Source organism: Mesorhizobium sp. M0563, from assembly GCF_040321065.1.
Lineage (GTDB): Bacteria > Pseudomonadota > Alphaproteobacteria > Rhizobiales > Rhizobiaceae > Mesorhizobium.
In genome coordinates this window covers 169,232-224,819 of sequence record NZ_JAMYQV010000006.1, presented here as the reverse complement: position 1 = coordinate 224,819, position 55,588 = coordinate 169,232, and the positions used below count along the sequence as shown (strand labels likewise).

The following is a 55,588-nucleotide window of genomic DNA, read 5'->3' as shown; positions in this document are numbered from 1 at the left end:
TCCTGGCTGGTGGCCATTGCGCGCAATCATGCGATCGATCGGATCAGGGCGCGGCGAGAGCCTGCCGCCTATATCGATGCCGCGCTCGACGTGGCCGATCCGGCGCCGGGGCCGGAGGCCATGGCCGTGGCGGGCGGTGAGTCCGGACGCATCTACCATTGTCTCGAGGAATTGGAGAAGGACCGGGCGGCGGCCGTCCGGGGCGCCTATCTGGATGGCAAAAGCTATGCGGAGCTGGCGGAGCGCTATGGCGTACCGCTGAACACGATGCGGACCTGGCTGCGGCGCAGCCTGTTGAAACTGAGAGAATGCCTGGAAAGATGACGCTGGCTGACGACAATGGACCGGAACGTGGGGGCGACGACCTGTTCGCCGCCGAATACGTTCTTGGCGTTCTGGCCGCCGATGAACGCGAGATCGCGTCGCGCCGCATCGATGCGGACGCCGCCTTCGCGCGCCTTGTGGATGCCTGGGAGGCGCATCTTTCGCCGATGGCCGCCGCCTATCCGGAGACAGAGCCTCCGATCAGGGTCAAGGAAGCATTGGACCGCCGGCTGTTCGCTGCAGAGCCGCGCGCCGGCCTCTGGTCGAGCCTTGGCTTCTGGCGCGGTCTTGCCGCCGCCGCCATTGCGGCGCTGGCAATCTATATTGCCTTGCCTTACGTCAATCCACCGGTCGTCGAGCCGCAAACCCGGCTTGTCGCCTCGTTGGCAGCCGAAGGCAGCGATGTCAAATATCTCGTCGTCTACGACGCCGTCCGTCACGATGTCGGCCTTTCCCACGTCTCCGGCGAGCGGACCGCCGGCAAGGACTTCGAGCTGTGGATGATCGAAGGCAAGAACGCGCCGGTGTCGATGGGCGTCATCCCGGCCGGTGCGACCGCGCATCTGGCCATCCCGCCCGCCGTCCGGGAGAAATTGGCGCAAGGCGCCGTGCTTGCGGTCAGCGTCGAGCCTGCCGGCGGTTCGCCGACCGGCCAGCCGACTGGACCGGTGGTCGCAGCGGGCGATCTGAAGAGCATCTGACCGATTCTTGCTTCGGAAGAAGACCTGAAATCTATCTCTCACGAACCAAAATCATGCAAAGCTTGTCGGCGGTGACCGATTAGCACATGGAAAATTGAAGCGACACAATATTTCTTACGTGAGGACGAAACTCCGGCATTTCTGTTGCGTATCTTCTTGCGTTCCCGAACGAGGGGAACGATAACCCAAGGAGATTGAAATCATGCCTAAATTCGCCACCCTTTTGCTTGCCGGCAAGGTTGCGATTTCTGCGATCGCCACCATTGCCTATGCCCAAAATCCGATGGTCGGCGGCGCCGCCATGTATGCCCAGAAAAACATCGTCGAAAATGCTGTCAACTCGAAGGACCACACGACGCTGGTCGCTGCCGTCAAGGCAGGCGGCCTGGTCGATACGCTGCAAAGCGCTGGCCCCTTCACCGTGTTCGCGCCGACCAACGAGGCCTTTGCGGCACTTCCAGCCGGCACGGTGGAGACGCTGCTCAAGCCTGAAAACAAGGACAAGCTCGTCAAGATCCTGACTTGCCATGTCATCGGCGCCAAGGCGATGGCCGCCGACGTCGCCAAGATGGTCAAGGATGACGGTGGCACCCACAAGGTCAAGACGGTCGGTGGTTGCGAACTGTCGCTCAAGACCGACGGCGGCAAGGTCACCGTGACCGACGAGAACGGCAATGTCGCTAATGTGACGATCGCCGATGTCGAGCAGTCCAACGGCGTCATCCACGTCGTCGACAAGGTTCTCCTGCCGAAGATGTAACAAACGCACGCTGCCGGCGAAGATATCGCTAAGGGCCTCCCTGCGCACACTCCGCGCCGTTCACGCAAGTGGATAGGCGCGGAGTCCCGCTTTGAGGACAGCGATCGTCACCGGCTTTTGATTTCCGTCTGGCGGTCGAATTTGGCACAAGCAGTAACAGGAGGAATGGGCATGAACCGTCGCGAGCTTCTTTTGAGTGGTGCGGCAGCCATTGGCGTTGTCGCAGGCGCCACCGCGCTGCGCATGGGCGGAGCCCAGGATGCACGCGCGGCCGAGACTTTCGAGGTTACCAAGACCGAGGCCGAGTGGCGCGCCATCCTGTCCGACGCGGCCTTCAATGTGCTGCGCAAGGAGGGCACGGAATACCCGGGCACCAGTCCGCTGCTCAACGAGCACCGCAAAGGCATCTTCGCTTGCGCCGGCTGCGACCTGCCGGTCTATTCGTCAGAGACCAAGTTCGATTCCGGCACCGGCTGGCCGAGCTTCTGGCAGGAAATCCCCAACGCGATCGGCAAGACCGTGGACAGGTCGTTGGGCATGACCCGCACCGAGGTCCATTGTCGCCGCTGCGGTGGCCATCTCGGCCACGTCTTCGACGACGGTCCGCCGCCGACCGGGTTGCGGCATTGCATCAACGGTGTCGCCTTGACCTTCAAGCCGGCGACGGCCTGAGGATGGCTGCGCCCCTGACTTTGTCGGAGAGCGCTAGAGCATCGGACCCAAAAGTGCGAAGCGGTTTTGGGAAAATCCGATGCTCAAACAAAAAGTTGGAGCGGTGGAGTGTCCGCCGCTCCAAGACTTCGTAATGGTTGATTTTGCGCATGACCCCGAAATCGCTTTTCGGGGTCATGCGCGAGGGCGCCAGGCGGGGGATCCAGCGCGCCTCAATGGCCTCCGCCACCGCCGCCCTGAGCGGCTGGCTTGCGGATCACCAGGGTGAAGAGCCCAAGCGTCGCGAACAAAACCGTCAGCATGAAGAATACGTCCATGAACGACAGCAGCGACGCCTGCTGCTGGACCATGCCTGACAGTTTGGAGATGGCCGCCTTGGAGGCGTCGAGCCCGGCGGTCTGCTCGAAGTTGAGCGTCATGTTCTGCAGCTTCTGCTGCGCAGCGGCACTTCCCCATTGCACGTGCTCGGAGAGCCTGGCGTAATGGAAGGCATTGCGGTCGATCAGCACGGTGTTGATGACTGCCAGGCCGACGGCGCCGCCGAGATTGCGGGTCAGGTTGAACAGGCCAGACGCATTCTTCAGCCGCTCCGGCGGCAAGGTTCCGAGCGCAATGTTGTTGATCGGCACCATGCAAAGCATCATCGAGCAGCCGCGCAGGATCTGCGGGATCAGCAGTTCATAGAAATCCCAGTCGGCGGTGAGATGCGTCATCCACCAGGTCCCCGTGGCGAAGCCGAAGAAGCCGATCATCATCATGATGCGCGGGTCCATCTTGTTCGACAGGATGCCGGAGATCGGCGCGGTGAAGAACATGGCCAGGCCGCTGACGAACAGCGCCTCGCCGATCATCATCGAATCGTAGCCGCGGATGCGCCCCAGGAACACCGGATAAAGATAGGTCAGACCGTAGAGGCCGATGCCGACGACGAAGGAGAACAGCGAGCCGAAGGCGAAATTGATATTGCTGAAAGCCCTCAGATCGACAATCGGCTCCTCGGCGGTGAACGCGCGCCAGAAGAACAGCACCGCGCCGAAGGTCATGATGACGGCGCAGACGAACACCGCCTGATCCTGCAGCCAGTCGTTATTGGGACCTTCCTCCAGCACATATTCCATGCAGCCCAGGAAGGCGGCCATACCGGCAAGCCCCCACCAGTCGAACTTGCTGAACAGCTTGAGATTGGGTTTGTCGAAGTCGATCAGCGACCAGGCGGCCGTCGTCACCAGAATGCCGGGCACGACGTTGACCAGGAACAGCCAGTGCCAGGACATGGCATGGCTGATATAGCCGCCGACTGTCGGGCCGATGGTTGGCGCCAGCGTCGCCACCAGGCCGATCATCGGCGAGACGATAGCGCGACGCGACGGTGGGAAGATGGTGAAGGCGGCTGCAAAGACGCTCGGGATCATGCCGCCGCCGATGAAGCCCTGCACGGCGCGGTAGACGATCATCTGGTCGATATTGGTTGCGGTCGCCGCCAGCGCGCTGGCCGCGGTGAACCCTGCCGCCGAGATCGTGAACAGCACGCGCGTCGACAGCATCCGGCTGAGGAAGCCCGACAGCGGGATCATCACCACCTCGGCAATCAGATAGGCCGTCTGCACCCACGGAATCTCGTCCGAACTGGCGCTCAGGCCCGCCTGGATCTCAGCCAGCGAGGCCGAGACGATCTGGATGTCCAGGATCGCCATGAACATGCCGAACACCATTGCCAGGAAGGCGATGACGCGGCGTGTCGAGATGTGGTCGACCGGCACCGGCATGGCTGGCGCCGGCGCCGATCCTGCAGTTAGGGTTGCGGTCGCCATGACCTTTGCTCCCGGTTCCGCTTTACTTCGATGCCGAAGGCGCCGTGCGGCTGTCGACGGCGACGACGACGCTCAGGCCAGCTCGCAGCTTGCCCGTCTTCAGCACATCCGCTGGCACGTCGATGCGAACCGGAACGCGCTGCACCACCTTGGTGAAATTGCCTGTGGCGTTCTCCGGCGGCAGCAGCGAGAACACTGCTCCTGAAGCCGGCGCCAGCGACGACACGGTACCCTCGATGTCCTGGCCGTCGATCGCGTCGACCGACACTCTGACCTTTTCACCAGGCACCAGCCGGGCAAGCTGCGTCTCCTTGAAATTGGCGACGATGTAGAGCTTGTCCATTGGCACGATGACGGCGAGCTTCTGTCCAGGGCTGATCAGGTCACCCTGCTCGACCGAGCGGTTGCCGACCACGCCGTCATAGGGTGCGCGCAGCACGGTGAAGGACAGGTCCCGCACCGCCTTGTCGTGGGCAAGCTGCAGCGAGGCCAGCGTGCTGGCCGATTCCGTACGCTGCGCCTGGAGCACGCCGATATTGGCCTGAGCCGCCGCGATCTGCGCGTCGGCGCCGGCAAGTGCGGCATTGGCTTGCTCGACCGCCGTCTGGGCATCGTCCAACTGGGCCTGGGTGCCGACGCGGGTCTTGAGCAGCTGGGCGGCCCGCGCTTGGACGCGCTTGGCATTATCGGCCGCGGCCTGGTCGGCGGTCTTCTGCGCCTGCGCCTGCTTGAGCGAGGCGCGCGCCGCCTCAGTCTGGGCATCGATGCGGTCGAGCGTCTTGCTCAACGTGGCGATCTGCGCCTCGGCCTGGGCAACGGCTATCTTGTAGTCGCCGTCATCGACGATCAGCAGCGGGTCGCCGGCCTTCACTTGCTGGTTCTCGGTCACTTTGACCTGATCGACATAGCCCGAGATTTTTGGCGAGATGAACGCCGTGTCGGCCTGGACATAGGCGTCGTCGGTCGTGATCATAAAGCGCCCGTCGGTCCAGTAATCATAGCCATACCAGGCGCCGGCGCCCAGCAGGGCCAGGCCGATGATGGGCAACAACATCGAGCGCATCGAGCGCTTCTTTTTGGCGGGAGCCAGCGGGGTGACGTCGGCGGGTTTGACAGGGGCTTCCGGCGCTTCGATCGCAGGCTGGACCTTGGCACTGGGGAAAGGGCGGACTTCGGCACTGGTGGGCGCGTTCGAGGACATGATATCTCTCTAAATTAACTGGCGCTGAATTTTGTCAGACTGAACCGTTCGGTTCGATCTCGACATTGACTTAGCGCTTAAAGAGGACCATATCAAGAGCAATCGAACCGGATGGTTCGAATTATTTTACGAGGTGTGACATTATGGCCGAAGCCCCCAAGGCCGCTCCTTTGCCTGATTCAGACCCATTGCCCAGCACTGGCAAGGACCAGTGCGATCTGCTGGACAGTCTGCCCCGCGGCCGTCCGGCCGCGGGACAAGACCCGGTCAAGCGCAGCCAGATCATCGACGGTGCGCGCCGTGTCTTCATCGACAAGGGCTTCGAAGCCGCGTCGATGAACGACATCACCCGCGAGGCCGGCGTGTCCAAGGGCACCATCTATGTCTACTTCGCCAACAAGGAAGAGCTGTTCGAAGCGCTGATCGAGGAAGAGCGCGGCACGATCTTCAAGAACATGTACGAGGTGCTCGACCAGATTGGCGACCTTCGCCAGACGCTGGTGAAGTTCGGCATCGTGCTGTCCATGAAGATCACCTCGGCCAGGGTCATCCTGGCGCAGCGGACGGTGATCGGCGCGTCGGAACGGATCCCGGAGCTTGGCGCCCGGTTCTACGAACGCGGCCCGAAGCGCGGCCATGACCGGGTTGTCGTTTTCCTCAACATGGCTATCGAACGCGGCCTGCTGAAGATCGACGATGTCGAGCTTGCCGCCTATCAGTTCACCGAGCTGTGCCTGGCCGGTCTTTTCCGCCAGTGCATATTCGCCTATCGCACCAAAGCGCCAAGTGCGGCCGAGATCGAACATATCGTCAGGTCGGGCGTCGATGTGTTCCTGAAGGCCTACGGCACCGAACAGCTTGCAGAGCAGGAACGGACCTCCAGCCCCGCCTGACCAGCCGTCGGATTCCGTTGCCTATCCGCCGTTGGCGGCGAGCACGATCGCCGCACGCAATTCTTCGAGGCCTTCGCTCTTTTCCGACGACGTGGCGAGCACGAAGGGAAAGGCCGCCGGGCGTTTCTTGATCTTCTGCAGCGTTTCCTCGATCAGCCGTGGTACCCCCGCCGCCTTGATCTTGTCGGTCTTGGTCAGCACGATCTGATACGACACCGCCGCCTTGTCGAGCAGCGACAGCACCTCGTCGTCCTTGGCCTTGATGCCATGGCGGGCGTCGATCAGCACGTAGACGCGCTTCAGCGTCACCCGGCCCTTCAGGTAGTCGAACACGAGCTTCGTCCACTCGTCGACCTTTTCCTTCGGCGCCGTGGCGTAGCCATAGCCCGGCATATCGACCAGTGCCATCGGCGGCAGATCGGCGCCTTCTCCCGAAAATCCGCCCGGCACGAAATAGTTGAGCTCTTGCGTCCGGCCCGGCGTGTTGGAGGTGCGCGCCAGCCCCTTCTGGTTGACCAGCGCATTGATCAGCGACGATTTGCCGACATTGGAGCGACCGGCAAAGGCGATCTCGGGTGGACCCTCCGGCGGCAGGAATTTCATCGCCGGCACGCCGCGGATGAAAATCCAGGCTCGCGTGAACAATTCGATGCCGATCATGGTCTTGTTCAACGTGTTCAAACCGCTGCCTCCAGAAGAAAAATGTTGCTGCCACGAATGGCATCGAGATTGCGGCTGACCTTTTCCACCGGCCAGTGCCACCACGCCAGCGCCAGCAGCCGCCGGATGGTCCTGTCATCGAAGCGCATCTTCACCACCTTGGCCGGATTGCCGGCGACGATCGCATAGGCCGGCACATCGTGCGTCACCACCGACTTTGCCGCCACAATGGCGCCGTCGCCGATCTTGACGCCCGGCAGCATCACCGCTTCCATGCCGATCCAGACGTCGTTGCCGACGATTGTGTCGCCACGCACCTCCTTCGACCATGTCGCCGGGTCGAAGCCTTCCTCCCAGCCGTGGCCAAAGATGTTGAACGGATAGGTCGAAAAGCCGGACATGGCGTGATTGGCGCCGTTCATGATGAAGCGTGCGCCCTCGGCGATGGCGCAGAACTTGCCGATGACCAGCCTGTCGCCGATGAATGGATAATGATGCAGCACGCATTTTTCGGCGAATTTGTCGGGTCCGTCCGGATCGTCATAATAGGTGAAGTCGCCGATCTCGATATTCGGCGCCGTCACCAGCGGTTTCAGAAAGCCGACGCGCGTGTGCAACGGGATCGGATGCTTGATCGATGGATTGGGTCCGGTCATATCGAGCTCCGTCGAGCACCTGCCAGGCAGGTCAAAATAGCGCGATCTGTCCCGCAGTACCAATCGCTTAATCCAGGCCGGCAGCTTGTGCAAAAAGCCCCGGACGAACCGGGGCTTTCTGGTTTCGCATTATCGGAGCGCCGGCTATTCCGCCGGCGACGGTTTCTTGCGGAACAGCGCGACCAGATTGTCCCACAATTCGATCTTGGCGCCCTGCCGCTTCATGATCACGCCCTGCTGCAGGATCGACAACGTGTTGTTCCAGGCCCAGTAGATGACGAGGCCGGCCGGAAAACCCGCCATCATGAAGGTGAAGATCACAGGCATCCAGGTGAAGATTGCCGCCTGCGTCGGGTCCGGCGGCGTCGGGTTCATGCGCATCTGCAGGAACATCGTCACGCCCATGATCAGAGGCCAGACGCCGATCATCAGCATGTGCGGCAAGGTGATCGGGATCAGCCCGAACAGGTTGAAGATCGATGTCGGATCCGGCGCCGCCAGATCCTGGATCCAGCCGAAGAACGGCGCGTGCCGCATCTCGATGGTGATGTAGAGCACCTTGTAGAGCGAGAAGAACACCGGGATCTGCAACGCCACCGGCCAGCAACCGGCGAGCGGATTGATCTTCTCGGTCTTGTACAGCTCCATCATCGCCTGCTGCTGCTTCATCTTGTCGTCCGCGTATTTCTCGCGGATCTCGAGCATCTTGGGCTGCACCTTCTTCATGTTCGCCATCGACGCATAGGACTTGTTGGCGAGCGGGAAGAACAGCGCTTTGACGATGACGGTGGTGGCGAGGATCGCCAGGCCGAAATTGCCGAAGAATTTGTAAAGCGTGTCGATCAGCCAGAACATCGGCTTGGTGATGAAATAGAACCAGCCCCAGTCGATCAGCAGGTCGAACTGGCGAATATGACGGTCCTTTTCATAAGCGTTGATCGTCGAAACTTCCTTGGCGCCGGCGAATATCTCCGACTCCACGGTCGTCGATTGCCCGGGAGCGACCGTGACGGGATCGGACAGGAAATCGGACTGGTAGCTGTGCGGATGGGGCCCGCTTTTGAACTCGAAATAAGAGAATTTGGGCTGAAATTCGCGGCCGCTAGGCGGCACCAGGGTCACCGCCCAATACTTATCGGTGATGCCCAGCCAGCCGTCGGTCGACTTGCCTGGCTTGTATTCCTTTTCCGATTCGACGCTGGAGTATTTGTATTCCTGCAGGCCCTCGCTTCCGGTAACGCCGATCAGGCCCTCGTGCAGCACATAGGTGCTGGCGATGGCCGGCTTGTCGAAACGCGTAACGCGGCCATAGTTCGACAACGTCGCCGGCGCCGAGCCGCCGTTCTGAACCGTGTCGGATACGGTGAACATATATTGGGCGTCGACGGAGAAGGTGCGCTTGAAGGTCAGGCCCTTGTCGTTGGTAAAGGTCAGCGTGACCGGCGTCGCCGGTGTGAGCGTCGCCTTGCCGTCGGTCTGCCAGACCGTGTCGGGGCCGGGCAGCGTGCCCACATCCGGCGCGCCAGAAAAGCCGATCTCGGCGAAATAGCCGTTCGGCAGGGACGCCGGGTTGAGCAACGCGATCTCGGGCGAGGTCTTGTCCACCGTCTCCCTGTAATGCTTGAGCCGGAGGTCATCGAGGCGCGCACCGGTGAGGTTGATCGAACCTTCGAGGCTCGGCGTGTCGATCTTGACGCGGCTGGTCGAGGCAATCGCCTGGTCGCGGCCGGCCGGCGTCACCGCGTCGCCGCCAGGCGCGCTCGGAATGGCGCCCGGCTGCACCGGTGTTTCGCTGGCGCCCGGACTGGTGCCTTGGGCGGCCTTCTTCTGCTCCGCCACGCGCTGTTCTTCGATGCGGGCGGCCTCACGCTGCATCTCGCTGCGCGGCATCACATAGAAATATTGCCAAAGCGCCAGGATCAGCACCGACAGTGCGATGGTGATAAAGAAGTTGCGGTTGTTTTCCATCGAAGCCCTTGGCCTATCGTGTTCCACGCAATCTGCGGGAGAGTTCGGCCTTCAACTGGCCAAACGGAGTGGTAAGCACGTCTTCGCGCCCGACGATGACATAATCATTGCCGGGCGCCATGTCATCCGCGGCATGCCTGCGCACGGCCTCTCTCAGCCGCCGCCGGATGCGGTTGCGAACGACGGCATTGCCGACCTTCTTGGTGACCGTATAACCGACGCGCGGCGCCTCGCCGTCGCCGCGATCCAGAACCTCGACGAGGACAAGCCGCCCGCGGCGCTTTTCGCCACGGCGGACGGCCAGGAATTCCGCGCGCTTCAGAAGCCGCTTGGGATGGGCACCCGTTGGCTTGCCGGTTGCGGGCAACGATCTTGTCTCTCGCTTGGTGCTCAGGCGCTGAGACGCTTGCGGCCGCGGTTGCGGCGGGCTGCGACGACGCCGCGGCCACCTTTGGTTGCCATGCGGGCGCGGAAACCGTGCCTGCGTTTGCGGACGAGTTTGGACGGCTGGTAAGTACGCTTCATTTGTTTAAATACCGCGGGGTGCGGCCCTTCTTGATTCTGTCACTTTGTAACAGGAGCTTTGCCGGGCCGGTTTTGGCGCGATCGAAACCGCGCCGGGACGAATGGCCCGAGCGTGAGCGGGCTTATAGAAAGAAGGGTTTTGGAAGTCAATCCAGCCTGTCGGGCCGGCGTTGTCGGACTGGCAGGGAAGTCCTTGCGGCCCTTTGTCCGGCTTCGATCAAGGATGAATTTGGCAAAAAAGCCGCAATCGCCTAATCTTGCCCGATCAAGCGATCGTGAAGACGAGCAGTCCTTAAGACAAGCAGCCGTGATGACAGGCAGCCGTGACGACGAGCATGAGTGAAGTCCCACCAACCGACGAAAGCATCGCCCGGGCGAAGGCGGCCACCCGCAGGGTGCCGCTGGCGCGCGGCCTGTCGACGAAGCTGCTGCTGCTCACCATCGTCTTCGTGCTCTTGGCCGAAATCCTCATCTTCGTGCCCTGGATCGCCAGCTACAGGCTGAGCTGGCTGAAGGAGAGGCTGAGCACCGCCGCCGCGGTTTCCATCGTCCTGGTGCAGGGCGAACCTGCCTCGCTGTCGCGTGCCGCCCAGAACGACGTACTGATGGCGATCGGCGCCAAGGCGATCGCCGTGCGCGACGGCGGCGTCTCGCGGCTGCTGGTCGTGGCCGAAATGCCGCCGCAGGTGGACGAGCATATCGATATCGCCAATGTCGGCATGATCAAGGGCATGACCGGCGCGCTGGACACGCTGTTTTTCGGCGGCAAGAGGATGCTGCGCGTTTTCGGACCGGTCGGCGACAGCGACAAGGAGTTCGAGCTGATCATGCCCGACCACCGCCTGCGCAATGCCATGCTGATCTATTCGCGCAACGTCGCCTTCGTCTCGCTGCTGATTTCGCTGTTCACCGCCATGCTGGTCTACGCCGCGATAGACCTGATCATGATCGGCCCGATCAGGACGATGACGCGCTCGATGCTGTCCTTTTCCGAGGCGCCCGACGATCCCGGTCGCATCATTCACCCCGCCGCCCGGGCCGACGAGATCGGCGTCGCCGAACGCGAGCTGTCGCAGATGCAGGAGCGGCTGCAAAAGATGCTGACCGAGCAGAAGCACCTGGCCGATCTCGGCCTGGCCGTGTCGAAGATCAACCACGACATGCGCAACATCCTTGCCTCGGCGCAGCTGATGTCGGACCGCCTGCGCCAGGTAAAGGACCCGACTGTTCAGGCCTTCGCGCCAAAACTGCTGCGCGCGCTCGATCGCGCCGTGTCCTATTCGGAAGGCGTGCTGTCCTATGGCCGCACCCAGGAGCCGCCGCCGTCGCGTCGCAGGCTGCGGCTGCGCCAGTTGGTCGAGGACGTCCAGGGCCTGCTCGACATCGAATGCGGCATCGAATTCGTCAACGCCGTCGATCCGGTGCTCGAGGTCGACGCCGATTCCGATCAGCTGTTCCGCGTGCTCACCAATCTTAGCCGCAACGCCGTGCAGGCGATGGCGGCGGACACCGAGAGCGCCGTAGTGCGCCGCCTGACCATATCGGCCGAGCGCATCGGCAGCGTCAGCCGCATCGTCGTCACCGACACCGGCCCCGGCCTGCCGCCGAAGGCGCGCGAAAACCTGTTCGCGGCGTTTCGCGGCTCGGCCCGCAGCGGCGGCACCGGCCTTGGCCTGGCGATCGCCCATGAATTGATCCGCGCCCATGGCGGCACGGTGGAGCTGGTCGAAAGCATCGGCGGCCGCACCACATTCGCCGTCACCATTCCCGACCAGCCGGTCCGGCTCGACCAAGCCCGCAACGGCCTGCGCCGCCCGGCGTAACGAACCGTTTCGTTACGGACCGTTTCAATTCGCAAATGGTTGGTCCGGGACTAAGAGTCATCGGCTCGGCCGCCGTGCAACGGCTTGTTTCGTTACGGACCGTTCCGATTGGCAAATGACCGATCCAAGACGACGACCTATCGGCTCGGCCGCCGCGTGACGCGATCTTACCTTCGCCGGCCGGCGCATGACGGCAAAACGTGACGGCAAAACTTTTGGCCAGGATCGGCTTGCTTTTCGCAAATTCAGTCGCTAGGGAACAGCTCACATTCGCGGCCGGTCGCCAGGATCGGATCGCGGGGCTATGCAAAGCATGGCCTGTTGCGCGCCCGTAGCTCAGCTGGATAGAGCACCAGACTACGAATCTGGGGGTCAGGAGTTCGAATCTCTTCGGGCGCGCCATTTGTAATGTACATCCCAATCCACCGGCATCGATGGACCGCTTAGCCGCTCATCATTGCCATCGTGGTGGCGCTTTAGCAGTTACCGGCAAATCTGCGGGATTCCCGGCGCTGAGAAACGACTTCTCCTTGGGGGATGAGCCACGGCTGGTCGGCTGATGTTTAGGACCGCCTTGCATGCAGGCGACTGCATGCGCTGCCGCCGCCCGCCACGGCGGCGGCGAACTCGATCACACGTGCGTTGCCGCTATCGAGCATTCGTACTAACCTCGCCCTTCTTGAAATCGTGCCGGGTCCTCAGGCTTGCCTTGGGAGATGCTAATGCGCGGGTTCTTGCCTTTCATTCTGTTGGTGCTTCTACACATTCCGATTGTATCGCATGCCGCCTCCATCCACGACGCCGCCATGAAGGGCGATGTCGCCGGGATCACGGCAGCGCTCGACGCTGGTGCCGGCGTCGATGAGAGCGACGGGGGCGCGACACCACTCTATCTTGCGGTTAGGGGCGGGCATTTTGCGGCGGCAAAACTGCTCATGGAACGCGGTGCCGACGTTAACGCCGCCCCGACGCCGCTTTTGGGGCCTGCGCTCATGCCGGCTTTGGCAAAACGCAGGATCGACCTGATCAATCTGTTGCTGGATGGGGGCGCAAATCCAAATTCGAAGCGCAGCCGCGAAAACGCTATCCACATCGCGGTGAATCTCGGTTGTTTCGACTGCGTGAAGGCACTCGTCGAGGCCGGCGCGGACGTGAATGCGAAGACAAAGGACGGCAAGACGCCGCTCCATCTGGCAAAATTCAAGAGGCAACGCGAAGTCGCTGACTATCTCATGTCGCACGGCGTCGTCTTGCCAACACCAGCTCCGATCTCGATGAAGTTGGCTACTGCCGATGTCGAGAAAGGCCGAACCTACTTCACCCGCCTGTGTGCCGGTTGCCACAATGCCGAGCCACAGGGAGCGACCAAGACGGGACCCAACTTGTGGAGCGTCGTCGGTCGCGACAAGGCGTCTGTGGCAAAAATGCGTTACTCCGACGCTTTGCTCGACTGGGAGGGTGTATGGACGTACGAGGATCTGAACAGATATCTCTTCGGACCCATGCTCACCACGCCGGGCGTTTACATGGAGACGCCTGGTGTCCCGGACGAGACCGAACGGGTCGACCTGATCGCGTACTTGCGCACACTCAGCGACAAGCCGATCCCGCTGCCCTGAACGTTAGCCCCAGGAGGGCCGCGGCCGGATTGCGCCCAACGCCGATGAGCGCTCGAATTCTGCATGGAGGTCACTTCGCTTCCCCTTGACGAATGACCGGTTGGATCCGATTTTGGCTGTTCAGGGGTGGCAAGGGACAGTTTATGGCGCGCAAGGCGGACCTTCGGCTCCGAGCGGTGATCTGAGAAATCGATAGGCGCAGCAATAACATACGAGTTCCCAGTTTCATCCTCTTCGGGCGCGCCATCAATCCAATGCACGGCCCGCGTCATGGGGCCTCTCGGGCGCGGTGAGCTCATAGCCGCCCGACTATGACCGTGACCGGCGCCGGTGGTCGGAGGGTCGCGAGGGCTGAGCGCCATCCCTGCCAAAAGAGGGGATGGTCTGCTGATGCCGACTCAGTCGGCCTGCTTGATCTCCGGACCCGGTTCAGTCGGCGGCGCTGGCGTGCAATCCTGGCCGGTGCATTCCTGCACGGGATCTTTCGCCGGCGGGAGACAGTTTTGGCCTTCACAATGAACGGGCGGCTGCACTGTTGCGGCTTTGTTGTTCGGCGGCACAGGCCGATCCTCAGCGCGAACGGTAGGCATTCCAAGGTCGATCATGGCCGTGCACAAGAGCGCAATCCGAAGCAAATTCATTTCCGCCTCCGCAACTGACAGCCAGATGCAGACTACACGTTTGACCTGCGGCCAACATCCTGTCACCCGCGAACGGCGTTAACAGCGCGTTTCATTGCTGGCCAGCAGGGCGCGCGATTGAGATCGAGTGTCGTCCTCTTCCTAACAAACATCGCCAGGAACAGGCGTTCGGCGTGAGATGGCTGAAGCCAACCTTCCGATTTTCCGATACGCTCGTTTGAGGGTTTGAGGTGCCTTAGGGCTTTCGCGCATTCGAGGTTCTTCAGGTCTTTCACGGGGGAACATACATGATGGCATTCAACAGCGTCCGCTTCCAGGTCAAGCCGGGAAGTGAAGACGAATTCGTCGAACTGTTCAGCAGCGCTCCGCGCAATTTCGAGGGATTGCGAAAAATGGCTCTCATCAAATCCGGAGATGGCGCCTTCTTTTCGATTGGAGAGTGGGACACTTTCCAGCACATGGTCGATGCTCGGCCCAAAATGCTAGGCAATCTTGATCGGTTCCGGCATACGTTGCAGCAGCTTGAAGGCGGATATACGGATGCTGTTTCCGGCGAGGCCGTCTTCGAAACGGACGGCAGGAGCGGCGGCAGGTCGGTGTAGTGTTCGCATTTCGACAAAGCTTATGCCGTGCGCATCTCCCGCCACTCACCTAAACCGCACATTCCCCCTGGAAAGCTCGGCCACCGACCTGCATCCCATCAGCCGCATGCCGCGTTCGATTTCGGTTCGCATCAGGCCGAGCGCCCGTTCGACGCCGGCCTGTCCGGCGGCTGCCAGCGGGAACAGATAATACCGCCCGACGCCGACGGCCTTGGCACCCAACGACAGGGCTTTCAGCACATGCGTGCCGCGCTGGACGCCGCTGTCGATGATCACGTCTACCTTGTCGCCCACCGCGTCGACGATCTCCGACAGCTGGTCGAACGGGCTGCGCGAGCCGTCCAGCTGCCTGCCGCCATGATTTGACAGAACGATGCCGGTGCAGCCGATGTCGACCGCCTTGCTGGCATCGGCAACGCTCATGATCCCCTTCAGGCAGAACTGGCCGTTCCAGAAGCGGACCATGTCTTCGACGTCCTTCCAATCCAGCGATGGATCGAGGATCTCCGTGAAATAGCGGCTGATGGAAAGCGCTCCGCCGCCGAGATCGATATGGCCGTCCAATTGCGGCAGGCTGAACTTGTCGTGCGTCAAATAGTCGATGGCCCATCTCGGCTTGATCGCGAACTGCATCATGCCGCCGAGCGTAAGCCGAAAGGGGATGGAAAAGCCGGTCCGCAGGTCACGCTCGCGGTTTCCGCCGGTGACGCTGTCGACGGTCAGCATCATCACCTCGACGCCGGACGCCTTGGCGCGCTCCATCATGGCGCGGTTCAGGCCGCGATCCTTATGGAAATAGAACTGATAAACCTGCGGCGTCCGGTGCTTGCGGACTTCCTCCAGGCTGACCGTCCCAAGCGACGAGACGCCAAACATCGTCCCGAACTTCTCCGCCGCCGCGGCGACGGCGCGCTCGCCGCTATGGTGAAACAGCCGCTGGAGAGCCGTCGGCGAGCAATAGACCGGCATCGCCAGTTTCTGGCCCATGACGGTGACCGACATGTCGATCTGCCCGACACCGGCAAGCACGTTTGGGACGAGGTCGCAGTCCTCGAACGCAGCCGTGTTGCGCCGCAGCGTCGTCTCGTCGTCCGCGCCGCCATCGATATAGTCGAAGATCGGTCCTGGCAGGCGCTGTCTGGCCAGCCTGCGAAAGTCCTGAAAATTATAGCAGCTTTGCAACCTCATAGGGCTCAATCGGATCTATGCGGGGCGCGATGTCAAGCCTATGCAATTGTCGATCGCCCACTATTCCGCCGCCTCGCGTCAGCCCGCCACCGCGCCAACCGACTCCCGCTCCACCAGCGGGCATTCGAGCTTGGTGATGGGATGGCGGCCACGACCGGGAGGGGCGGGGACTTCCAGCTGCTCGATCGCCCATTGCCCCATCGCCATATGCGGCAGGATCGACGTCGTCAGCGGGGGGAACAGATGGCGCGCGATCTCCTCGTCGTCATAGCCGACCACCGAAATATCCTGGGGGATGTGCAGGCGGGCCTCCTTCAGCGCCTCGTAGCAGCCGATCGCGGTGCGGTCGTTCTGGCAGAAGATGGCGGTCGGCCGGTCTTTCAGCGCCAGTAGCTTGATGGTCGCGGCATAGCCGGCGCTCGCCGACCAATCGCCTTCGACGACCAAGGCCGGGTCGAACGGGATGTCGGCTGTCGCCAGCGCCCGGCGGTAGCCCTTCAGCCGGTCCTGCGCCGCCTGCATCCATGGCTCGCCGGTGATGGTGGCGATACGGCGATGGCCATGGCTGATCAGGTGCCGGGTCGAGCTCTGGCCGCCGGCGATCTCGCTCGGCACCACGGCGGGGAAGGCATAGTCGGCGGTGTAGCAGTTGAGCAGGATGACCGGAATGTCGAGGCCGTAGAGATACTCCGGCGCGACGATCTCGCGGGTGAAGATGGTCATGTAGATCAGCGCCGAAATGCCCTGCTTGGTCAGCGCCGCGATGGCCCGGGGCTCCATCACCTCGTCGCCCATGGTCTGCGCCACCAAAAGTACATTGCCAGCGTTCCACGAGGCTTGCCGCGCCCCTTCAATGGCGACGACCGCCTCCGGGCTGGTCGCCAATTGGTCGACGGCGAAGCCGATCACGCCATCCAGCCCGTCAAAAGCGGCAACCGGGGCTCGCAGGGCGGAAAACACCGGCGGCGCATAACTGAGGGCCCGCGCCGCCTCTATCACCCGCTCACGAGTTTGCTGCGATAGCCTGATGCCCGGCGTGTTGTTGAGGACGAACGAAACCGTCGCCTGCGAACAACCGGCGGCCCTGGCGATGTCGGTCATGGTAACGCGGCCTCTGGGGTTTTTCCCGGACGGCTTGCGCCGCCTGGTACCCTCAAGGACGGGATCGCGCAGTGGTTCGTTCATGTCATTCGTCCCTCAAATCTCGCATTTATAAGGTAAAGCGATGCTAATAGATATAAGTGCCCTCTTAAGTGATTTAGTCGCGAATCCGACGTGACATCGCATTGGGAGGCTTCTCCTTTCTTGTGAGAATCCCGATTAAACTAATACTCTTTACTAATATCCGGCGGCCCTATAACGTCAATCCATCATGCTCGGACGAACATCGGACCCGCGCATGTTCGGAACGTAAGCCAGCCTGGTGGCGGACAGTTCCCGTCAACCGAAGCTCGCCTGCCGTTTCGAGGAAATGTCAGACAAATCGGACTATTTACGAACGACGAATGAGTCTCTAAAGTCGACGATCGCGGCTGGAATGGCGTCGTTCTTCGCTGCCGGAACCCTGAGGAGGAGGGCGTCCAAGCCGCGCCGGCACGTTCATCATCAGCGAAAATTACTGAGTCAAATGGGAGGTTGAATATGAAATCTGCGATACGAAATGCGTCCGTCGCCGCTGCGGCCCTGCTGCTCGGCCTGTCCGTCAGCGCAATTGCGCGGGCCGACGACAAGCCGACACTGGCCTTCGTCGTCAACGGCGCTTCCGATTTCTGGAAGGCTGCCGAAGCCGGGGTCAAGAAGGCTCAAGGCGAATTGCCCAATTACAATCTAGAACTCAAATATCCGGAGCAGTCCTCGGTCGCCATCCAGCAGCGCCTGATGGACGATCTGGTGACGGCCGGTGTTAAGGCGATCATGGTCTCGGCCGTCGATCCCAAGACGTCGACCGACGGGCTGAACAAGATCGCCTCGGAAACGGCGTTGTTCACCACCGACAGCGATGCACCGCAGACCAAGCGCGTCGCCTATATCGGCTCGTCCAATGTCGATGCCGGCAAGCAGGCGGCAGAGATTGCCAAGAAGGCGATGCCAGATGGCGGCAAATGCCTCGGCTTCGTCGGCCTGCTCGGCGCCGACAATGCCAAGGAACGCATCCAGGGCATGAAGGACGGCCTCACCGGCACCAAGATCGAACTGGTCGACGTGCGTGGCGACGATATCGACCAGGCCCGCGCTAAGAAGAACGTCGAGGACGCGCTGGTCGCCAGCCCCGACGTCACCTGCATGGTCGGCTTCTATTCCTACAACACGCCGCGTATCTATGAGGCGCTGCGCGATGCCGGCAAGCTCGGCCAGATCACCGTCGTTGGCTTCGACGACGATCCGATCACGCTGGGCGGCGTCAAGGAAGGCACCGTCGCCGCCACCGTCGTGCAGCAGCCCTTCGAATGGGCCTATCAGGGCATGAAGCTGATGGCCGCCTATCTCGAAGGCAACAAGTCGGGCGTTCCCGCCGATGGACTGATCATCATCCCGACCAAGATCATCGGCAAGGACGATGTCGACGCCTACGCCGCCAGCCTCAAGGCGATGTCTGGAAACTGAGCAAACTAGGTTGCGCCGGCTCAAGGTTCGCCTTGAGCCGGCGTTCTATTGACGGGCCTCGCGAGGCCCGTCAGTCTGAGTCCAAAACGGCTCACCGGCTGCTGTCAGGCGTGATGAATTATTCCGACCCATCCATCGTTGCATCCACGGACGCTCCGTTCCTGAGCCTCAACGGTGTGCGCAAGACCTATCCCGGCGTTGTCGCGCTGGACGGGTTCTCGATCGAGGTCAGGCCCGGCGAGGTCATCGGCCTGGTCGGCGAAAACGGCGCCGGCAAATCGACGCTGATGAAGATCCTCGGCGGCGTCACCAGGCCGGACACCGGCACCATCATTGTCGATGGCGCCGCCCATGACGGGCTGACTGTCGAGGCCAGCATCGGTTCGGGCATCGCCTTCGTCCACCAGGAACTCAACCTGTTCGAAAACCTCGACGTTGCCGCCAATATCTTCTTCGGCCGCGAACCGCTGCGCGCCGGCCCGCTCAAGCTGGTCGACCGCGCCAGGCTGCGAGCGCTGGCGGCGCCGCTGCTCAAACGCGTGGGCGCCAATTTCTCGGCCGATACGCCGGTATCGGCGCTGTCGCTGGCCCAGCAGCAAATGGTCGAGATCGCCAAGGCGCTGTCGATCAAGGCAAGGCTGGTTATCCTCGACGAGCCGACCTCGAGCCTGCCGATCGCCGAAACCGACAAGCTGCTTGGTGTCATCAAGGCGCTGAAGGCAGACGGCATCAGCGTCATTTTCATCTCACACCGCCTGCACGAGGTCGAGCGCGTCGCCGACCGCGTCGTCGTGCTCAGGGACGGCATGCTCGCCGGAACTTTGCCGAAGAGCGCCATCAATCACGACCAGATGGTCAAGCTGATGATCGGCCGCATGCTCAAGGAGAGGGAGAAGGCCGCAGAATCGGCGCGCCCGCCGGGCTCTGTCGCGCTGTCGGTCAAGGCCATTCGCACCGCCGCCTATCCCGACCGGCCCGTCGACCTCGACGTCAGGCATGGCGAGATCCTCGGCCTTGCCGGTCTCGTCGGCTCCGGTCGGACGGAGCTGGCGCGCGTGCTGTTCGGCATCGACAAGAGCTTTGGCGGCTCGTTCCAACTTGACGGAAAAGATCTGGTTCTTGGTTCGGCCGCGGACGCAGTGGCCAACGGTATTTTCCTCGTCCCGGAAGACCGCAAGCTGACCGGCATCCTGCTCGATCTGTCGATTGCCCAGAACATCTCGCTGCCCAATCTGCCGGCGCATTCGCGGCGCTCGCTGGTCTCGGCCAGCGCCGAGGCCGCCACCGCCGAGAAACAGAAGACCGATCTGGGCATCAGGGCGCCCTCCGTGCAGACGCGTACCGGCACGCTGTCGGGCGGCAACCAGCAAAAGGTCGTGCTGGCCAAATGGCTGGCGATGAAGCCGAAGGTGATGATCCTCGACGAGCCGACACGCGGCATCGACATTGGCGCCAAGGCCGAGATCTACGGGCTGATGCGGGCGCTGGCCGATGCCGGCGTCGCCGTGCTGATGATCTCCAGCGACATGGAGGAGGTGATCGGTGTTTCCGACCGCATCGCCGTCATGCATGAAGGCCAGATCTCCGGCATTCTCGACAAGGAACGGTTCAGCCAGGAAAACGTGCTGCTGCTGGCGGTCGGCAAGCAGCCGAAATAGTTCGCCGGCATTGGGAGACGACGATGAGCAAGAAAGATCTCGGCCTGCTGATCCTGATCCTGGCGGTCGGCGCGGTGGTAGCGATCATCAACCCGCGCTTCCTGCTGCCGATCAATCTCGCCAACACCTCGAACCTGATCGGGTTGTTCGGCATCCTGTCGATCGGCCAGGCTTTCGTCATCATCACGGGCGGCATCGAATTGTCGGTCGGCTCGGTGGTTGCGCTGCTCGGCGTGCTGTTCATCGACTTCATCGCCACGCGCGGCATGGCCTGGCCGGTCGCCCTGCCGCTGATCCTGGTGCTCGGCGGCATCATCGGGCTGGCGCATGGCTGGCTGATCACCCGGCTCAAATTGCAGCCTTTCGTGGTGACCTTGTGCGGCCTGCTGATCTATCGCGGCGTGGCGCGCTTCTATACCGCCGACGGCACCGCCGGCTTTGCCTTCGGACAGAACTTCCCGGAACTCGAGTTCCTGACGGCGGGGCGGTCCTGGGGCGTGCCGAACAGTTTCATCGCGCTGATCGTCATCGCCGTCGTCATGTGGGTGGTGCTGCACCGTTCGGTGTTCGGGCGATATCTCTACGCCATCGGCAAGAACGAGGAAGCGGCGAAATATTCCGGCATCCGCACCGGCCGCATCGTCATGGCCGCCTATGTCATCTGCGGCGTGCTGACGGCGCTGTCGGCTATCTATTTCGCCATGTACACACGCTCGATCTCGCCGGCGAGCCACGGCCAGTTCTACGAGCTCTACGCCATCGCGGCAGCGGTGCTCGGCGGCTTCTCGCTGCGCGGCGGCGAAGGCTCGCTGATCGGCGTCCTGCTCGGCACGGTGCTGCTGCAGGAGTTGCAGAACCTCGTCAACCTGCTCGGTATCCCGTCCTCGCTCAACTTCGCCGTGATGGGCGGGGTGATCCTCATCGGCGTTCTGGTCGACCAGCAATGGGGCGTGTTCAGGGCGCGGCGGCGGATGCTGGAAGCCACCCGCAAGGGCGTGGCGGGTGCTGCCGCGGAATGACGCAAAAATAGCTGGATGAAATACGCCGACTGCCATTGGCAGGCATGAAAAGGTCAGCCTGAGCTTCGCGACAGCAGTTCAGGTTAATCTCTATTTGGAACGAAACCCGTATCTGAGCGTTTATTTAAGCTTTGCTACGCGGAGGCGTCCCATGCCCATGAATCCAGTAAGTACCGCAAAGATAGGAACTCACCCCCTCCACCCGATGCTGATACCTTTTCCTGTCGCGTTTCTTGTCGGTGCCTTTGTCACCGACCTGGTTTTCTGGGGGACTGCCGACGCCTTCTGGGCACGGGCATCGATGTGGCTGATCGGGGCAGCTATCGTAATGGCGCTTCTCGCTGCGACAGCTGGTTTTATCGACTTCCTCAACGAGCCGCGCATTCGCGCCTTGTCCGACGCCTGGTACCACATGCTGGGCAACTTGACCGCGGTCGTTGTGGCTCTGATCAATTTCTACCTTCGCTATGCTCAAGGCGCCGAGGCCGCGGTCCGACCGTGGGGCGCGCTGTTGTCGTTCATAGTGGTCTGCATACTGCTGTTCACCGGCTGGAAGGGCTGGGAGATGGTCTATCGGCATCACGTTGCAGTTCTGGATACACCGGCGGATGCACCAGCGAAGCCTTCGACAACCACTAGCACGGATACTCATCACGCTGGTCGGGATCGGCACGCCGCATGAGGCCATGATCCCGAACAGTGGATACCGGTTTCCAAAAAGATATGGGTTAGACAAGTAGCGCCCATCCCGAATGCATCGGATGGGCGCGCCTTAGATGAGGCCCGACATGTCGGAGAAGGCCATGGCCTTGCGCAGCACCTCGGTGAAGCGCTCGCCGGCGGCTTCACGAGGGCCGCTATTGTCGATGGAGGTGACGCCCGGTCCGGACAGCGCCACATTGGCGCTGCGCGCCAGCCGTGCCAGCACTTCGCCGCGCGACTCGCGCCCGCGCAAGGCCAGCCGCTCGGCCAGGATCTCCGGTGCAGCCGTGATCTCGACGATAGCCAGATTGGCGTAGCGGTCCCGCAGCGTCGGGATGATCGCGCGCGAGACGTTGGCGATCGCGACACGGCCGTTGGAGACTGACCAGTCGACTTCGGCCGGGATGCCATAGCGCAGGCCATGCGCCTCCCAGGAAATCGCGAAGGCGCCATCCGCTTCGGCCTCGACGAAGGCAGCGTCGGCTAGCGTATCGTGATCCTCGGTGGCCGCATCGCTCGGCCGGGTGATCACCCGGCGAACGAACTCCAGTCGGCTCTCGTCGGCAAACATGGCGCGCGCATAGCCGATCACCGTGTCCTTGCCGGCACCGCTCGGTCCGACGACGGCGACGAAGACGCCGTCGCGGATTGGAAATCCCGCGGCGGACAATTCACGCTCGACCGATGCCGACACCATCATGCGACCCGCCGTCCCTGCCGCCACACCGTGCGGACAACCGGGACGTGATCGTCGACGCGCACGCGAACCAGATCGGCGCGCCGGCCGGGCTCGATGACACCGCGATCGGTGAGGCCGACAGCCTCGGCCGGGTTCTTCGACACCATCGCCACTGCCTGAGGCAACGAGATGCCCTCGACCACGTCGCCGAGGAAAAAGGCCGACTGGATCAGGCTGAACGGAATGTAGTCCGATGACAGGATATCGAGCAGGCCGTCGCCGGCCAGTGTGCGGGCCGAGACATTGCCCGAATGCGAAGCGCCGCGCATGACGTTCGGCGCGCCCATCAAAACGCCGAGCCCTGCCTCTTTCGAAGCCCGAGCCGCCTCCTCGGTGGTCGGGAACTCGGCGACACGGACGCCTTGCTCGATCGCTTCATCGACATGGCTGACGGTTGCGTCGTCATGGCTGGCGAGCACGATACCGCGCTCTTTGCACGCAGCGGCGATGAAGCTGCGGTTCGGGCTCGAGTTCTTCGCCGATTCCGCCATCCGCTTTTCGCAGAATTTCTGGAAATCGCGATCGGTCAGCTTCAGCTTGCGCTGGTAGTAATACGCATAGGTTTCGAGATCGACGAATTGCCGCTGTCCCGGCGCGTGGTCCATCAGCGACGCCAGCCTGACCCGCTCGTCGCCGTCGAAATTGGCGAAGGCTGTGAGGCAGTCCGGCGCCGAAACCTCGCAGCGCAGATGGATGAAATGGTCGGCCCTGAGCCGGTCCTGCTGGACGCTGTCCTCAATCGCCTCGGCCAGCTTGCGTATGTCGGCGGCCGTCAGGTCGGCGTCCTCGTCCATACCGACGCGCAAGGCGTCGAGCACGGTGGTGATGCCGGCGGTCGCCACCTGCGCGTCGTGGGCGAGCACCGCGGCGATCGGGTTCCAACGCACTTTCGGCCGTGGCGCGTAGTGGCCTTCGAGATGGTCGGTGTGGAGCTCGACCAGGCCAGGGATGATGAAGTCGCCGCCCATGTCCTCGCCGCTGCGGCCAGCGCGGGGAGCAATGTCGGCGATCACGCCGTCGCGCAGCACGATCGACCCTTCGACGATCTGGTCGGCAAGCACGATGCGGGCGTTGTCAAGAACGGTCTCGGCGGTCATTTCAGGCAGTCCTCGGAGCATTTTGCAGCCAACTGAAAATGGATTGGCGTCGCACAATGCGGTTAAAGGAAATAGTCATCTCAGGCAGTTCTTCTGGCCGGGCGGCGCCCGAGCGCGTGATGGGACAGCACCATGAACGGCGCACCCGGCTCAGTTTCGACAAACAGCGTCAGCGCGTCCACCGGCACCGGCCGTTGCAGCACGTCCGCAAACAGGCTGTCGATTGCTAGGCGAAGACGAGGGCTTTCCTGTGACGACACCCGGCCGGACAGGGTCATATGGAAACGAAACGTCTCGAAGACATAGGGGTAGCCCCATTGGCAGAGATTGCGGAACTCATCGGGCTTCAGCGAGTCGGGGCTGCGGCGTTCAATCTCCGCGTCTGTCAGCGGCGCGCGAAAGCGGTCGAAGCCGCGCACCACATCATCGGCGAAACGGTTGAGCCCCGGCAGCGGTGCTTCCGGCACGAGCGCGAAAAAGCTGTCGATCTGGCTGACGACGAGACGCGGGACCGTCACCACCGGCGTCGCCTCGGCAAAATCGTCGAGTGCGGCGCGAAGCGAGGCCTCCGTCTCGTTTGAAGCCAGCCGGAAGGGCGCCTTCAGCGTCGCATGAAAGCCGTAGCGGCGCGCCGAGGCGGTATGGAAGGCAACTTCCGCTGCCGACAACTCGCCCACCGCCTCGACCGGCCTCGTGGCGGCACCGAAGGGATCACGGCCGAGCCAATTGGCGGCGATCCGCGCCAGCGGTTCGTCCTGCAGGGGGGTGAAATAGATCGCGTAGCGCATCGAAGTTCCTCGTCAGCCCCGCTGCCATAGGCGATTTGCATGACGAAATGACGAAGCTTTGCAGCGTTTTCGGTAACAAAACGACACAGCCTGGTCATTAGCCGACGATTTTTTCGGCTTGGACCAGCGGTTGAGAAGCGAAGGGGAAACGGTCAGGCCATCAGCCATTCGTGCTCGGGCGCGTTGTGGAATTTCCACGTCCGCTTCGGTCCGGCCATGACGTTGAGATAATAGAGATCATAGCCGTGGCAGGCGGCGCAGGGGTGATAACCCTTGGGTACCAGCACGACGTCGCCGTCCTCGATCGCCATCGCCTCGTCGAGCGAACGAGAGCCGTTCTGGTCGGCATCGGTGTAGACGCGCTGGAAAGCAAAGCCCTGCGGCGGGTTGAGGCGGTGGTAATAGGTCTCTTCGAGATAGGATTCGGCCGGCAGATTGTCCTGGTCGTGCTTGTGCGGCGGATAGCTCGATGTGTGGCCGCCGGGCGTGATGACCTCGACCACCAGCAGGGAATCGGCCGGCTCGCCCTCCGGCAGGACGTTGGTGACGTAGCGCGTGTTGGTGCCTTTGCCGCGGGTCTCCTGGCCGAGATCCTTCGGCGCAATGATGCGGACCGGCAGACCGCCGCCAAGCCCCGGCGCCGAGCACACGGCGAGTTCGAGATCGGTATCGGCGCTCACCGACCACTCCGAGCCCTGCGGCACATAGACCGACCACGGCTTGCCCTCGAACGGCGACATGCGTTCGCCCAGGAGCCCGAGATCCTTGCCGCCGGCCTTGACCTTGCCCTTGCCGGTGACGAATACCAGACAGACCTCACGATCCGCGGTTTGCCCGGAAGCGGTGTCGCCGGGCCTCAGCCGATGCAGATCGAAGCCGACATAGGTCCAGCCGGCGTTTTGCGGCGTCACATGGGCTATGCGGCCGTGGCCCTTATTGGCTTTGACGAGCAGCTTCGACATGGTCATTCCTTCGGTTTGGCGTTTGCCGATGGCTTGTCTTCGTCGGCCGGTTTGTAGAGGTAGAAAAACTTCCAGACCGCATAGCCGGCGAAGCCGAGCGCGATCACGCCCCAGAACGGCGTGCCGGTAGCGAATTCGATCACCGACCAGACCAGGCAGACCGCGACAATGGCGACACGCCGCCACAAAGGCCGGAAAAACGGGTGCTCGGAGTCTTTCATCGGATAAACGCCGGCATCGGGTCAGCCCTTCCTCGCGAACTCTCAAGCATTGGGAAAGCCCAGTGTCTCAACCGTATAGCCGGCCGCCGTCATCACCCGCATCAATTCCTTGTAGCCGACCTGTGCCATCTTGAGTGGCGGGTTCTTCTTCGGATCCTGCTCGGCCTCGACCACGAACCAGCCTTCATAGCCGTGGTTGGCGAGCCTCTGGACGATGGCGCCAAAATCCAGCGATCCATCTCCCGGCACGGTGAAGGCACCAAGTGCTACCGCGTCGAGGAAGGATTGCTTGTTGCGATCCAGCTTTTGGATCACCTGCATGCGTACGTCCTTGACATGCACGTGGTTGATGCGCCGGTGGTGGTTGTCTATCGCGCGCAGCACATCGCCGCCGGCAAAGGCCAGGTGACCGGCATCGAGCAGCAGCGGAATGCCCTCTCCCGAATAGCGCATGAAAGCGTCGAGCTCCGGCTCGGTCTCGATCACCGCCGCCATATGATGATGGTAGGAGAGCGGCATGCCTTGCCCGGCACACCATTCGCCGAACTCGGTTAGCCGCCTAGCGTAGGCTTTCATCTCATCGTCCGACAGCCTCGGCTTGATGGCAAGCGGTTTCGAGCGGTCGCCCTGGATGGAACGGCCGACTTCACCATAGACGATGCAGGGCGCATTCACCGCCTTGAACAGGTCGATCATCGGCTGGATACGAACCTTGTTCTTCGCCATGTCTTCGTCGACCAGCGTCCCGGAGAACCAGCCGCCGCACAGCGTCACGTCGGCCTCTTTCAGGATCGGCAGCATGATCTCCGGATCGCTGGGAAAGCGGCGGCCCATTTCCATGCCGGTAAAGCCAGCCGAGCGCGACTGGCGCAGGCACTCCTCCAGCGACACATCATCGCTGAGTTCGGCAAGATCGTCGTTCCACCATGCAATCGGGGACATGCCCAGTTTGGCTTTCAAGTCGTCACTCCAATTTCTGACATTCGAGGCGGCGTTGGCGGGCGCGTTAAAACCGCCGCCCGCTCAGCGCTTCCTCATATTTCTTGCGCGCCGCGTTCACTTGCGGCCGTGCCGAGACTTCCGGCACTGCGACATCCCACCAGCTTCCACCGGCCTCGGTCGAAGCCAGCGGGTCGGTGTCGATGACCAGCACGGTCGTTCGCGTATTCTTCTTCGCTTGCGCCAGGGCCGTTTCCAGCCCGGCGATCGACGCCACTTTTTCGGCAATCGCACCCATGCTTGCAGCATGCGCGGCGAAGTCGATCTCGGGCAAGGTCTCGTGACGAGCGTCCTTCAGCAAATTGTTGAAGTTGGCGCCGCCGGTCGCCATCTGCAGCCGGTTGATGCAGCCATAGCCGCGGTTGTCGAGCAGCACGATGGTCAGCTTGAGGCCGAGCATCACCGACGTAGCGACCTCGGAATTGAGCATCAGGTAGGAGCCGTCGCCGATCAGCCCCACAACCTCCCCGTCGGGCTGGCCCATCTTCACCCCACGCCCGCCGGCGATTTCGTAGCCCATGGTCGAGAAGCCGTATTCGGCATGATAGGAGCCGGGCGCGCCCGCCTGCCATAGCTTGTGCAATTCGCCGGGCAAGCCGCCGGCGGCATGGAGCAGTACCACGCCGGAGCCCATGGCGCGCTGTACGGCGCCGATCACCTGCGCGTCGGACGGATAGGCGGCATTGGTCGACGCCGTCACCTTGCCGGCATCCGCCTGCCAGTCCTTCTTGCCGCTGATCGCATTGTCGGTCCAGCCAGAAGGAGCTTTCCAGCCTTTCAGCGCCGCACCGAGTTCGGCGAGCCCTTCAGCCGCATCGGCGACCAGCGGCAGCGCCTGGTGCTTTCCGGCATCGAAAGGCTGGACGTTGAGCCCGATCATGGTCTTGCCGGAATTCTTGAACAACGCCCAGGAGCCAGTGGTGAAATCCTGCAGCCTGGTGCCGACGGCAAGCACGACGTCGGCCTCTTCGGCCAGCCTGTTGGCAGCCGAAGTGCCGGTAACGCCGACCGCCGCCATGTTCAGCGGATGATCGTCGGGCAGCGAGGATTTGCCGCCTTGCGTCTCGCACACCGGAATGCCAGCGTCTTGCGCCAGCTTCGCCAATTCATCCGACGCTTGCGAATAGAGCACGCCACCGCCGGCAATCACCAATGGCTTCTTCGCGCTCTTCAGCGCCGCCACTGCAGCTGCTAACTCTTGGCGGTCCGGGCGCGCTCGCCGCTGGGTCCAGAGCCGCTCGGCAAAGAAACTCTCGGGATAATCATAGGCCTCGGCCTGCACGTCCTGGCACAGCGCCAGCGTTACCGGGCCACACTCAGCCGGATCGGTCAGCACCTGCATGGCGCGGTTGAGCGCCGGCATGATCTGCTCCGGCCGGGTGATGCGGTCGAAATAGCGCGACACCGGCCTGAGGCAGTCATTGACCGTCGCCGTACCGTCGGAAAAATCCTCGGCTTGCTGCAGGACGGGATCGGGAATGCGATTGGCGAAGACGTCGCCGGGCAGAAACAGGACAGGCAACCTGTTTACATGCGCAAGTGCTGCCGCCGTCACCATATTCAGCGCGCCAGGGCCGATCGAACTGGTCGCCGCCATGAAGCGGCGGCGGAAATTGGCCTTGGCATAGGCGATCGCCGCATGCGCCATCGCTTGCTCGTTATGGGCACGGAACGTCGGCAATTCGTCGCGGACCTGGTAGAGCGCCTCGCCGATGCCGGCGACATTGCCGTGGCCGAAGATTGCCCAGACGCCGCCGAAGATCGGCACTTTCTTGCCGTCGATCTCGGCCATCTGTTGGGCAAGAAAGCGGGTCAGCGCCTGCGCCATCGTCAGGCGGATTGTCTTGGTCATGTCGTTTTCCTCCGCAGTCCTTATGCCGCGCCTTCTTATGCTGCTTTGCGGCCGCGCACGGCAAGCCATGCCTCGGTCAGCCTCTCGAAGCGCGACGCCATGTCGGCAACCGCCTCATCGTCCGACATCTTGCCGGCAAGCCATTGTTCGGCCGCGTTGATGAAGATGGTACGGCCGACAGCGAAACCCTTGACGATGGGCGCCTTGGCGGTGGCGGCGAAGGCCGCTTCCAATTCGTCCTGCGGTGCTTCCAAACCCAGCAGTACAATCCCGCGGCACCACGGATCGTTCTTCAGGATCACCGCCTCGATCTTTGCCCATGCGCCGGTCGATGCCTGCGGTTCGAGCTTCCACCAGTCGGGCTTGATGCCGAGTGCGTAGAGTTCCTCAAGCGCCCGCGGGATGGTCATGTCGTCGAGCTTGCCGTGCTTGCCGGCTATGATCTCGACCAGAAGTTCTCTCCCCACTTTCCGCGCGGCCTCGAACAAAGCGCGCAGTTTCTGCTGCTGTTCGCTCTTCAGCGCCGCGGGATCGTCGGGATGATAGAAGCACAGGCATTTGATGCAGTGGTCGACCGGCCATTCGGTCAGTTGCGAGCCTATGTCTTGCGAGAACTCGAAGCGAAGCGGCCGCGAACCCGGCAACTCGACCGGCCGGCCGAGCCAGGCGAAGGAATGGTGGGCGAATTCGAACATCGCCTCGCGCCCGTATTTTTCGTCGAGCAGCATGCCATAGCCGCCGCGGCCAGCCGCGACCTTTGCCGCAGCCTTGACCGTCAGCACCTTGAAAGCCGGGATTCGCGACGGATCGGCGCCGGCCTTTGCCGCGACGTCCTCCAGCTGGACGCGGTGGTCGCAGGCGAACGCCATCAGAGAGGGGATGTCGCGCCGGCGCGTGGTCGCCCAATGGATGTGGTTGATCGCCTCGTCCTTGCGCAGCGCCAGATGCTTGCTGCCGTTTTTCAGGAAGAACTGCAATTCCTCGAAAGTCGGGTATTCAGGTGCGCAGAGCAGCCGCGATACGGCAAAGGCGCCGCAGGCATTGGCCCAGGTCGCGGCCGTCGCCAGGCTTTCCTCGCCGAGCCAGCCGCGCAGGAAGCCCGACATGAAAGCGTCGCCGGCGCCGAGCACATTGTAGACCTCGATCGGAAACCCCTTGCCGACGATACCGTCCTCGAGATCGTCGCTGATCGGCCCGTCATAGACGATGCAGCCCATGGCACCGCGCTTCAGCACTATGGTCGCCGTCGACAGCGAGCGGATGGTTTTCAGCGCGCTCAGGCAATCGTCTGCGCCGGAGGCGATCATGATCTCCTCTTCGGTGCCGACGATGAGATCGCAGTCGGGCAGCACCGTCTTCAACTGCGCCGAGACGCGGTCGGATTTCACATAGCGCTCGAAGCCTTCGGCATGGCCGGCGAGGCCCCACAGGTTAGGGCGGTAGTCGATGTCGAACACCACCTTGCCGCCCTTGGCCTTCATGACACGGATCGCCTTGCGTTGCGCGGCGTCGCTGTTGGGCCGTGAAAAATGCGTGCCGGTGACGACGACCGCGCGTGCTGAAGCAATGAAGGCCTCATCGATATCGTCTTCCGAAAGCGCCATGTCGGCGCAATCGCTGCGATAGAAGATCATCGGCGAGACGCCCTCATCCTCGACCGACAGCAGCACCAGGGCGGTCAGCCGCTCCGGATCGGTCTTGAGGCCTTGGACCGAAACGCCCTCGCGGGTCAGCTGCTCGCGGATGAAGCGGCCCATCTGCTCATTGCCGACGCGGGTGAGCAACGCCGAGCGCAGGCCGAGCCTGGCAGTGCCGACCGCGATATTGGCTGGACAGCCGCCGACCGACTTGGCAAGCGAAGTAATGTCCTCGAGGCGCGAGCCGATCTGCTGGCCATAGAGATCGACGGAAGCGCGGCCGATCGTGATGATGTCGAGCGGCGCATGTCTCGCTTCCACGGCTTCGCCCATTCGAACCTCCCATCGGCTTTGTTGTCTTGGGTAACACGCGCGAGCGGCAGCGTGGCGCCGGCAATATGAAATAATAATTCCAATCCATAGTCAATATGGAACGAGCATTCCCAAGGCCGAAAAGTGCTCTGCAAAGGCCGGCGCGGTGAGAAACTTTGAAGTCAGACGAACGTCAAGCGTCTGCCGCTGAAACCAGCTGATTTACCAAGGAAGCGGGCCGTCATCGTTGAAGTACCCGGCGGTCGGGCCATTGGCGTCCAGGGTCGCCAGGTGAATGACGATCTCGGCTGCCTGCTGCACCGTGCGCTGACCTTTATACCCGTTGAGATCGGTGGCGGTATAGCCGGGCGCCGCGGCGTTGACCTTGATGCCCTGGAGCGCGAGCTCCCTGGCGAAGCCCACGGTGATGGCGTTCAAGGCTGTCTTGGAGCTGCCGTAGCCCATCATATTGACGGCGTGATTCGCGGTGGCGGGATCGAGCGCCCGGCCGATGGACCCGGTGGAGCTGCTCACCATCACGATACGGGCAGCAGGTGCTGCCAGCAGCAGCGGCAGGAATGCCTGTGTCACGCGGATCGGGCCGAAGACATTGACGTCGTAGGTGGCCTGGATGTCGGCGATCCGCTGCTGGCTCGGCGGCAGGTCGTAATTGATGGCGACGCCGGCGTTGTTCACCAGCACGTCGAGGCAGGGGCTGGCCTGCCCGAGCGCCTTGGCTGCCGCCTTCACACTGTCATCCCTCGTGACGTCCAACTCAAGCCACTCTGCGTCGAGGCCTTCCGCGCACAATGCCTGCGCCGCCGCCATGCCGCGTTCGGCGCTCCTGGCGCCGAGCCAGACCTTGAAGCCCATGGTCGCCAGTCGCCGGGCGATTTCGCGGCCTATACCCTTGTTGGCGCCGGTCACCAGCGCGGTCTTCGAAGTCGTCATTTCGGTGTCTCCATTTTTCTTGTGGAAGACCCACAAATGGCGCGAGGCAGCGGGCGCCGCGCGCCGGAAATTCTCAGGCTCTTGCCTAATCCTCTCACGCTGTTGCGCGGCCAGCGTGAATGCGCGATGCTGGCGCAATGAACGAGGCGCTGCAGGAGTTGATCGAGATCGCCGGCCGCCATGCGCGCGGGCGACGAACAAGAACGGCGGTTCCCCGCGTTTCGATCGGCTGCAGCGAAGTCGCCACGGCACCATTGCCGGGTGTGTGGGGGTCGGGGATCTTATTCGTATTGCAGGGCGCAAAGACGGTCCTGATCGGCTCCCGGGCTCTTCGTTACAAGCCGGCCAGCTATTTCATCTACACTGTCGAGACGCCCACTATCAGCCAGATAGTCGAAGCCAGCGCGGCGCGTCCTTATCTGGCCATTGGCTTGACCCTTGACCTGCAAGCCGTCGCCGCGCTCCTCGTCGAGCACGCGCCAGCCCTCGGTGGCGACAGTTTCTTCTCCACCACTCCCGTTGATGACGATCTGCTCGACGCGTTGCGTCGAATGATGCGGTTGCTTGACCGGCCAGCGGAGATTCCCGTGCTCGCGACCATGCTCGAGCGGGAGATGCTGTTTCGGCTCCTGCAAGGCCCCCAGGGCGGAAAGCTTCGTGAACTTGCGCGCGCCGATGGCCATCTGTCCCGGATCGGCAGGGCGATCGCCTGGATCCGTTCGCACCCCCATCAGCCGGTCCGGGTCGGCGATCTGGCCGAGATCGCCCATATGAGCAGTGCTGCGTTTTATCGTCACTTCAAGGCGGCGACGGCCATGAGCCCAATCCAGTATCAAAAGCAAATCCGCTTGCTGGAAGCCCGCCATCTGCTGATTGCTCAGCCGGGCAACGTGGCGCGTGTCGCCTTCGCTGTCGGCTATGAGAGTGCTTCCCAGTTCAGCCGGGAGTATGCCCGCCAGTTCGGGTCGCCGCCTGCCCGCGACGCAGCGCGGCTTTTGGCAGAAGGCGAAACGGCAATAGAGGTGATCTAGGCCTTGCGCTTGCGGCCGCTATCGCGCCGCTTCTCGCCGACGGCAACGGTCAGCGCCATGGCCAAAGCCATCGTCGCCGACAGCGAGCGGAAGCCGGCGAAATCGGCCTCGGCGACCTCGAACCAGACCCTGGCGAATTGGGCGAGCGGCGAAAAAGAGCTGTCGGTGATCGCCACGATCGGCACGCCTTGCTCCGAAATGACGCGCGCCTCCTCGATGGTGGCAGGGGCATAGGGCGAAAAGCTGATGGCGATGACGGCATCCCTTGGAGAGGCAAAGCCGATCATCTCCGCGTTCAGGCCGGCGGCCGATTCGATCAGCTGGTTGCGGATCTTGAGCTTGCCCAACGCATAGGCGATATAGGAGGCGACCGGGTAGGAGCGCCGCTTGGCCAGCACATAAATGGTTTCCGCCTTGGCCAGAACGGCGATTGCGTCTTCGAAATGGTCTTCATTCAGCGTGCGCGAAATGTCGTTGAGCGAGGTGCTGGCTGCGGCGACGAAACCGTCGAAAATCGCCCGGTGGCCGGCGCCTTCCTCGGCCTTGGCGCGCAATGCCGCCAGCCTTTCATCGTAGGACGAGTTGCGCTCGCGCAGGCGCTCGCGAAACACCAGCTGCAGGCTGGTGAAACCGTCAAAGCCAAGCTGCTGGGCAAAGCGGATCAGGGTCGAAGGCTGAACACCGGCGGAGGCGGCGATGCTGGCAGCGGTGCCGAAGGCGATATCGTCGGGGTTGTCGAGCGCATAGGCGGCGATCTGGGCGATACGTTTCGGCAGGCTCTGACGCCGCTCCAGGATCGTCGCCCGCAGCGTTTCGAAATCGCGCGGCACCCGTTCGTCCATCGTCGCTCCGCCCAGGCTCATCGTCGGTTCCCTCTGTGCCCCATCATAGCGGACCTGTGCAAGAACACCATAAAAAATGAGACAAGCGTTCCATTTGCAAACAAAATGGACTAATTCATCCACACAAAATTTTGCACACAGGGAGGCAAGCGGATGGTCGGGGTAGGTCTTATCGGCACGGGCTTCATGGGCAAGTGCCACGCCATTGCCTGGAACGCGGTCGGCACCGTCTTTCCCGATGTCGACAAGCCAAGGCTGGTCCATCTGGGCGAGGTCAACGAGGACCTTGCCAAACGCCGTGCCAGCGAATTCGGCTTCGCCAAGGCCTCCGGCGACTGGCGCGCAGTCGTCGACGATCCCGACGTCGATGTCATCTCGTTGACTACGCCGAACCAGTTCCACCCGGAAATGGCCATCGCCATCCTCGAAGCCGGCAAGCATCTGTGGTGTGAAAAACCGATGGCGCCAAGTTTTGCGGAGGCGCAAGCGATGGCTGCGGTCGCGCGGAAATCCGGCAAGGTTGCCGCGCTGGGCTATAACTATATTCAGAACCCGGCGATCCGCCATATCGGCGCGCTGCTCGACGAGAAGATCATCGGCGAGGTCAACCATCTGCGTATCGAGATGGACGAGGACTTCATGGCCGATCCGGAGGCGCTGTTCTTCTGGAAGCACGAGGCGGCGTCCGGTTACGGCGCGCTCGACGATTTCGCCGTGCATCCGCTGTCGCTCATAGCGGTACTGTTCGGCCGCGTCGCCCGAGTCATGTGCGACATGGCCAGGCCCTATGCCGAACGCCGCGTCGCCTCGGGCGGGCGCCGCGCCGTCGAGACCTATGACATCGCCAGCATCCTGATGCATCTCGAAAACGGCATTGCCGGCACGTTGCTGGTCAACCGTTCGGCCTGGGGCCGCAAGGGCCGGATCGCCATCCAGATTTTTGGTTCGAAGGGCTCGATCCTGTACGACCAGGAGCGGATGAACGAGTTCCAGCTCTATCTGACAGCCGACCGACCGACGGAGCAAGGCTATCGGACAGTCCTGGTTGCCCCGCACCACAGGCCTTACGACGCCTTCCTGCCGGCGCCCGGCCACGGCCTTGGCTTTAATGACCTCAAGATCATCGAATGCCGGGAACTGTTGACGCGGCTTGCCGGCAAGCCGGCGCGGATCATCGACTTCGACGAAGGCCTGGAGATCGAGCGCACGGTGCACGCGATGGCGCGCTCGTTCGCGGAACAGCGCTGGATGGATGTGAGGTAGTAAGCCCGGCGCTGGCTTCCCCTTCTCCCCTTGAGGGAGAAGGTGGCCGAGCCAAGCTCTGTCGGATGAGGGGTGTGGACGGATCGCTACAGCGAAGAAATAAACGCTTGAAATCCCTCAATATTTTTACGCCGAGTTTCTTCCAGCACCCCTCATCCGGCTCGGCGCTGCGCGCCGATCCACCTTCTCCCACAAGGGGAGAAGGAGAAGTGCTCAGGCGGCGCCTGAACGGCTTGATATCATGCTTCGGCGCACCGACCGGCGCCGCTCGACGGCGTCGGCAAGGCCGTGAAGCACCGTCTCGGTGGCTGCCCAGTCGATGCAGCCATCGGTGATGCTCTGGCCATAGACGAGCGGCTTGCCCGGCACGACGTCCTGCCGGCCGGCGACGAGGTTGCTCTCGATCATGACGCCGATGATGCGCTCGTCGCCTGCCGCGACCTGGCCAGCCACGTCAGCCGCCACCCCTGGCTGGTTTTCCGGCTTCTTGCTGCTGTTGGCGTGGCTGACATCGATCATCAGCCGCGGCGCCACGCCGATCCGGCCGAGTTCCGCGCAGGCAGCCGCGACGCTTGTTGCGTCATAATTGGGCTGAATGCCGCCGCGCAGGATGACGTGGCAGTCCTCGTTGCCGGTGGTCGTCGCGATGGCGCTGCGTCCGCCCTTCGTCACCGCCATGAAATGATGCGGTTGGGCGGCCGATTTCACCGCCTCGGCGGCGATCCGCAGATTGCCGTCAGTGCCGTTCTTGAAGCCGACCGGGCAGGACAGGCCCGATGCCAGTTCGCGATGGATCTGGCTCTCGGTCGTGCGCGCGCCGATCGCGCCCCAGGCGACGAGGTCGGCGATATATTGCGGGGTGGCCATGTCGAGGAATTCGGTCGCCGCCGGCAGGCCGAGATTGTTGACGGCGGCGAGCACGTTGCGGGCCATCCGCAGCCCCTTGTCGATGTTGAAGCTGCCGTCCAGGTCGGGATCGTTGATCAGGCCCTTCCAGCCGACCGTCGTGCGCGGCTTCTCGAAATACACCCGCATCACGATCTCCAGCCGGTCCGACAGGCTCTCTCGCAGCGATGCCAAGCGGCTGGCATAGTCTACGGCAGCGGCCGGGTCGTGGATCGAACAGGGGCCGACGACGATCACCAGCCGGTCGTCGGTGCCGGTCAGCACGGCATGGATAGCATTGCGTGACGCGGCAACGGTCCGCGTCGCCGTCAGTGTGCGCGGTATCTCCCGCATCACCTCGTCCGGCGTACTCAATTCCCTTATTTCCTTGACCCGAAGATCGTCTGTGGTGGTCAACACGGCTTTCTGCTCCTGATTGGGAGACCTGCCGGCTGAAACAAAAAAGCCGCCAGGTCTGGCGGCTGTTCGGATCTTGCTGCTGCAATCTTCAGATCGAGCGCAATCCTTCCGCCGCCAGCGAGCTGCTAAAGTACCAATAGGTGGCGGTCAGGTTGATCATGAGGCTCATATAGTCGAAGCCGAGGCGATTGTCACGTGTCTGATGATGCTACTAATGCAGCGCCGAGCGGGTTCATGCAGTCCAGGGATCGACGAGTTCAATTCCGAAGTCTTCGAAATCCTTCGTGTTACGCGTTGCCAAGGTGAGTTCCTGCGCAATCGCCGTGGCTGCAATCAGGCCGTCCATCGACGACAGACCGCGACCGCGGCGCTTCGCAAGGCCCATCAGGTCGCCCCACGCCAAGGCAACCGGTTCGTCCACCGGAAGAACTCTCTGCTCGAAGCGCTGCGGCAGGTCCCGTGCGAGCCATTCGGCCAGTGCCTCGCGTTTCCGGCCCTCGTCCATGAGGGCGACGCCGCGCCGGATCTCCGCGATCGACACGACGCTAATGAATGAGCGGTCCTCATCAAGCCCGCCCAGCCAGTCCAGAACGCGCACATCCGGCGCCGGCCTTGTCACCTCGGACAGGACATTCGTATCGAGCAGAAGCCTCACAGCGGCAGATCACGCGGTTCGTCGCGCTGGCGCTCAAGGTTGAGATCGGCGCCGCGCAGCGGCGACTCCAGCAGGAACTCCGCAAGCGTACCCTTGCGCGCGGTCTTCCGCTGCCATTCCTCGGCCGAGACGACAACCACGCTTGGCTTACCGTTTCTGGTGATCGTCTGCGGCGAAGATTGCGCGCGCTCGATAACCTCCGAGAGCCGGGCCTTTGCCCCAGCGACCGTCCAGTTAGTATCCTCTCTGGGCGCAGACGGCATTTCGACCTCCCATGACCATTCTGACTATCTTGACTATCTTGACTATATGGGAATGGCGATACGGCGGCAACAGGGAGGAGAGGGTTTCAGAGCCCGTGTGCCTGAGTGAGGTCGATCGGAATCGATTATGCCGGCTTTGATATTTTGGGCATCTCGGCCACTCATGGCAAACTGCTTCTGACGCAAGGCTACACGGCTGATCCTATTCCGGTGACGCCCCCGCGATGCTCTGGTCGTAGTCGACCAGCGACCCGGTCATGACGCCGGACTGCGGGCTGATCATATAGCTGATCAATCGGGCAAGTTGCGCCGGCTTCACCAATTGGCCCATCGGCTGCGCGGCCTCGGCTTTTTCAAGCCAGTCGTCCGGCGCGTCATGCCATTTCTTCTGCACGATTGCCTCGCCCTCGGTGTCCATCCAGCCGGGCAGCACCGCGTTGCAGCGGATGCGATTGCCGCGATGGGCATTGGCGACATTCTTGGTCAGCGTCGCCAGCGCTCCCTTGCTCGATGAATAGGGCGCCAGGAACGACTGGCCGCAATGCGCCGACATCGACAGTACGTTGACGATCGAGCCCGGTGCCTGGCGCGCCAGCAGATGCGCCACCACGCCCTGCATCAGAAAAAACGGGCCGCGCACATTGGTCTGGAATATCTGGTCGAATAGATCCTCTGAGGTCTCGACCAGTGAGCCGCGAGCCGAGGTGGCGGCGGCGTTGACCAGCGCGTTGACGGTGCCGCAATGGCCAATCGCCGTTTCGACCGCACGCTTGCAGTCGGCGACTTTGGCGACATCGGCGCTGATGAAGATGGCATCGACGCCTGCCCCCTTGAGGATGGCGACAGCCTTGTCGCCCTTCTCCTTCGAGCGGCCGATCAGCGCTAGCGCCCGGCAGCCCTCATCGGCCAGCGCTTCGGCGACGGCAAAGCCGATGCCTTGTGCGCCGCCGGTGACGATGGCGCGTGTTTCGGAATTGCGACCGGCTGAACCGTTCATCGCCTTGCTCCTGTGCTTGATAGTCAGATTGTTTTGTCGAGGCGGACGGTCTTGCCTTCCTTGGCCGATTTCAGCGCCGCATCTGCCAGCCTGAGCGCCACCAGCCCGTCCTTGCCGCTCGGCGCCGCCTTCTTGCCTGACGTCGCTGCCGCGATGAAGGCAGCGATCTCGTTGGCATAAGCGTCGAGATAACGAGTCATGAAGAAATCGTGCAGCGGCGGCCGCGTATAGCCTTTCTCATTGGCGAGTTCGATCGACACCGGCCGCTGGTTCTCGGCCGCAATCATGCCTTTCGAGCCATGCACCTCGATGCGTTGGTCGTAGCCATAGGTGGCTCGGCGCGAGTTGGAGATGACGCATTGCTTGCCGGAGGCAGTTTCGAGGATGACGCTGACGCTGTCGAAGTCGCCGGCCTCGCCGATCTTTTTGTCGACCAGCACCGAAGCGTGCGCGCTGACCGCCACCGGCTCCTCGCCGAGCAGGAAGCGCGCCATGTCGAAATCATGGATGGTCATGTCGCGGAAGATGCCGCCCGAGCGGCCGATATAGTCGAGCGGCGGTGGACCGGGATCGCGCGAGGTGATGGTCACCATTTCGACTGTGCCAATCGCACCGTCGTCGATCGCCTTGCGCACGGCGGCAAAATGCGGATCGAAGCGGCGGTTGAAGCCGACCATCAGGGTGGCGCCGGCCTTGTCGACGACGGCCAGGCATTGTTCCACCCTGCCGGCGTCGAGATCGATCGGCTTCTCGCAGAAGATCGCCTTGCCCGCCCTGGCGAAGCGTTCGATCAGATCGGCATGGGTGTCGGTCGGCGTGCAGATGACGACCGCATCGATATCGCTGGCAGTTTCGATGGCATCGATGCTGCGCACTTCGGCGCCATAGGCAGAGGCCAAATCGGTCGCCGCCTTCTCGAAGGCGTCGGCAACCGCAACCAGCCTGGCCTGCGGGTTGGAGCCCACCGCACGGGCGTGGACCTTGCCGATACGGCCGGCACCGAGAAGAGCAAAGCGAAGCATGAAGAATTTCCTTTGAGAATGGTTGGAAAGAGAAGGCGTGTCAGCCCCCGTAACACGACGTTGGCCTTACGCCGCAAGTTCCGCCTGCCCGGTCTTGGCGCCGGTGATGTAGGAGACGATATCGTTGCCATCGGTATCTTGCTTGCGCAAATTGGCGACGATGCGGCCGCGCCGGAAAACGACGATGCGGTCGACCAGATCGAACACCTGACGCATGTTGTGAGAGATCAGGATCAGCGGCTCGCCATTTTCCTTCAGCGTGCGGATGATGTTTTCGACCTGCATCGTCTCCTGCACGCCGAGCGCCGCCGTCGGCTCGTCCATGATGATGAGCTTGGAAGCAAAGGTCGCGGTTCTGGCAATCGCCACGCACTGGCGCTGGCCGCCCGACATGTGGCGGATGGTGTTGGAAAGGTTGGGGATCTTGACCGCTGTGCGGACCAGGGCTGCTTCGGTTGCCTTGCGCATGAACTTGCGGTCGAGGATCGAGAAGGGCCCAAGATTGAACAGCACTCTTTCACGGCCGAGGAACAGGTTCGACGGCACGTCGAGGTCGTCGGCGAGCGCCAGGTTCTGGAACACCGTCTCGATGCCCGCCTCGCGGGCTTCGATCGGCCCGGCGAAATTCACTTCCTTGCCGTCGAACCACATCTTGCCGCTGGTGCGCTGCTCGACCCCGGTGATCTGGCGTACGAAAGTCGATTTGCCGGCGCCATTGTCGCCCATGATGGCGACATGCTCGCCCTTGCGCAGTTCGAAGTTGGCGCTCTCCAGCGCATGGACGCCGCCATAATACTTGGTCAGGTTTTCGGTTTTCAGGACGATGTCCGACATGATCAAGCCCTCATTGCCCGCAGGCGTTGGCGCCATTGGTCGAGAACGACTGCGCCGACGATGATCACGCCCTTGACCATCTCCTGATAATAGGCGTCGAGGCGCAGAAAGGTGAAGCCGGAGATGATGACGCCGAAAATCAGCGAGCCGATCACCGTCCCGATGATCGAGCCGCGGCCGCCCGACAGCGACACGCCACCGATGACCGCCATGGCGATCGCATCGAGCTCATACATCACACCCATGCCGGCCTGGGCAGTGAGATTCTTGGAGCTCAACACCACGGCGGCGAGCGCGGCAAGGATGCCGGCAATGACGTAGACGAGGATCTTGTGGTTGGCGATGTTGATGCCGGACATGCGCGCGGCATCCTCATTGGAGCCGATTGCATAACAGTGCTTGCCATATTTGGTGTAGCTCAGGATCAGCTGGAACAGCACCGCCAACGATATGAAAATGATGACCGGCATCAGCCCCTTGCCGATGGCGGCGAAACTCTCGGTTGGAAACGAGATCGGCTGCCCCTTCGACCACCATTTGGCGATGCCGCGCGCGGTGACCATCATACCGAGCGTGGCGATGAACGGCGGGATGCGCGTGTAGGCGATCAAGGCACCGTTGACCAGGCCGGCCAGCAGGCCGCAGCCGATTGCGACGAGCACCGGCACGATCACCGGCAGGTCGGTCCAGCCCTGGGCAATGAACATCGCCTTGGGGTTCGGGTTGCCGTTTACCGTCGCCACCTGGGCGAAGCTCATGGCTATCATCGCCGTGGCGCCGACGATCGAACCGGAGGACAGATCGATGCCGCCGGTAATGATCACCTGCGTGACGCCGATGGCAATGATGCCGACGATCGACACCTGCAGGATAATGATCTGCAGGCGCGCCTCGTTGAAGATTGCGTCGATATTGTCGCGGGTATTGAAAAGGAAGCTGTCGCCCAGGAAAACCCGGCCGATCAGTTCGAAAGCGCCGACGAGGATGACGAGCGCCAGGAAGACGTTGAATTCGGCCGGCCATGCGCGCCGCTTCGCATCATAGCTGAGCCCGCCGACGCCGTGAGATGTCTGTGCCAATCGTGCTTCCTCCGTCAGCCACGGTCTCCACTCGGCGCTGTTCAGGCCGAGAGGGAAAAAGCGGAGCGGCGCTGTTTTACTTTGGCGCGCCGCTCCGTATCGGACAGGTCCGCCTCAGTTCTTCTTCAGGAACTTGTCGATATTTGCCGGCGTGACCAGCTGGAACGGGATGTAGACCTTGTGCTCGACCTTCTCGCCCTTCGCCAGCTTGAGCGCAGCATCAAGCGCGCCAGCACCCTGGCCGGCCGCGTCCTGGAACACCGTCGCATCGAGATCGCCCGCCTGCATCGCCGCAAGCGCGTCCTGGGTAGCGTCGACTCCACCGACGACAACCGACTTCATGTCGATGTTGGCGGCCTTCATCGCCTGGATGGCGCCGATGGCGCTCTCGTCATTGTTGGCGATGACGCCGTCGAACGGCTTGCCGGTCGACAGCCAGTTGGTCATTAGGTTCTGCGCTTCTTCGCGCTTCCAGTTCGACGTCTGCTTGTCGATGATCTTGATGAAGCTGCACTCCGGCGTGGCAATCACATCATCGATGTCCTTGGTGCGCTGCACCGCGGCCTGGTTCGACAGCTCGCCCATGATCACATAGACATTGGCCTCTTTCTTGCCGGCTTCCTTGAACAGGCGGCAGACCTCCTTGGTCTCGAGCGTGCCGGAATCGGCTTCGTTCGAGGCGACGAAAGCCTGGTTGTCCGGCAGCGTGTCGACGTTGACCGGCTCGCGATTGACATAGACCAGCGGAATTTTGGCAGCGGCGGCTGCGTCCGACATCGCTTGGGTGGCCGAGGTGTCGACCGGGTTGACGATGATTGCGTCGACGCCCGAGGCGGCGAAGTTCTTGATCTGGTCGAGCTGCTTGGCGACGTCGTTCTGCGCGTCCTCCACCTGCAGCTCGACGCCGTCCATGCCCTTGGCCTGCTCGATCATGCCGTTGCGCAGCACGGTGAGAAAATTGTCGTCGAACAACGCCATCGACACGCCGATCTTGGCAGCAAAGGCGGACGAACTCATCAGCGCCGCGAACGCGACGCCCAAAAGCAGTTTTTTCATTTTATTTCTCCTCCACATTGGTGTCCGGCTGCACCGATCTACCCGGAATCCCCGATCTCGCAGGGAATTCTCTCCCGATTGCCATTTTAGTTCCGGAAGGCATTTGCCTGAAACAGATTCTTCCGGAACGAAAGAACCAAAATGCTCAGTTGGTGAAATATTTATTCCATTTCGCGTGGGCGTCAAGCGAGATTTCGCCATGAGGAATGGATTTTCGGCATTTCGAGCTCTTTTAGACGAACGCTCAGGCAAGCCAGGCCTGAAAGCGTTCTGATAGATTACATCATGTCTGCCGCCAATGACCGCGACGTCAGATGTTTTCCGGCAGATAAATGTCGAAGGGCAGAAAGGTCTGACCCGGCGCATTCGCGGCGCCGGTCTCGATGGCATGCGCCATCAGCCCGACAAGCTCGCGGCAAAGCGCTGCCAGAGGCGTCGAGATCACCATCGTCAGGAAATTATCCGCCAGCGCCGCGCGGGAGTCAGGCGTGATCTCGTTGCAGACGACCGCTGGCATCTCTGCCGGCTTTGCCTCCCTCAGCGCCGAGATCGCGCCTTCCATGCCGCCACCGGCGACATAGCAGCCGGCAAGATCGGGGTGGCGGGCCAGAAGCTCGATCATTGCATCATGCGTGATCTGGTTCGCTTCCAGATTGACCAACGTCTCAAGGAGAGTGAATTCCGGCGCTTGCTCGCGAAAAAAGGAGCGAAAACCGATCTCGCGAAGCTCGTGGCCGTGGAAGCGATGGCTGCCGACGAAGAGGGCGACCTTGCCAGGTCTCTTCGCGGCCTTCGAGATCATCCAGGCAGCGGTGCGGCCAACCTTGCGATTGTCGAGGCCGACATAGCCCTCGCGAATGCCGGACGCAAAGTCGGAAAGCAGGGAGAACACCGGTACGCCGTTGGCTTTGAGCGCCTCGACGGCCACCGTCAGCGTCGGGTGATCAGGCCCGACCAAGGCGACGGCCCTGGATTTGGCGGCCAGCTTGCGCATCCGCTCGACGATCTCATCCGGCGCCAGCGAATCGGCGAAGTCGATGGTCGCCACGCCTCGAAAGCGCGGCGACTGCGATACTGCCAGTTCAAGTTCGCGGGCAAATTCGCTGTAGAAGACGTCTTCCCGCCGCAACAGCAGAAATCCGAGGCGATACTCCGGCAATTCATGGCGCATCCGCTGCTTGATCAATCCGGCCGCGTGATAGCCGATGCTGGTCGCGGCGTCATAGACGCGGCGCGCGGTTTCCTCGCGCACCGGCAAGCGGTTGTTCAGCACCCGGTCGACGGTGGCAACGCTGACCCCCGAAATGCGTGCCAGGTCGGTGATCGTCGGCCGTTTCGCCATCGCTGCCTCGCTCCAACTATCCGACTCTTTTAGACCATTCTGATGGAAAATGATAGAAACTATCTTTGTGATATTGAGTCTATCAGCGCTCGGCGTTATTTTGAACACTGACCGAATATGATCGAGGCCTCCGCCATGGTGGATATTGGACTCCAAACCGGGAACACAACCTCAGCAGCAGCGTCCCAACGCGACTACAGCCTGGTCGGCCGCGACGCGAAGCTTGCCGTCGAGAGCGGGCTGGCGGCGGCCGAGTGGTATCACACCGACGTGCCGCGCAAGCAGATGAAGGAGCTGATGCAGCGCTCCGACGGCCCGGCGATCCGCGATACCATCATCTGGCTCGGCGCCATGATCCTCAGCGGCGCGGGCGCCGCCTTGTTCTGGGGCAGCTGGTGGTGCGTGCCGTTCTTCTTCGTCTATGGCGTCCTCTACGGTTCCTCCACCGATTCACGCTGGCACGAATGCGGCCACGGCACCGCCTTCAGGACGCAGTGGATGAACGACGTGGTCTATCAGATCGCCTGCTTCATGATCATGCGCAACCCGGTGACCTGGCGCTGGAGCCACACGCGCCACCATACCGATACCATCATCGTCGGCCGCGATCCGGAGATCTCGGTCATGCGCCCGCCCGATCTGCTGCGCGTCGTGCTCAATTTCGTCGGCATTCTCGATGCCTGGCATGCGATGAGCGACATGCTGCGCAATGCGGCCGGCATCATCAGTCCGGCCGAAAGAACCTTCATTCCCGACCAGGAGCAGCCGAAGGCAATCCGCATTGCTCGCATCTGGACGGCGATCTATGCCGCGACGGTCGCGCTGGCGCTTCTTACCGGCTCGTTCCTGCCGCTGATGCTGGTCGGGCTGCCCAGGCTTTACGGTGCCTGGCATCATGTCATGGTCGGCCTGCTGCAGCATGGCGGCCTGGCTGAAAACGTCACCGATCACCGGCTGAACAGCCGCACCGTCTACATGAACCCGATAAGCCGTTTCATCTACTGGAACATGAACTACCACGTCGAGCATCACATGTTCCCCATGGTGCCCTACCATGCGCTGCCCAGGCTGCATGAGCTGATCAAGCACGATCTGCCGGCGCCGACACCGTCCATCCTGGCCGGCTATCGCGAGATGATACCGGCTTTCCTGCGCCAGCTGCGCAATGAGGATTATTTCATCAAGCGCGAACTGCCGCCGACGGCGAGGCCCTATCGCGAGGATTTCCACAACGATAACGCTGCTGTTGCGGTGGCTGCTGAATGACAAGCCTACGCCGGGGCACCAAGAATCGGGGAAGGCGCAAATGAGCGACTGGGTCGAGGCTTGTGACGCCGAGGACATCGACGAAGAGGATGTGATGCGGTTCGACCATGGCGGTCGCACCTTCGCCATCTACCGCAGCCCCGAGGACGGGTATTTCGCCACCGACGGGCTTTGCACGCATGAGAAGGTGCATCTGGCCGACGGGCTGGTGATGGACGATATCATCGAATGCCCGAAGCATAATGGCCGCTTCAATTACAAGACTGGGGCTGCCAGGGGCGCGCCGGTCTGCGTCGATCTCAGGACCTATCCGGTCAAAGTCGACGCCGGCAAAGTCCTTGTCCGGATCGGTTGATGATGACGAAGGGAATGGTCATCATTGGCGCCGGCGAATGCGGCGGGCGCGCCGCCCTTGCGCTGCGCGAGCTCGGCTATGATGGCCCGGTGACGTTGGTCGGCGACGAGCCGCATCTGCCCTATGAGCGGCCACCGCTGTCGAAAGACGCGATGGTCGCCGACGCGCCCCTGATCAAGGCGATCGCCAGTGAGGCGGTCCTGGCCGAAAGATCGATCAGGCATATCCATTCGGTTCAGGCGATGGCGATCGACCGCGTGGCGCATGTCGTGCGCCTGTCGGACGGCTCGGTCCTGGCCTACGACAAGCTCCTGCTGGCGACAGGGTCGCTGCCGCGCAAGCTGCCCATTCCGGGCCTTGGCGGGCGCTGCGTCTATCTGCGGACCTTCAACGACGCACTGGCCATTCGCGCTCATCTCAGCGCCGGAAATCGCGTCGCCATCATCGGCGGCGGCTTCATCGGTCTCGAGCTCGCCACGGCGGCACGCAGGCTCGGCGCCACTGTTGCCGTTATCGAGGCGCAGCCGCGCATTCTGATGCGCGGCGTGCCGGCCGAGATCGCGCAGGTTATCCATCAGGCGCATGAAGCCGAAGGCGTAAAAATCCTGTGCGGCGAGGGCATCGACGCCATTGCCGATGACGGCGCCGAAGTGCGCATCGTGCTTGCCGGTGGACACGACATTGTCGCCGATCTTGCCGTGATCGGCATCGGCGCCGTGCCGGTGACCGGACTTGCCGCGGAGGCAGGGCTGACGATTGACAATGGTATCGCCGTCGACGCCGAGCTTCGCACCAGCGACCCCGACATCTTTGCCGCCGGCGATTGCTGCTCGTTTCCGCTCGCCATCTATGGCGGCCGGCGAGTGCGGCTGGAAGCCTGGCGCAATGCGCAGGAGCAGGGCGCGCTTGCGGCCAGGAACATGCTTGGCGCCGGCGAGGCCCACGCGGCGGTGCCATGGTTCTGGTCGGATCAGTACGGCCTGACCTTGCAGATCGCCGGCCTGTCGGACGAAGGCCGCAGCATTGTGCGTCGCGAGCTCGGCGACGGCGCCTTCATCCTGTTCCATCTCGCCGAGGACGGCAGGCTGGTTGCGGCAAGTGGCATCGGCCCCGGCAACGCGGTCGCCCGCGACATAAGGCTGGCCGAGATGCTGATCGCGAAAAGGGCAAAGCCGGCGCCGGAAGCGCTAGGCTCGCAAACGATCAAGCTGAAGTCGCTGCTGGCGACATGAGCCAGCGCGGGTTCCAGAGCCATTTGAAAGAACTTGCGGAGCGCTTGCCGTTCTGGTGGTGACAATCCTGCACCTGATGGCGGGAGACGACCCTGAGCGGTCGTTCCTGCCCGCGATGGAAACGTCTCATGAGGGTTGGAACGGGGTCGTTCGCGCGACTTTGCGCCGAAAGGTTGCCATGAGGCGAATGATCCGATCTCGATCCCAGATGTCAGCTAAGCGCTTGCCGTCACGGCCGAGACGACCCCTTCCAGCCAACCGAGTTTCAGATGTAACCGAATTTCCTCCTTCTGAAATCGCAGCGCGACCCTCTCTCCTCAGTAGACGGGCTGACCACAGCCCGCCGCCCTGCCCGTATACGGCCGGGGCTCTGTGAAAAGAGGCTATCATGACGCCTCCAGTCCAGTGTGTTCTCCGTGTTATGCACCTGGTCATCGCCCGATCCCTTAGGGCCGCAGCGCAACGGCGTGAGCTGGCTCAACTTAGCGACCGCCAGCTACGCGATGCCGGAATCGATCCCGCATTGGCAGGCCGTGGCAAGGCGGCCGCCGTCGATAGAACCAGCCTGCTTCGACTGCCAGCCTGTCGTCCGGCTGAGCGAGTTGATAGAGGAGCTAGCGATGGCCGGTCTCTCCACCGCGATCGGCGCAGAAGTCGGAGAGGTGTGCCTGCTCGGGGCAATGTTCGCTGGACTGATCCTCATCTCAGCTCCGAGAACGCGCTTCGTTCAGAGTCCGATCTCTGACTTGCCGGGCGCTCAGCGTCCGGTCGTCTTTCAAAGCAGTTCCAGGCGCCGAACTGGACGCTTTGAGATCGTCGGAACTGAACTCGACCTTCCCGGCATATCCCGGCCGAGCGATGGAACCCGCGCAAGCTACTTACAACGTCCGAGCCACCCTTGAGCGATCGCTCACGCCTTCAGTCGCGTATAGACGGCGCGCGTTGCCAGTGTTTCTTGCTGTCCGGGACGCGTGAAATAGAGCTCAATGATGTGGCGATCGTTGTTCTCGATTTTGATTACAGTGCGCATGCCGACCTGCTTGCCGACTGTTTCTTCGCCCGCCACGCCCTGGTCGGTAAAGGTGCCGGACATGCTGATCGGCCTTTGATCCCCCGAATTAGGGACGCCTTTAAAATACATCATGGTTGTGTTGACAGGATCGATCGTGACCCACTCGTAACGTCCGTCCATGATGCTGTAGCCGAGCCATCCTTTGCGCCAGACCGGCGCTCCATCCAGCGTTCCCTCCATTATGTCTTCGATGTAACGGCCGCCCGCCAACCACTGACGATGGCTAATGAGATCGTCCGTCACGAGCGGCGGCTGATCGGGGCTACGGCCGAGTGTGCCGTAGAAGCTCATCTGGACGCGCCAGGTGCCGATCATTGGCGCCAGGACCTCATGCCCCGGGCCCGGCAATCCACGGCGAAGCCAATTCGGCAACTCCGACTGGGTCGGGGGCTCGGCTGCAGCCGAGCTGCCTTGAGCCAATGCGCCGAAAGGAATGGGGAGGACGAACGCAACGACGAATAGGGCAACGTGTAGTGTCTTGATCATACTTTATCTCCAGCTCATCGCTCGCCCGGGAATTGCTATGACGCGCTCAGTTGGGGCAATCGTTGCGAATTTTGTCGGGTGAACTCGTGGATACTCATCTCATACCTCTCCGTCATTCGATGCTGACCAGCGTTTCACCACCGGAAACTTCGATAACGGCGCCGGTCACGAAGTCATTGGCCATCAGGAAAAGTGCGGCCTTGCCGATATCGTCGATTTTTCCGACGCGTCCTGCCGGGAAGCGCTGACGCACCGGCGCGAAAAACGCCGCGCGCTTCGCCTGCGGCATGCCGGCCCACATTTCGCTGTCTATGACGCCTGGTCGGATTGTGTTGACGCGGATCGGACCGAGTTCGAGCGCAAGGGCTCGCGTCAGCGCCTCCAGACCAGCAAAGGCGACCATCATCATCGATGCGCCCATGCGAGGCTTGGTCACCAAGCCACCGGTCGTGAATGTGATCGAACCACCTTTCGGCATCCTAGGCGCTGCGTGCCGCGCGCAAGACCAACTGCCCAAGAGCTTGCCGTGCAGAACGGCCTGCGCGTTGGCCATCGTCTGGGAGAGGAAGGGACCTCCCGGACTCGGCGGGGTCGCGGTGATGAGAAGGTGGTCGAGCGTCCCTAGTGTTTCGAACATTTGCTCGACCGCTGTATCATCGGTCATGTCCAGCGACTGGAACGTGATCGAACCGTGGACCCTTTGCTCTGCAACCATTCTCGCTGAAGGGCGCCGCCCGAGCGCAATGACGTCGGCGCCTGCTTGACAGGCTGCGCGGGCCGCACCCATGCCCATGCCGCTTGTCCCGCCGACGATCACGACACGCTGATTCGAAAGAGACTGCTCGTCACCGTTCATCCTGGATCTCTGCCGCTGGCATACGGACTCAGCATCTCCAGCCACTGCGTCTCCATGTCGCCCGGTTCGAGCTCACCAGCATCTACGACGAAGCTCTGGACATAGGCTTCGCCGAAGTGGCTCTTGAGTGCATCGATACTGCGCCAGACCTCGTAGATAACGATGAGATCGGGGTCGGTCCGATCTCGATGGATGTGGAATTGAAGACAGCTGGCTTCCGATCTCGTCGCTTGGAGATCTTTAAGCATACGGGCGACAAGCGCGGAGCCTTGGCCGGGAGTGGCGCGATGCTTAGCGATAACGCAATAGGGCGTGTCTTCGCCAGCGGTTGGTCGAGGAAGATCAGGCAACGTCAGCGCCATGTGGTACTCCTGCCGGAACGGCCGACCGAAGTGGTTGCGGCCATTGAAATTGGCAGATGCTGGTATGGCGTTGCTATGGCAGAAACGACTGAATATTTGACCGTTTGTCGCGCGTATTTTCCGTATTACACGCGGTCGCAACAGGAGCGTATCTGCGGCTGGTCGAAACAGCCTCGCATGAACCCGATCAGGATTCTGTTCCGCTCACACGCAGCCCTGAATCTCGGATAGCGCCGGGTGAGACACCCATGAAGCGTTTGAACGCCCTGCTGAAGGACGCATCGGACTCATATCCCAACTCCGATGCGATCTGTGACTGCGACATATATCCGTTACGCAACCAGGATGCCGCCAGCCGAAGCCTCCATTGCAGGAGATAGCGGGCGGGGGATACCGACAACAGGCTCTTGAACCGCTGCGAGAACCTCGATCGCGACAGCCCGGACAATGCAGCCAGGCGATCGACTGGCCAGTCTTCCCCAGGGGAGCGATGGATTCTTGCAAGCGCCGACCCGATTTGTGGATCCTGCACGGCCGCCAGCCAACCAGTCAGATCGTCGGAACATGTCTCGACCCAGGTTCTGATTACTTGCGTCATGACAATATCGGCAAGGCGCGCCATTATCGTTGCCGAGCCGATTCTTTGCCCTTCAGCCTCGCGCGCCATCATCGCAATGAGGCTTGGTAGGTCAGTATCGCCATGCTCGGCATGCCGGATGTGCATCACAGAAGGTAGCAGTTCCAGCAGCGGATTTGCTGTCGGGCCCTCAAAGCCGATCGTACAGCATGCGATCAACGATCGCGCGCCGCCGCCGCCAGACTTCAACTCGTAAGTTCCGTTCCCGATCAACGCTGGTTTGACATCGGCGAGCGGCAAGGTTCGCCGTTTTGGCCGATCGGACATAGTGTGCTCTGTTCCGTGGGGAAGAAGAAGCACATCGCCGTTTTCGAGCAGCAGCGGCGGCAAGCCCTTGGCTTGTATCCAGCAATGACCCTCGAGCATCGCATGAAAACGTACACCCTCCCTGAACGGCACGGCGATGCCCCAGGGCGCCGTCAACTCGCTGCGGCCATATCTCGCATGGGCAAGGCGTAGATCGCGCAGCACCTCGCTCAACAAATCATTCTCGGCCGGCTGGTAGCTCATCGTTGCACGCCCTAGACCGGGCCGATCAATGGACCTAAGCGGATCACTCATCTGCACTCCTTTGCCCCAACTTCGCATACGCTTATGCATCCCGTTACCTCTCTTAGTGGGCAACCGAAGGGAGACCTATTGCGGATCCAGATTCCGCAAGAGATCTGACAAAGGAAATGGGATTCTGCTGGCGGCGTTCGCTTAGGGATGCGCCGGACTTTTTTCAACAATATCCGCCCCTTGCTGCCCATCAGATCGCGCGCGCGATCCAAAAGTTGTTCCCCAGCCGGGGGCGATCCCTTGAAAAGATCGACGGGTTCGAAGCCACAGAGTTCAAGCAGATAGGCGATTTCCTGGCGCAGGCTCCACCGCAGACCTTCACTGCTAAAACAGCGCCTTCAGCTCCGGCAATTTGTCGTTGACTAGCCAGCCATAGTAATTTTCCTCAGGCAGCTTTTCCGGCTCGCCCGCAGCGCGGCGCTTGTCGTTCTCCGCCTTCAGCGCATAGGCACGCTGTTCCGGATTGCCGACATTGTAGAGGGTCGACGTGATGCCGGGATTGCCTGAGATGTCGAAGCCGGCAATGCTTTTATAGGCGTCGATCGACTTCCGGATCGTTGCCGCGACATAAGGCAGTGTCAGGTCAGGATCCATGATGGTCTTGTAGACCGCGTTCGGGTCGCCGACGTCGAGCTCCGGCAGGCCGGAAACCTTGTGCACGAGATCGCTCATCTGCAGTGCCGTCAGCGGATTGAGCTGGCCAAGACCAAAAGTCTGGCCGGCATAATAGGGCTGGAAGAAAGTCGCGCCGAAGCGGTCGTTGGGAAAGCTCTCGCCGTTGACGGTCTTGCCGCGGAACGACCGGTTCCACACCTGCTCGCGGCATTCCCAGAGTTCGTAACTGTCCGATTTGCCCGCGCACTTGGCAAATTGCGGCCGTTGCACGAAATCGGTGATGTCTTCGCCTTCATAGGCGAAGGAGAGTTTGCTCGACAGATACGAGATCGCCTTGACGTAGTAGGTCTGCAGCCGGTCGTAGGCATCGACATTGTAGGTGTGCTCGCCGACGATGGCGCCGACGATATGCATCGGGTCGATGCCATAGGCCGCGGCTGCCTGCATGATCTTGCCACGCAGCTCGGCATCGTTCTGGAGCAGCGCAAACACTTTGCGGTATTTCGCCTGGAAGGTGGTGTTGGTCGCCTGGGTGCGCCGGCTGGATGCGCCCGGTATGTCGGGCTGCTCGGTGTTGCGGTTGCCGGGCGGCACCATGGTTGCCGCTTGCGCGGCGAACATGGCTGCCGCCAGCGTCAGCCCGAGAATGACGAGGATCAGTTTTTTCATGCGCCGCCGCCCAAATAGTCGCCGGGCAAACTAGGTAATGCTCCAACGGGAGTCGAGAGACGCCTGCACCCGACGGGACGAAAGCTCGCCGGATGCTTCCATTTGGCCACACATCGGAAATGCCGGGCTGAATTTGGCGGAGACCGGGAGCAATTCCCCGGCCTCTTTGAGGATGAAGCGTCTCCTACAGGATGAAACGCGACAAATCCGTGTTTCTGGAGAGGTCGCCGACATGCTTCTCCACATAGGCGGCATCGACGGTCACGGAGGTGCCGTTGCGGTCCGGTGCGTCATAGGAGATCTCGTCCAGCACCCGTTCCATCACCGTCTGCAGCCGCCTGGCGCCGATGTTCTCGACGCTGGCGTTGAGGTCAACAGCGATGCCGGCCAACGAGTCGATCGCGTCATCGGTGAAGACCAGGTCGACTCCCTCGGTCTTCATCAGTGCGATATACTGCTTGATCAGGCTGGCTTCGGTCTCGGTGAGGATGCGGACGAAATCGTCCTTCTCCAGCGCCCGCAGCTCGACACGGATCGGCAGGCGGCCCTGCAATTCCGGCAGCAAGTCGGATGGCTTGGCGACGTGGAACGCACCTGAAGCGATGAACAGGATGTGGTCGGTCTTCACCGGTCCGTATTTGGTCGCAACCGTGGTGCCTTCGACCAGCGGCAGCAGGTCGCGCTGCACGCCCTCGCGCGAAACACCGGCACCGATGCCGCCTTCGCGCGAGGCGATCTTGTCGATCTCGTCGAGGAAGACAATGCCGTCATTCTCGGTCGATTCGAGTGCCCTGCGCACCACCTCGTCCTGGTCGAGCAACTTGTCGGACTCGTCGCTGATCAACAGCCCGTAGGACTCTTTAACGGTCGTCTTGCGCATCTTGGTTTTCTTGCCGCCCATCGCTTTCGACAGCATGTCGTTGATGTTGAGCACGCCGATATTGGCGCCCGGCATGCCGGGGATCTCGAAGCCGGGCATGCCGCCATTGCCGGTATCGGCCACTTCGATCTCGATCTCCTTGTCGTCAAGCTCGCCGTCGCGCAGCTTCTTGCGGAAACTGTCACGGGTGGCCGGACTCGCCGTCTTGCCGACGAGCGCTTCAAGCACCCTTTCCTCGGCGTTGATGTGGGCACGCGCCTCGACGTCCTCACGCATCTTCTCGCGCACCAGCCCGATGGCGATCTCGACCAGATCGCGGATGATCTGCTCGACATCGCGGCCGACATAGCCGACCTCCGTAAACTTGGTGGCTTCGACCTTGACGAAAGGCGCACCGGCAAGGCGCGCCAAGCGGCGAGAAATCTCGGTCTTGCCGACACCGGTCGGGCCGATCATCAGGATGTTCTTCGGCATCACCTCTTCACGCATCTGGCCCTCGAGCTGCTGGCGGCGCCAGCGGTTGCGCAAGGCAATCGCCACGGCACGCTTGGCGTCTTTCTGGCCGATGATGAAGCGGTCGAGTTCCGAAACGATTTCGCGGGGAGAGAAGGTGCTCATGTCACTAAATTCCACTTTGCCACTGCCGAATGGACTCGAACGGATGCAGCAGCATGATCACGTTGAGTGTCAGATTGTCCCGGATGAGATAGCCGACACCGAATTCGAAGATGAGGGCGAGGGTTACGATCACCCATATAGGAAGCCTTCGCGCCATGACAAACCCCAGCACCATGGCCAGCGTGTCCGACACCGAATTGATGACGCTGTCGCCATAATAGTCGAGCGAGATCGTGCCGGCGCGATAGCGATCGATGATGAAAGGGCTGTTCTCGAGCAGCTCCCAGCCGCCCTCTATCACCACCGCAAAGGCCAGCCTGAGCCCGATCGGCGAGCGCGGGAAAAGAAACCACGCCAGCGCATAGAACAGGAAGCCGTGAATGATGTGCGAGAAGCTGTACCAGTCGGAGATATGCTGGGAATTCTCGGAGCTCTGCACGATGCCGTGCCACAGCTTGACGTAGCCGCAGGTGCAAATCGGCGTCCGCCCCATGCCGTAGAGGACCCCTGCCTGGAATATGACCAGACCGAGAACCAACAGAAGCCCCATTCGCCAACTGTCTTCGTAGGCCGAGACGGTTTTGTCGCTGGATACGCTCATGCTGCTATTGCCCCTCTTCTGCGTCACCCTGTTCGGCATCACCCTCTGGGGCATCAATCGCCATCAGCACGGCATCGCCATATTCCGACTTCCTGCGATCGATAGCCCTGAAACCGGCTTTTTCATAGGCACGGATAGCCCGTGCATTGGCCGGGTCCGGGTCGATGATGACGCGCGGCGCACCTTCCTCGAAAAGCTGCTCGACGAACTGCCGGACGATCGCCGAGCCGTGGCCGGTCCCGACAAGCTCCGGCACGCCGATCGACAGATCGATGCCGAGCGTGCCGAACGGCTGGTCGCTATAGGGATGACCGTCCTCCAGATGCGGATCGTAGCTCTGCAAATAGCCGATGGGTTTGCCGTCGAGCTCGATAATCAGCGGCTCGACCGAAATGCTGTTGATATGCTCGCGGATCTCCGCGATCTCGGTCTCTGGGTCGTTCCACCATTCGGCGACATGCGGCTCGGCAAGCCAGCCGGCGATCATCGGCAGGTCCCTCTCGGTCACCGGCCGAAAACCGTAGCGGAGGCTCCGCTCAGGCGGCATCGAGGGTTTCGACGACGAAGCTGTTGTTGGTGTAGACGCAAATGTCGGACGCGATCTGCATCGCCTTGCGGGCGATCTCCTCGGCGTCCTTATCGGTATCCATCAGGGCGCGGGCCGCGGCCAGCGCGTAGTTGCCGCCGGAGCCGATGGCCATCACGCCAAATTCGGGCTCCAGCACGTCGCCGGTGCCGGTCAGCGCCAGCGACACCGACCTGTCGGCCACCAGCATCATTGCTTCCAGCCGGCGCAAATAGCGGTCGGTGCGCCAGTCCTTGGCGAGCTCGACGCAGGCGCGTGTCAGCTGGTCGGGATATTGTTCGAGCTTGGCTTCGAGCCGCTCCAGCAGCGTGAAGGCATCGGCGGTGGCGCCGGCGAAGCCGGCAATGACGTTGCCGCCCTTGCCGATGCGGCGCACCTTCTTGGCGTTGCCCTTCATGATGGTCTGGCCGAGGCTGACCTGGCCGTCGCCGGCGATCACCACTTTGCCGCCCTTGCGCACGGTTAGGATGGTCGTGGCATGCATGGTCAGTTCATTAGACATTTTCTGCTCCGGTCAGCACCGATCCCATCAAGGCGATTGGCGCGTTACGAGTGACTTGATCGGCCATATGTATGCATAGGCCAGACGATTGCAAACCGGCCATCCACCGGGCCGGATAGTGCTCCGCAGCGGTAACTGGCAATCGCCGGATCATGCTGCTAGAAGGCTTTCGTTTTCAGGCATGTGAACGCCTGAATCGTGCAAATCTGAGACAAGGATGAGGTCATGGTGCCCCGTTCCGCCGAGATAAGCCGCAAGACCAAGGAAACCGACATCTCCGTGTCGGTTCAGGTCGACGGCTCGGGCAAATCCGACATTTCGACGGGCGTCGGCTTCTTCGACCATATGCTGGACCAGTTATCGCGCCATTCGCTGATCGACATGACGGTGAAGGCCAAGGGCGACCTGCACATAGACGACCACCACACGGTCGAGGATACTGGTATCGCGCTTGGGCAGGCGCTGGCCAAGGCATTGGGCGAGCGGCGCGGCATCATGCGCTATGCTTCGATCGATCTCGCCATGGACGAGACGCTGACGCGGGCGGCGATCGACGTCTCCGGCCGGCCTTTTCTGGTCTGGAATGTTTCGTTCTCATCGCCGAAGATCGGTACGTTCGACACCGAGCTGGTGCGCGAATTCTTCCACGCGCTGGCGCAGAATGCCGGCATCACGCTGCATGTCACCAATCATTACGGCGCCAACAACCACCACATTGCCGAGACCTGCTTCAAGGCCGTGGCGCGTGCGCTGCGTTCGGCGCTCGAGCGCGACCCGCGCCAGCCGGACGCGGTTCCCTCCACCAAGGGATCCCTGAAAGGGTAGCGCCATGGCCATCTATGTCGCGATGGAACCGCCAGGCCGCAGCGAAAGGGTGGACACCACCTTTGTCCGTGACGGCTTTGCCTGGCTCGGCTTCCTATTGCCGCCGCTGTGGCTGGCCTGGCACCGGCTGTGGGTCGAGGCGGCATTGGCCTTTGTCGCCATGGGCCTGCTTTCGATGCTGGGCGAAAGCC

57 protein-coding genes and 1 tRNA gene (2 of these 58 cut by a window edge) are annotated in these 55,588 nt (G+C 62.1%); 21 read left to right on the top strand and 37 right to left on the bottom strand.

The window, feature by feature from the left end; all coding sequences use genetic code 11:
* The 4 genes from NKI50_RS11290 to msrB all read left to right on the top strand — a co-directional run.
* Positions 1–324: the 3' portion of a sigma-70 family RNA polymerase sigma factor gene (locus NKI50_RS11290; RefSeq protein ID WP_023718207.1), read on the top strand. 216 nt of this gene lie to the left of the window's left edge; the window shows 324 of its 540 coding nt (coding positions 217–540); its start codon lies beyond the left edge, outside the window; its stop codon occupies positions 322–324.
* Positions 321–1,025 (top strand): anti-sigma factor, encoded by a 705-nt coding sequence (locus tag NKI50_RS11285; RefSeq protein ID WP_352484356.1) that lies wholly within the window; start codon positions 321–323, stop codon positions 1,023–1,025. Before NKI50_RS11290 ends, NKI50_RS11285 begins: the two co-directional genes overlap by 4 nt.
* Before the next feature lie 202 nt (positions 1,026–1,227).
* Positions 1,228–1,785: a fasciclin domain-containing protein gene (locus NKI50_RS11280; RefSeq protein ID WP_352515757.1), complete on the top strand. Its 558-nt coding sequence runs from the start codon at positions 1,228–1,230 to the stop codon at positions 1,783–1,785.
* 171 nt (positions 1,786–1,956) lie between these two features.
* Positions 1,957–2,457: a peptide-methionine (R)-S-oxide reductase MsrB gene (msrB, locus tag NKI50_RS11275; protein ID WP_292655897.1), complete on the top strand. Its 501-nt coding sequence runs from the start codon at positions 1,957–1,959 to the stop codon at positions 2,455–2,457.
* A gap of 212 nt (positions 2,458–2,669) precedes the next feature.
* Here the strand turns inward: msrB and NKI50_RS11270 are convergent, their stop codons facing one another.
* Together NKI50_RS11270 and NKI50_RS11265 are read right to left on the bottom strand one after the other, a co-directional pair.
* Positions 2,670–4,223, bottom strand: a complete 1,554-nt coding sequence (locus tag NKI50_RS11270) for a DHA2 family efflux MFS transporter permease subunit (RefSeq protein ID WP_352716578.1) — start codon at positions 4,221–4,223, stop codon at positions 2,670–2,672.
* 67 nt (positions 4,224–4,290) lie between these two features.
* Positions 4,291–5,469: an HlyD family secretion protein gene (locus tag NKI50_RS11265; protein ID WP_352484316.1), complete on the bottom strand. Its 1,179-nt coding sequence runs from the start codon at positions 5,467–5,469 to the stop codon at positions 4,291–4,293.
* A gap of 143 nt (positions 5,470–5,612) precedes the next feature.
* On the opposite strand from NKI50_RS11265, the gene NKI50_RS11260 reads away from it, so the two are divergent.
* Positions 5,613–6,362, top strand: a complete 750-nt coding sequence (locus tag NKI50_RS11260) for a TetR/AcrR family transcriptional regulator (RefSeq protein WP_352495029.1) — start codon at positions 5,613–5,615, stop codon at positions 6,360–6,362.
* A 21-nt stretch (positions 6,363–6,383) separates the two neighbouring features.
* Here the strand turns inward: NKI50_RS11260 and yihA are convergent, their stop codons facing one another.
* The 5 genes from yihA to rpmH form a co-directional block, all read right to left on the bottom strand.
* Positions 6,384–7,022 carry a ribosome biogenesis GTP-binding protein YihA/YsxC gene (gene yihA, locus NKI50_RS11255; protein WP_352495110.1) on the bottom strand — a complete coding sequence of 213 codons (639 nt, stop codon included), beginning with the start codon at positions 7,020–7,022 and terminating at the stop codon, positions 6,384–6,386.
* Between the two features lie 17 nt (positions 7,023–7,039).
* Positions 7,040–7,678: a CatB-related O-acetyltransferase gene (locus NKI50_RS11250; protein WP_352716547.1), complete on the bottom strand. Its 639-nt coding sequence runs from the start codon at positions 7,676–7,678 to the stop codon at positions 7,040–7,042.
* A gap of 144 nt (positions 7,679–7,822) precedes the next feature.
* A complete protein-coding gene (yidC, locus tag NKI50_RS11245; protein ID WP_352495028.1) occupies positions 7,823–9,646 on the bottom strand; it encodes a membrane protein insertase YidC in 1,824 nt (607 codons plus the stop codon).
* Between the two features lie 13 nt (positions 9,647–9,659).
* Positions 9,660–10,013 (bottom strand): ribonuclease P protein component, encoded by a 354-nt coding sequence (gene rnpA, locus NKI50_RS11240; RefSeq protein WP_352716545.1) that lies wholly within the window; start codon positions 10,011–10,013, stop codon positions 9,660–9,662.
* 23 nt (positions 10,014–10,036) lie between these two features.
* The gene (rpmH, locus tag NKI50_RS11235) at positions 10,037–10,171 is read right to left on the bottom strand and encodes a 50S ribosomal protein L34 (protein WP_008833937.1); all 135 of its coding nucleotides are present in this window, start codon (positions 10,169–10,171) and stop codon (positions 10,037–10,039) included.
* Positions 10,172–10,506: 335 nt separating this feature from the next.
* On the opposite strand from rpmH, the gene NKI50_RS11230 reads away from it, so the two are divergent.
* The 4 genes from NKI50_RS11230 to NKI50_RS11215 all read left to right on the top strand — a co-directional run bounded on the left by NKI50_RS11230 (position 10,507) and on the right by NKI50_RS11215 (position 14,856).
* Positions 10,507–11,994, top strand: coding sequence for an ATP-binding protein (locus NKI50_RS11230; protein WP_352495026.1), 1,488 nt, complete (start codon positions 10,507–10,509; stop codon positions 11,992–11,994).
* A gap of 325 nt (positions 11,995–12,319) precedes the next feature.
* Positions 12,320–12,396 (top strand) — tRNA-Arg (locus tag NKI50_RS11225).
* Between the two features lie 320 nt (positions 12,397–12,716).
* Complete coding sequence (locus NKI50_RS11220) at positions 12,717–13,613, top strand: ankyrin repeat domain-containing protein (protein ID WP_352716543.1); 897 nt, start codon at positions 12,717–12,719, stop codon at positions 13,611–13,613.
* 928 nt (positions 13,614–14,541) lie between these two features.
* Positions 14,542–14,856 (top strand): antibiotic biosynthesis monooxygenase, encoded by a 315-nt coding sequence (locus NKI50_RS11215; RefSeq protein ID WP_023718222.1) that lies wholly within the window; start codon positions 14,542–14,544, stop codon positions 14,854–14,856.
* 45 nt (positions 14,857–14,901) lie between these two features.
* Here the strand turns inward: NKI50_RS11215 and NKI50_RS11210 are convergent, their stop codons facing one another.
* Complete coding sequence (locus NKI50_RS11210; protein WP_352716540.1) at positions 14,902–16,044, bottom strand: alpha-hydroxy acid oxidase; 1,143 nt, start codon at positions 16,042–16,044, stop codon at positions 14,902–14,904.
* A gap of 78 nt (positions 16,045–16,122) precedes the next feature.
* Positions 16,123–17,229 carry a LacI family DNA-binding transcriptional regulator gene (locus NKI50_RS11205; RefSeq protein ID WP_352640269.1) on the bottom strand — a complete coding sequence of 369 codons (1,107 nt, stop codon included), beginning with the start codon at positions 17,227–17,229 and terminating at the stop codon, positions 16,123–16,125.
* 456 nt (positions 17,230–17,685) lie between these two features.
* Between NKI50_RS11205 and NKI50_RS11200 the strand changes: the two genes are divergently transcribed.
* The 4 genes from NKI50_RS11200 (at position 17,686) to NKI50_RS11185 (ending at position 22,007) form a co-directional block, all read left to right on the top strand.
* The gene (locus NKI50_RS11200; RefSeq protein ID WP_352716538.1) at positions 17,686–18,648 is read left to right on the top strand and encodes a sugar-binding protein; all 963 of its coding nucleotides are present in this window, start codon (positions 17,686–17,688) and stop codon (positions 18,646–18,648) included.
* 113 nt (positions 18,649–18,761) lie between these two features.
* Complete coding sequence (locus NKI50_RS11195; protein ID WP_023718225.1) at positions 18,762–20,306, top strand: sugar ABC transporter ATP-binding protein; 1,545 nt, start codon at positions 18,762–18,764, stop codon at positions 20,304–20,306.
* A 23-nt stretch (positions 20,307–20,329) separates the two neighbouring features.
* Positions 20,330–21,325 (top strand): ABC transporter permease, encoded by a 996-nt coding sequence (locus NKI50_RS11190; protein WP_023718226.1) that lies wholly within the window; start codon positions 20,330–20,332, stop codon positions 21,323–21,325.
* 151 nt (positions 21,326–21,476) lie between these two features.
* Complete coding sequence (locus NKI50_RS11185; RefSeq protein WP_023718227.1) at positions 21,477–22,007, top strand: DUF2231 domain-containing protein; 531 nt, start codon at positions 21,477–21,479, stop codon at positions 22,005–22,007.
* A 90-nt stretch (positions 22,008–22,097) separates the two neighbouring features.
* Here NKI50_RS11185 and phnN read toward each other — a convergent pair whose 3' ends face one another.
* The 9 genes from phnN to NKI50_RS11140 all read right to left on the bottom strand — a co-directional run bounded on the left by phnN (position 22,098) and on the right by NKI50_RS11140 (position 31,585).
* On the bottom strand, positions 22,098–22,727 hold the full coding sequence (gene phnN / locus NKI50_RS11180) for a phosphonate metabolism protein/1,5-bisphosphokinase (PRPP-forming) PhnN (RefSeq protein WP_023718228.1): 630 nt from the start codon (positions 22,725–22,727) through the stop codon (positions 22,098–22,100).
* Positions 22,724–23,863 (bottom strand): alpha-D-ribose 1-methylphosphonate 5-triphosphate diphosphatase, encoded by a 1,140-nt coding sequence (locus tag NKI50_RS11175; RefSeq protein WP_023718229.1) that lies wholly within the window; start codon positions 23,861–23,863, stop codon positions 22,724–22,726. Before NKI50_RS11175 ends, phnN begins: the two co-directional genes overlap by 4 nt.
* Positions 23,864–23,943: 80 nt before the next feature.
* Positions 23,944–24,651, bottom strand: coding sequence for a DUF1045 domain-containing protein (locus NKI50_RS11170; RefSeq protein WP_023718230.1), 708 nt, complete (start codon positions 24,649–24,651; stop codon positions 23,944–23,946).
* Between the two features lie 152 nt (positions 24,652–24,803).
* The gene (gene iolB, locus NKI50_RS11165; protein WP_352484309.1) at positions 24,804–25,613 is read right to left on the bottom strand and encodes a 5-deoxy-glucuronate isomerase; all 810 of its coding nucleotides are present in this window, start codon (positions 25,611–25,613) and stop codon (positions 24,804–24,806) included.
* Positions 25,614–25,615: 2 nt separating this feature from the next.
* Positions 25,616–25,834, bottom strand: coding sequence for a DUF3329 domain-containing protein (locus NKI50_RS11160; RefSeq protein WP_352716534.1), 219 nt, complete (start codon positions 25,832–25,834; stop codon positions 25,616–25,618).
* A gap of 42 nt (positions 25,835–25,876) precedes the next feature.
* On the bottom strand, positions 25,877–26,794 hold the full coding sequence (gene iolE / locus NKI50_RS11155) for a myo-inosose-2 dehydratase (protein ID WP_352716532.1): 918 nt from the start codon (positions 26,792–26,794) through the stop codon (positions 25,877–25,879).
* Between the two features lie 46 nt (positions 26,795–26,840).
* A complete protein-coding gene (gene iolD, locus NKI50_RS11150; protein WP_352716530.1) occupies positions 26,841–28,685 on the bottom strand; it encodes a 3D-(3,5/4)-trihydroxycyclohexane-1,2-dione acylhydrolase (decyclizing) in 1,845 nt (614 codons plus the stop codon).
* Positions 28,686–28,720: 35 nt separating this feature from the next.
* Complete coding sequence (locus NKI50_RS11145) at positions 28,721–30,655, bottom strand: bifunctional 5-dehydro-2-deoxygluconokinase/5-dehydro-2-deoxyphosphogluconate aldolase (protein ID WP_352716528.1); 1,935 nt, start codon at positions 30,653–30,655, stop codon at positions 28,721–28,723.
* Between the two features lie 201 nt (positions 30,656–30,856).
* Positions 30,857–31,585: an SDR family NAD(P)-dependent oxidoreductase gene (locus NKI50_RS11140; protein ID WP_023718236.1), complete on the bottom strand. Its 729-nt coding sequence runs from the start codon at positions 31,583–31,585 to the stop codon at positions 30,857–30,859.
* 137 nt (positions 31,586–31,722) lie between these two features.
* On the opposite strand from NKI50_RS11140, the gene NKI50_RS11135 reads away from it, so the two are divergent.
* Positions 31,723–32,616, top strand: a complete 894-nt coding sequence (locus NKI50_RS11135) for an AraC family transcriptional regulator (RefSeq protein WP_023718237.1) — start codon at positions 31,723–31,725, stop codon at positions 32,614–32,616.
* On the opposite strand, the gene NKI50_RS11130 is transcribed toward NKI50_RS11135, so the two are convergent.
* Complete coding sequence (locus tag NKI50_RS11130; RefSeq protein WP_352484502.1) at positions 32,613–33,458, bottom strand: MurR/RpiR family transcriptional regulator; 846 nt, start codon at positions 33,456–33,458, stop codon at positions 32,613–32,615. The genes NKI50_RS11135 and NKI50_RS11130 overlap by 4 nt on opposite strands.
* A gap of 153 nt (positions 33,459–33,611) precedes the next feature.
* Between NKI50_RS11130 and NKI50_RS11125 the strand changes: the two genes are divergently transcribed.
* Positions 33,612–34,721 (top strand): Gfo/Idh/MocA family protein, encoded by a 1,110-nt coding sequence (locus tag NKI50_RS11125; protein ID WP_352716526.1) that lies wholly within the window; start codon positions 33,612–33,614, stop codon positions 34,719–34,721.
* 213 nt (positions 34,722–34,934) lie between these two features.
* Here the strand turns inward: NKI50_RS11125 and NKI50_RS11120 are convergent, their stop codons facing one another.
* From NKI50_RS11120 to NKI50_RS11080, 9 genes are all read right to left on the bottom strand, one after another.
* Positions 34,935–36,026 carry a 3-deoxy-7-phosphoheptulonate synthase gene (locus NKI50_RS11120; RefSeq protein ID WP_352716524.1) on the bottom strand — a complete coding sequence of 364 codons (1,092 nt, stop codon included), beginning with the start codon at positions 36,024–36,026 and terminating at the stop codon, positions 34,935–34,937.
* 232 nt (positions 36,027–36,258) lie between these two features.
* Positions 36,259–36,681, bottom strand: coding sequence for a type II toxin-antitoxin system VapC family toxin (locus tag NKI50_RS11115; RefSeq protein ID WP_352591239.1), 423 nt, complete (start codon positions 36,679–36,681; stop codon positions 36,259–36,261).
* Entirely contained in the window at positions 36,678–36,944 is a 267-nt protein-coding gene (locus tag NKI50_RS11110; RefSeq protein ID WP_023718242.1) for a type II toxin-antitoxin system Phd/YefM family antitoxin, read from the bottom strand. The genes NKI50_RS11115 and NKI50_RS11110 overlap by 4 nt, the downstream gene beginning before the upstream one ends.
* Positions 36,945–37,146: 202 nt before the next feature.
* Complete coding sequence (locus NKI50_RS11105) at positions 37,147–37,941, bottom strand: SDR family oxidoreductase (RefSeq protein WP_023718243.1); 795 nt, start codon at positions 37,939–37,941, stop codon at positions 37,147–37,149.
* A 23-nt stretch (positions 37,942–37,964) separates the two neighbouring features.
* On the bottom strand, positions 37,965–38,963 hold the full coding sequence (gene iolG, locus NKI50_RS11100; RefSeq protein ID WP_023718244.1) for an inositol 2-dehydrogenase: 999 nt from the start codon (positions 38,961–38,963) through the stop codon (positions 37,965–37,967).
* A 66-nt stretch (positions 38,964–39,029) separates the two neighbouring features.
* The gene (locus NKI50_RS11095; protein WP_352716521.1) at positions 39,030–39,797 is read right to left on the bottom strand and encodes an ATP-binding cassette domain-containing protein; all 768 of its coding nucleotides are present in this window, start codon (positions 39,795–39,797) and stop codon (positions 39,030–39,032) included.
* 2 nt (positions 39,798–39,799) lie between these two features.
* Positions 39,800–40,876, bottom strand: coding sequence for an ABC transporter permease (locus tag NKI50_RS11090; protein WP_352495260.1), 1,077 nt, complete (start codon positions 40,874–40,876; stop codon positions 39,800–39,802).
* A 114-nt stretch (positions 40,877–40,990) separates the two neighbouring features.
* Positions 40,991–41,932 (bottom strand): sugar ABC transporter substrate-binding protein, encoded by a 942-nt coding sequence (locus NKI50_RS11085; protein WP_352490485.1) that lies wholly within the window; start codon positions 41,930–41,932, stop codon positions 40,991–40,993.
* Between the two features lie 310 nt (positions 41,933–42,242).
* Positions 42,243–43,274, bottom strand: a complete 1,032-nt coding sequence (locus NKI50_RS11080) for a LacI family DNA-binding transcriptional regulator (RefSeq protein ID WP_023718248.1) — start codon at positions 43,272–43,274, stop codon at positions 42,243–42,245.
* Positions 43,275–43,409: 135 nt separating this feature from the next.
* On the opposite strand from NKI50_RS11080, the gene NKI50_RS11075 reads away from it, so the two are divergent.
* The 4 genes from NKI50_RS11075 (at position 43,410) to NKI50_RS11060 (ending at position 46,872) form a co-directional block, all read left to right on the top strand.
* On the top strand, positions 43,410–44,540 hold the full coding sequence (locus NKI50_RS11075) for a fatty acid desaturase family protein (protein ID WP_051409640.1): 1,131 nt from the start codon (positions 43,410–43,412) through the stop codon (positions 44,538–44,540).
* Positions 44,541–44,580: 40 nt separating this feature from the next.
* The gene (locus NKI50_RS11070; RefSeq protein WP_023718250.1) at positions 44,581–44,895 is read left to right on the top strand and encodes a MocE family 2Fe-2S type ferredoxin; all 315 of its coding nucleotides are present in this window, start codon (positions 44,581–44,583) and stop codon (positions 44,893–44,895) included.
* Between the two features lie 2 nt (positions 44,896–44,897).
* Positions 44,898–46,127 (top strand): NAD(P)/FAD-dependent oxidoreductase, encoded by a 1,230-nt coding sequence (locus tag NKI50_RS11065; protein ID WP_023718251.1) that lies wholly within the window; start codon positions 44,898–44,900, stop codon positions 46,125–46,127.
* 388 nt (positions 46,128–46,515) lie between these two features.
* On the top strand, positions 46,516–46,872 hold the full coding sequence (locus NKI50_RS11060) for a YjiS-like domain-containing protein (protein ID WP_352716519.1): 357 nt from the start codon (positions 46,516–46,518) through the stop codon (positions 46,870–46,872).
* Between the two features lie 165 nt (positions 46,873–47,037).
* Here the strand turns inward: NKI50_RS11060 and NKI50_RS11055 are convergent, their stop codons facing one another.
* The 9 genes from NKI50_RS11055 to hslV form a co-directional block, all read right to left on the bottom strand.
* Positions 47,038–47,685 (bottom strand): DUF1579 family protein, encoded by a 648-nt coding sequence (locus tag NKI50_RS11055; RefSeq protein WP_352495258.1) that lies wholly within the window; start codon positions 47,683–47,685, stop codon positions 47,038–47,040.
* Between the two features lie 112 nt (positions 47,686–47,797).
* Positions 47,798–48,541, bottom strand: a complete 744-nt coding sequence (locus NKI50_RS11050) for an SDR family oxidoreductase (protein ID WP_352716517.1) — start codon at positions 48,539–48,541, stop codon at positions 47,798–47,800.
* Positions 48,538–48,903, bottom strand: coding sequence for a putative quinol monooxygenase (locus NKI50_RS11045; protein ID WP_023718254.1), 366 nt, complete (start codon positions 48,901–48,903; stop codon positions 48,538–48,540). The genes NKI50_RS11050 and NKI50_RS11045 overlap by 4 nt, the downstream gene beginning before the upstream one ends.
* A 187-nt stretch (positions 48,904–49,090) precedes the next feature.
* Complete coding sequence (locus NKI50_RS11040; RefSeq protein WP_352716515.1) at positions 49,091–50,050, bottom strand: AraC family transcriptional regulator; 960 nt, start codon at positions 50,048–50,050, stop codon at positions 49,091–49,093.
* A 375-nt stretch (positions 50,051–50,425) separates the two neighbouring features.
* Positions 50,426–51,385 (bottom strand): DUF1402 family protein, encoded by a 960-nt coding sequence (locus NKI50_RS11035; RefSeq protein WP_023718256.1) that lies wholly within the window; start codon positions 51,383–51,385, stop codon positions 50,426–50,428.
* Between the two features lie 184 nt (positions 51,386–51,569).
* Entirely contained in the window at positions 51,570–52,883 is a 1,314-nt protein-coding gene (hslU, locus tag NKI50_RS11030; protein WP_023718257.1) for an ATP-dependent protease ATPase subunit HslU, read from the bottom strand.
* A 4-nt stretch (positions 52,884–52,887) separates the two neighbouring features.
* Positions 52,888–53,484, bottom strand: a complete 597-nt coding sequence (locus tag NKI50_RS11025; RefSeq protein ID WP_023718258.1) for a DUF2585 domain-containing protein — start codon at positions 53,482–53,484, stop codon at positions 52,888–52,890.
* Between the two features lie 4 nt (positions 53,485–53,488).
* A complete protein-coding gene (locus NKI50_RS11020; protein WP_023718259.1) occupies positions 53,489–54,031 on the bottom strand; it encodes a GNAT family N-acetyltransferase in 543 nt (180 codons plus the stop codon).
* Positions 54,021–54,572 (bottom strand): ATP-dependent protease subunit HslV, encoded by a 552-nt coding sequence (gene hslV, locus NKI50_RS11015; protein ID WP_023718260.1) that lies wholly within the window; start codon positions 54,570–54,572, stop codon positions 54,021–54,023. Before hslV ends, NKI50_RS11020 begins: the two co-directional genes overlap by 11 nt.
* Before the next feature lie 225 nt (positions 54,573–54,797).
* Here hslV and hisB point away from each other — a divergent pair, with 225 nt between their 5' ends.
* Together hisB and NKI50_RS11005 are read left to right on the top strand one after the other, a co-directional pair.
* Positions 54,798–55,397 (top strand): imidazoleglycerol-phosphate dehydratase HisB, encoded by a 600-nt coding sequence (gene hisB / locus NKI50_RS11010; RefSeq protein WP_023718261.1) that lies wholly within the window; start codon positions 54,798–54,800, stop codon positions 55,395–55,397.
* A gap of 4 nt (positions 55,398–55,401) precedes the next feature.
* A protein-coding gene (locus NKI50_RS11005) for a DUF2628 domain-containing protein (RefSeq protein WP_023718262.1) crosses the window boundary here: on the top strand, positions 55,402–55,588 show its beginning. 287 nt of this gene lie beyond the right edge of the window; 187 of the gene's 474 nt are visible here — the first part of the coding sequence; the start codon lies at positions 55,402–55,404; the stop codon falls past the right edge of the window.

Excerpts from the sequence above, each read along its gene's own strand:
- NKI50_RS11285 (WP_352484356.1), top strand. The coding sequence starts at position 321 with ATGACGCTGGCTGACGACAATGGACCGGAACGTGGGGGCGACGACCTG.
- NKI50_RS11280 (WP_352515757.1), top strand. The coding sequence starts at position 1,228 with ATGCCTAAATTCGCCACCCTTTTGCTTGCCGGCAAGGTTGCGATTTCT.
- msrB (WP_292655897.1), top strand. The coding sequence starts at position 1,957 with ATGAACCGTCGCGAGCTTCTTTTGAGTGGTGCGGCAGCCATTGGCGTT.
- NKI50_RS11270 (WP_352716578.1), bottom strand. The coding sequence starts at position 4,223 with ATGCCGGTGCCGGTCGACCACATCTCGACACGCCGCGTCATCGCCTTC.
- NKI50_RS11265 (WP_352484316.1), bottom strand. The coding sequence starts at position 5,469 with ATGTCCTCGAACGCGCCCACCAGTGCCGAAGTCCGCCCTTTCCCCAGT.
- NKI50_RS11260 (WP_352495029.1), top strand. The coding sequence starts at position 5,613 with ATGGCCGAAGCCCCCAAGGCCGCTCCTTTGCCTGATTCAGACCCATTG.
- yihA (WP_352495110.1), bottom strand. The coding sequence starts at position 7,022 with ATGATCGGCATCGAATTGTTCACGCGAGCCTGGATTTTCATCCGCGGC.
- NKI50_RS11250 (WP_352716547.1), bottom strand. The coding sequence starts at position 7,678 with ATGACCGGACCCAATCCATCGATCAAGCATCCGATCCCGTTGCACACG.
- yidC (WP_352495028.1), bottom strand. The coding sequence starts at position 9,646 with ATGGAAAACAACCGCAACTTCTTTATCACCATCGCACTGTCGGTGCTG.
- rpmH (WP_008833937.1), bottom strand. The coding sequence starts at position 10,171 with ATGAAGCGTACTTACCAGCCGTCCAAACTCGTCCGCAAACGCAGGCAC.
- NKI50_RS11230 (WP_352495026.1), top strand. The coding sequence starts at position 10,507 with ATGAGTGAAGTCCCACCAACCGACGAAAGCATCGCCCGGGCGAAGGCG.
- NKI50_RS11220 (WP_352716543.1), top strand. The coding sequence starts at position 12,717 with ATGCGCGGGTTCTTGCCTTTCATTCTGTTGGTGCTTCTACACATTCCG.
- NKI50_RS11215 (WP_023718222.1), top strand. The coding sequence starts at position 14,542 with ATGATGGCATTCAACAGCGTCCGCTTCCAGGTCAAGCCGGGAAGTGAA.
- NKI50_RS11210 (WP_352716540.1), bottom strand. The coding sequence starts at position 16,044 with ATGAGGTTGCAAAGCTGCTATAATTTTCAGGACTTTCGCAGGCTGGCC.
- NKI50_RS11205 (WP_352640269.1), bottom strand. The coding sequence starts at position 17,229 with ATGAACGAACCACTGCGCGATCCCGTCCTTGAGGGTACCAGGCGGCGC.
- NKI50_RS11200 (WP_352716538.1), top strand. The coding sequence starts at position 17,686 with ATGAAATCTGCGATACGAAATGCGTCCGTCGCCGCTGCGGCCCTGCTG.
- NKI50_RS11195 (WP_023718225.1), top strand. The coding sequence starts at position 18,762 with ATGAATTATTCCGACCCATCCATCGTTGCATCCACGGACGCTCCGTTC.
- NKI50_RS11190 (WP_023718226.1), top strand. The coding sequence starts at position 20,330 with ATGAGCAAGAAAGATCTCGGCCTGCTGATCCTGATCCTGGCGGTCGGC.
- NKI50_RS11185 (WP_023718227.1), top strand. The coding sequence starts at position 21,477 with ATGCCCATGAATCCAGTAAGTACCGCAAAGATAGGAACTCACCCCCTC.
- phnN (WP_023718228.1), bottom strand. The coding sequence starts at position 22,727 with ATGATGGTGTCGGCATCGGTCGAGCGTGAATTGTCCGCCGCGGGATTT.
- NKI50_RS11175 (WP_023718229.1), bottom strand. The coding sequence starts at position 23,863 with ATGACCGCCGAGACCGTTCTTGACAACGCCCGCATCGTGCTTGCCGAC.
- NKI50_RS11170 (WP_023718230.1), bottom strand. The coding sequence starts at position 24,651 with ATGCGCTACGCGATCTATTTCACCCCCCTGCAGGACGAACCGCTGGCG.
- iolB (WP_352484309.1), bottom strand. The coding sequence starts at position 25,613 with ATGTCGAAGCTGCTCGTCAAAGCCAATAAGGGCCACGGCCGCATAGCC.
- NKI50_RS11160 (WP_352716534.1), bottom strand. The coding sequence starts at position 25,834 with ATGAAAGACTCCGAGCACCCGTTTTTCCGGCCTTTGTGGCGGCGTGTC.
- iolD (WP_352716530.1), bottom strand. The coding sequence starts at position 28,685 with ATGACCAAGACAATCCGCCTGACGATGGCGCAGGCGCTGACCCGCTTT.
- NKI50_RS11145 (WP_352716528.1), bottom strand. The coding sequence starts at position 30,655 with ATGGGCGAAGCCGTGGAAGCGAGACATGCGCCGCTCGACATCATCACG.
- NKI50_RS11140 (WP_023718236.1), bottom strand. The coding sequence starts at position 31,585 with ATGACGACTTCGAAGACCGCGCTGGTGACCGGCGCCAACAAGGGTATA.
- NKI50_RS11135 (WP_023718237.1), top strand. The coding sequence starts at position 31,723 with ATGAACGAGGCGCTGCAGGAGTTGATCGAGATCGCCGGCCGCCATGCG.
- NKI50_RS11130 (WP_352484502.1), bottom strand. The coding sequence starts at position 33,458 with ATGGACGAACGGGTGCCGCGCGATTTCGAAACGCTGCGGGCGACGATC.
- NKI50_RS11125 (WP_352716526.1), top strand. The coding sequence starts at position 33,612 with ATGGTCGGGGTAGGTCTTATCGGCACGGGCTTCATGGGCAAGTGCCAC.
- NKI50_RS11110 (WP_023718242.1), bottom strand. The coding sequence starts at position 36,944 with ATGCCGTCTGCGCCCAGAGAGGATACTAACTGGACGGTCGCTGGGGCA.
- NKI50_RS11105 (WP_023718243.1), bottom strand. The coding sequence starts at position 37,941 with ATGAACGGTTCAGCCGGTCGCAATTCCGAAACACGCGCCATCGTCACC.
- iolG (WP_023718244.1), bottom strand. The coding sequence starts at position 38,963 with ATGCTTCGCTTTGCTCTTCTCGGTGCCGGCCGTATCGGCAAGGTCCAC.
- NKI50_RS11095 (WP_352716521.1), bottom strand. The coding sequence starts at position 39,797 with ATGTCGGACATCGTCCTGAAAACCGAAAACCTGACCAAGTATTATGGC.
- NKI50_RS11085 (WP_352490485.1), bottom strand. The coding sequence starts at position 41,932 with ATGAAAAAACTGCTTTTGGGCGTCGCGTTCGCGGCGCTGATGAGTTCG.
- NKI50_RS11080 (WP_023718248.1), bottom strand. The coding sequence starts at position 43,274 with ATGGCGAAACGGCCGACGATCACCGACCTGGCACGCATTTCGGGGGTC.
- NKI50_RS11075 (WP_051409640.1), top strand. The coding sequence starts at position 43,410 with ATGGTGGATATTGGACTCCAAACCGGGAACACAACCTCAGCAGCAGCG.
- NKI50_RS11070 (WP_023718250.1), top strand. The coding sequence starts at position 44,581 with ATGAGCGACTGGGTCGAGGCTTGTGACGCCGAGGACATCGACGAAGAG.
- NKI50_RS11065 (WP_023718251.1), top strand. The coding sequence starts at position 44,898 with ATGACGAAGGGAATGGTCATCATTGGCGCCGGCGAATGCGGCGGGCGC.
- NKI50_RS11060 (WP_352716519.1), top strand. The coding sequence starts at position 46,516 with ATGACGCCTCCAGTCCAGTGTGTTCTCCGTGTTATGCACCTGGTCATC.
- NKI50_RS11055 (WP_352495258.1), bottom strand. The coding sequence starts at position 47,685 with ATGATCAAGACACTACACGTTGCCCTATTCGTCGTTGCGTTCGTCCTC.
- NKI50_RS11050 (WP_352716517.1), bottom strand. The coding sequence starts at position 48,541 with ATGAACGGTGACGAGCAGTCTCTTTCGAATCAGCGTGTCGTGATCGTC.
- NKI50_RS11045 (WP_023718254.1), bottom strand. The coding sequence starts at position 48,903 with ATGGCGCTGACGTTGCCTGATCTTCCTCGACCAACCGCTGGCGAAGAC.
- NKI50_RS11040 (WP_352716515.1), bottom strand. The coding sequence starts at position 50,050 with ATGAGCTACCAGCCGGCCGAGAATGATTTGTTGAGCGAGGTGCTGCGC.
- NKI50_RS11035 (WP_023718256.1), bottom strand. The coding sequence starts at position 51,385 with ATGAAAAAACTGATCCTCGTCATTCTCGGGCTGACGCTGGCGGCAGCC.
- hslU (WP_023718257.1), bottom strand. The coding sequence starts at position 52,883 with ATGAGCACCTTCTCTCCCCGCGAAATCGTTTCGGAACTCGACCGCTTC.
- NKI50_RS11025 (WP_023718258.1), bottom strand. The coding sequence starts at position 53,484 with ATGAGCGTATCCAGCGACAAAACCGTCTCGGCCTACGAAGACAGTTGG.
- NKI50_RS11020 (WP_023718259.1), bottom strand. The coding sequence starts at position 54,031 with ATGCCGCCTGAGCGGAGCCTCCGCTACGGTTTTCGGCCGGTGACCGAG.
- hslV (WP_023718260.1), bottom strand. The coding sequence starts at position 54,572 with ATGTCTAATGAACTGACCATGCATGCCACGACCATCCTAACCGTGCGC.
- hisB (WP_023718261.1), top strand. The coding sequence starts at position 54,798 with ATGGTGCCCCGTTCCGCCGAGATAAGCCGCAAGACCAAGGAAACCGAC.